Annotated in this window: 32 protein-coding genes and 1 pseudogene; 24 read left to right on the forward strand and 9 right to left on the reverse strand. The window is 71.1% G+C overall.

Translation table 11 applies throughout. From position 1 onward, the window contains the following. Window positions 1-197: 197 nt before the first annotated feature. Window positions 198-899 carry a 2-phospho-L-lactate guanylyltransferase gene (gene cofC, locus AC5P1B_RS33810; protein WP_493891842.1) on the reverse strand — a complete coding sequence of 234 codons (702 nt, stop codon included), beginning with the start codon at window positions 897-899 and terminating at the stop codon, window positions 198-200. Between the two features lie 179 nt (window positions 900-1,078). Here cofC and AC5P1B_RS33815 point away from each other — a divergent pair, with 179 nt between their 5' ends. From AC5P1B_RS33815 to AC5P1B_RS33825, 3 genes are all read left to right on the forward strand, one after another. After that, window positions 1,079-1,828 (forward strand): lysophospholipid acyltransferase family protein, encoded by a 750-nt coding sequence (locus AC5P1B_RS33815; RefSeq protein WP_493891843.1) that lies wholly within the window; start codon window positions 1,079-1,081, stop codon window positions 1,826-1,828. Next, the gene (locus tag AC5P1B_RS33820; protein ID WP_493891844.1) at window positions 1,825-2,826 is read left to right on the forward strand and encodes an NAD(P)H-dependent glycerol-3-phosphate dehydrogenase; all 1,002 of its coding nucleotides are present in this window, start codon (window positions 1,825-1,827) and stop codon (window positions 2,824-2,826) included. Before AC5P1B_RS33815 ends, AC5P1B_RS33820 begins: the two co-directional genes overlap by 4 nt. A 180-nt stretch (window positions 2,827-3,006) precedes the next feature. Beyond that, the gene (locus AC5P1B_RS33825; RefSeq protein WP_493891845.1) at window positions 3,007-4,209 is read left to right on the forward strand and encodes a D-alanine--D-alanine ligase family protein; all 1,203 of its coding nucleotides are present in this window, start codon (window positions 3,007-3,009) and stop codon (window positions 4,207-4,209) included. A gap of 560 nt (window positions 4,210-4,769) precedes the next feature. On the opposite strand, the gene AC5P1B_RS33830 is transcribed toward AC5P1B_RS33825, so the two are convergent. Both AC5P1B_RS33830 and AC5P1B_RS33835 read right to left on the reverse strand, forming a co-directional pair. After that, entirely contained in the window at window positions 4,770-5,258 is a 489-nt protein-coding gene (locus AC5P1B_RS33830; RefSeq protein WP_493891846.1) for a DUF3515 domain-containing protein, read from the reverse strand. A 20-nt stretch (window positions 5,259-5,278) separates the two neighbouring features. Beyond that, window positions 5,279-5,512, reverse strand: coding sequence for an Lrp/AsnC family transcriptional regulator (locus tag AC5P1B_RS33835; RefSeq protein ID WP_493891847.1), 234 nt, complete (start codon window positions 5,510-5,512; stop codon window positions 5,279-5,281). A gap of 161 nt (window positions 5,513-5,673) precedes the next feature. Between AC5P1B_RS33835 and AC5P1B_RS33840 the strand changes: the two genes are divergently transcribed. After that, window positions 5,674-6,648: a thiamine-phosphate kinase gene (locus AC5P1B_RS33840; protein ID WP_493891848.1), complete on the forward strand. Its 975-nt coding sequence runs from the start codon at window positions 5,674-5,676 to the stop codon at window positions 6,646-6,648. 95 nt (window positions 6,649-6,743) lie between these two features. After that, window positions 6,744-7,568, forward strand: a complete 825-nt coding sequence (thiD, locus tag AC5P1B_RS33845) for a bifunctional hydroxymethylpyrimidine kinase/phosphomethylpyrimidine kinase (RefSeq protein WP_493891849.1) — start codon at window positions 6,744-6,746, stop codon at window positions 7,566-7,568. A 439-nt stretch (window positions 7,569-8,007) separates the two neighbouring features. On the opposite strand, the gene rpmB is transcribed toward thiD, so the two are convergent. Then, complete coding sequence (gene rpmB, locus AC5P1B_RS33850) at window positions 8,008-8,193, reverse strand: 50S ribosomal protein L28 (protein WP_014628431.1); 186 nt, start codon at window positions 8,191-8,193, stop codon at window positions 8,008-8,010. 247 nt (window positions 8,194-8,440) lie between these two features. Here rpmB and AC5P1B_RS33855 point away from each other — a divergent pair, with 247 nt between their 5' ends. The 9 genes from AC5P1B_RS33855 (at window position 8,441) to mutM (ending at window position 19,415) form a co-directional block, all read left to right on the forward strand. Further along, window positions 8,441-10,879 (forward strand): DAK2 domain-containing protein, encoded by a 2,439-nt coding sequence (locus tag AC5P1B_RS33855; protein ID WP_493891850.1) that lies wholly within the window; start codon window positions 8,441-8,443, stop codon window positions 10,877-10,879. Window positions 10,880-11,273: 394 nt separating this feature from the next. Further along, complete coding sequence (gene recG, locus AC5P1B_RS33860) at window positions 11,274-13,541, forward strand: ATP-dependent DNA helicase RecG (RefSeq protein WP_493891869.1); 2,268 nt, start codon at window positions 11,274-11,276, stop codon at window positions 13,539-13,541. A 222-nt stretch (window positions 13,542-13,763) separates the two neighbouring features. Beyond that, a complete protein-coding gene (gene rsmD, locus AC5P1B_RS33865; protein ID WP_493891851.1) occupies window positions 13,764-14,363 on the forward strand; it encodes a 16S rRNA (guanine(966)-N(2))-methyltransferase RsmD in 600 nt (199 codons plus the stop codon). Then, the gene (gene coaD, locus AC5P1B_RS33870) at window positions 14,360-14,869 is read left to right on the forward strand and encodes a pantetheine-phosphate adenylyltransferase (RefSeq protein ID WP_493891852.1); all 510 of its coding nucleotides are present in this window, start codon (window positions 14,360-14,362) and stop codon (window positions 14,867-14,869) included. Before rsmD ends, coaD begins: the two co-directional genes overlap by 4 nt. Window positions 14,870-14,967: 98 nt before the next feature. Then, a complete protein-coding gene (locus tag AC5P1B_RS33875; protein WP_493891870.1) occupies window positions 14,968-16,224 on the forward strand; it encodes a cell division initiation protein in 1,257 nt (418 codons plus the stop codon). A gap of 219 nt (window positions 16,225-16,443) precedes the next feature. Continuing rightward, window positions 16,444-17,037 (forward strand): YceD family protein, encoded by a 594-nt coding sequence (locus AC5P1B_RS33880; protein WP_493891871.1) that lies wholly within the window; start codon window positions 16,444-16,446, stop codon window positions 17,035-17,037. A gap of 2 nt (window positions 17,038-17,039) precedes the next feature. Further along, window positions 17,040-17,213: a 50S ribosomal protein L32 gene (gene rpmF, locus AC5P1B_RS33885; RefSeq protein ID WP_009714764.1), complete on the forward strand. Its 174-nt coding sequence runs from the start codon at window positions 17,040-17,042 to the stop codon at window positions 17,211-17,213. A gap of 19 nt (window positions 17,214-17,232) precedes the next feature. Next, a complete protein-coding gene (gene rnc, locus AC5P1B_RS33890; protein ID WP_493891853.1) occupies window positions 17,233-18,120 on the forward strand; it encodes a ribonuclease III in 888 nt (295 codons plus the stop codon). A gap of 122 nt (window positions 18,121-18,242) precedes the next feature. Continuing rightward, window positions 18,243-19,415, forward strand: a complete 1,173-nt coding sequence (gene mutM / locus AC5P1B_RS33895) for a bifunctional DNA-formamidopyrimidine glycosylase/DNA-(apurinic or apyrimidinic site) lyase (RefSeq protein ID WP_493891854.1) — start codon at window positions 18,243-18,245, stop codon at window positions 19,413-19,415. Between the two features lie 504 nt (window positions 19,416-19,919). Here mutM and AC5P1B_RS33900 read toward each other — a convergent pair. Further along, a pseudogene (locus tag AC5P1B_RS33900) lies at window positions 19,920-20,354 on the reverse strand (CAP domain-containing protein); the annotation flags it as partial. Window positions 20,355-20,485: 131 nt separating this feature from the next. On the opposite strand from AC5P1B_RS33900, the gene AC5P1B_RS33905 reads away from it, so the two are divergent. From AC5P1B_RS33905 to AC5P1B_RS33920, 4 genes are all read left to right on the forward strand, one after another. Beyond that, window positions 20,486-20,767 (forward strand): acylphosphatase, encoded by a 282-nt coding sequence (locus AC5P1B_RS33905; RefSeq protein WP_493891855.1) that lies wholly within the window; start codon window positions 20,486-20,488, stop codon window positions 20,765-20,767. Window positions 20,768-21,123: 356 nt separating this feature from the next. Further along, window positions 21,124-21,330 (forward strand): hypothetical protein, encoded by a 207-nt coding sequence (locus AC5P1B_RS33910; protein WP_493891856.1) that lies wholly within the window; start codon window positions 21,124-21,126, stop codon window positions 21,328-21,330. A gap of 228 nt (window positions 21,331-21,558) precedes the next feature. Then, entirely contained in the window at window positions 21,559-25,476 is a 3,918-nt protein-coding gene (locus AC5P1B_RS33915; protein WP_493891857.1) for an AAA family ATPase, read from the forward strand. 205 nt (window positions 25,477-25,681) lie between these two features. Continuing rightward, complete coding sequence (locus tag AC5P1B_RS33920; protein ID WP_493891858.1) at window positions 25,682-27,109, forward strand: sugar porter family MFS transporter; 1,428 nt, start codon at window positions 25,682-25,684, stop codon at window positions 27,107-27,109. A gap of 67 nt (window positions 27,110-27,176) precedes the next feature. Here AC5P1B_RS33920 and AC5P1B_RS33925 read toward each other — a convergent pair whose 3' ends face one another. Beyond that, complete coding sequence (locus AC5P1B_RS33925) at window positions 27,177-28,208, reverse strand: LLM class flavin-dependent oxidoreductase (protein WP_493891859.1); 1,032 nt, start codon at window positions 28,206-28,208, stop codon at window positions 27,177-27,179. 83 nt (window positions 28,209-28,291) lie between these two features. After that, window positions 28,292-29,815 carry a purine-cytosine permease family protein gene (locus AC5P1B_RS33930; RefSeq protein WP_493891860.1) on the reverse strand — a complete coding sequence of 508 codons (1,524 nt, stop codon included), beginning with the start codon at window positions 29,813-29,815 and terminating at the stop codon, window positions 28,292-28,294. 186 nt (window positions 29,816-30,001) lie between these two features. On the opposite strand from AC5P1B_RS33930, the gene ftsY reads away from it, so the two are divergent. Continuing rightward, on the forward strand, window positions 30,002-31,216 hold the full coding sequence (ftsY, locus tag AC5P1B_RS33935) for a signal recognition particle-docking protein FtsY (protein WP_493891861.1): 1,215 nt from the start codon (window positions 30,002-30,004) through the stop codon (window positions 31,214-31,216). Window positions 31,217-31,496: 280 nt separating this feature from the next. Here ftsY and AC5P1B_RS33940 read toward each other — a convergent pair whose 3' ends face one another. Continuing rightward, the gene (locus tag AC5P1B_RS33940; RefSeq protein ID WP_493891862.1) at window positions 31,497-32,165 is read right to left on the reverse strand and encodes a bifunctional DNA primase/polymerase; all 669 of its coding nucleotides are present in this window, start codon (window positions 32,163-32,165) and stop codon (window positions 31,497-31,499) included. A gap of 623 nt (window positions 32,166-32,788) precedes the next feature. Between AC5P1B_RS33940 and nsdA the strand changes: the two genes are divergently transcribed. The 5 genes from nsdA (at window position 32,789) to ffh (ending at window position 41,302) form a co-directional block, all read left to right on the forward strand. Further along, a complete protein-coding gene (gene nsdA, locus AC5P1B_RS33945) occupies window positions 32,789-34,282 on the forward strand; it encodes a transcriptional repressor NsdA (protein ID WP_493891863.1) in 1,494 nt (497 codons plus the stop codon). 324 nt (window positions 34,283-34,606) lie between these two features. Then, entirely contained in the window at window positions 34,607-35,908 is a 1,302-nt protein-coding gene (locus tag AC5P1B_RS33950) for an ammonium transporter (RefSeq protein WP_493891864.1), read from the forward strand. Further along, window positions 35,905-36,243 carry a P-II family nitrogen regulator gene (locus AC5P1B_RS33955; protein ID WP_493891865.1) on the forward strand — a complete coding sequence of 113 codons (339 nt, stop codon included), beginning with the start codon at window positions 35,905-35,907 and terminating at the stop codon, window positions 36,241-36,243. The genes AC5P1B_RS33950 and AC5P1B_RS33955 overlap by 4 nt, the downstream gene beginning before the upstream one ends. Before the next feature lie 81 nt (window positions 36,244-36,324). Then, window positions 36,325-39,261, forward strand: coding sequence for a [protein-PII] uridylyltransferase (locus tag AC5P1B_RS33960; protein ID WP_493891866.1), 2,937 nt, complete (start codon window positions 36,325-36,327; stop codon window positions 39,259-39,261). 466 nt (window positions 39,262-39,727) lie between these two features. Next, window positions 39,728-41,302, forward strand: coding sequence for a signal recognition particle protein (gene ffh / locus AC5P1B_RS33965; RefSeq protein WP_493891867.1), 1,575 nt, complete (start codon window positions 39,728-39,730; stop codon window positions 41,300-41,302). A gap of 195 nt (window positions 41,303-41,497) precedes the next feature. Here the strand turns inward: ffh and AC5P1B_RS33970 are convergent, their stop codons facing one another. After that, complete coding sequence (locus AC5P1B_RS33970) at window positions 41,498-42,397, reverse strand: class I SAM-dependent methyltransferase (protein ID WP_493891868.1); 900 nt, start codon at window positions 42,395-42,397, stop codon at window positions 41,498-41,500. Between the last annotated feature and the right edge of the window lie 447 nt (window positions 42,398-42,844).

The following is a 42,844-nucleotide window of genomic DNA, read 5'->3' on the forward strand; positions in this document are numbered from 1 at the left end:
CGGAGCACGGAGCACGGAGCACGGAGCACGGAGCACGGAGCACGGAGCACGGAGCACGGAGCACGGAGCACGGAGCGTACGGCGCCACGGAGCACGGGAGCGTACGGGGCACGGGGCCGCAAGCGCGAGGGGTCTGCCCGGCTATCGGGCCGCTATCAGGGCCCGGAGCAGGCCGCTTGCGGGACGGGGCGCGTTGGCTAGCGCTGGGTGGGCGACGACGCGGCTGAGGGGGGCGACGGAGGGGAGGGAGGGGCCGGAGGAGGCGGTGGGAACACGGCTGCCGCGCTCAGGCGTGCCTTTGTGCGCGCGCCCACTCCCAGGTGCACGGCGGCCCGCAAATCGGCGCCCGTATCCACGTCGCGGCGAACACTCTCCACGCCCGCCAGCAATATCTCGTGCGCGCCTGACAAGCGATGCCGTATACGAGAAGCGCCACCAAAAGCGGGTTCGAATTCTGTTTCCGGTCCGGCCGTCAGCAAAGTGGTGCCGATTCTCGCGGCGTCCGCGAGAAATGCGCGCGGAAAGCCGGCCGCCGCGTTCAGGACCCGGTCGAGTTCCGCCGGGCGCAACGCGGGCAGGTCGGCGTTGAGGGCGGCGACCGCGGCGTCCGGCCGCATGGACCGTACCGCCGCCGCTCCGTGTGCGAGCGCGGCGTTCAGCCCGCCGCCGGGGACATCGGGCATGAGTCGCGCGCCGAGCGCCGCCAGTTCGGTCGTGGCGAGCGGATCGTCCGTGATGACCACCACATCGCGCACCCCGGCACAAGCCAGCGCCGCGCTGACGGTGTCCTGGGCGAAAGCGAGCGCGAGCCCTGGCCGCAGCCCGTCCGAAGCGGCGTCCGCCAGCCTGCTCTTCGCGCGGGACAGTGGTTTGAGCGGCACCACCAGGCTCCAGTCCACAGCCGCTCCCTCCGCTTCCTCTGTTCGCGCCCGCCTCATTCTCGCCTGCTGCCGGAGCTGCCCCGGACCGGCGGGGTTACGGTGTTCTCGACAGACCGGATACCTGGGGCGACACTTGTGCGACTGCCCGGGTGGCAACAAGCCAGCAGGTCAGCGAGCTCCAAGAGGAGGATGTCCGAGTGCCCCGCCACAGAATCGGCTTCTGGTACCGCCTGGCGGCGGTCCTCGCGAAACCGCCGCTCGTGATTCTGTTCAAACGGGACTGGCGCGGAATGGAGAACATTCCAGATCACGGCGGATTCATCACCGCGGTCAACCACAACTCGTATCTCGATCCGCTCTCGTACGCGCACTTCCAGTACAACAGCGGGCGAGTGCCGCGGTTCCTCGCGAAATCAGCGCTCTTCAAGGTGCCCGTCTTCGGCAGGATGTTCCGTGGCCTGCAGCTGATTCCGGTGTACCGCGAGTCCACCGACGCCGCCAACGCGTTCCGGGCCGCCGTGGCCGCCATCAACAAGGGCGAATGCGTCGCCTTCTACCCCGAGGGCACCCTGACCCGCGACCCCGACCACTGGCCCATGCGTGCGAAGACCGGCGCGGCCCGGGTCGCCTTGCTGACCAAGGCCCCGGTCATCCCGGTGGCGCAGTGGGGCGCCAACCAGGTACTGCCGCCGTACGCGAAGGCGAAGCGGGTGCGGCTGTTCCCCCGGAGAACGTTCAAGGTCATCGCGGGCCCGCCGGTCGATCTGTCCGAGTACTACGGACAGGAACCGACCGTTGAGGTGCTGCGTGCCGCAACCGACACCATCATGGGCGCCGTCACCGAACTCCTCGCCGAACTGCGCGAGGAACCGGTGCCGGACACCGCGTACGGACAGCGAAGGGGCCTCGCCGCCGGGGGCGACGGGGCCAAGGAGGGCGCCACGTGACACGCTGCGCGGTCTACGGCACGGGATCGTGGGGCACGGCCTTCGCGATGGTGCTCGCCGACGCTGGTTGTGAGGTGACCCTGTGGGGCCGCCGTGCCGAGCTGGTGGACGCCATCAATGACGGCCGGGGAAACCCGGACTACCTCCCGGGCGTGGAGCTTCCCGGCTCCGTACGGGCCACCACCGACCCCGCCGCGGCGGCGCGCGGCGCGCGGTTCACCGTCCTCGCCGTGCCCTCCCAGACGCTGCGCGGGAACCTCGCCGCGTGGACGCCGCTGCTGCCCGCCGACACGGTGCTCGTCAGCCTGATGAAGGGCGTCGAACTCGGCACCGCCAAGCGGATGAGCGAGGTCATCGAGGAGGTGGCGCAGGCGGACCCGGACCGGGTCGCTGTGCTCACGGGGCCCAACCTCGCCAAGGAGATCGCCGCCAGGCAGCCCGCCGCCGCCGTGGTCGCCTGCCGCGACGAGAGCGTCGCCCAGCGACTGCAGACCGCCTGCCACACGCCGTACTTCCGCCCGTACACCAATACCGACGTCGTGGGCTGCGAGCTGGGCGGCGCGGTGAAGAACGTCATCGCGCTCGCTGTGGGCATCGCCGACGGCATGGGTCTCGGGGACAACGCCAAGGCGTCGCTGATCACCCGCGGGCTCGCCGAGACCACGCGGCTCGGCCTGGCGATGGGCGCCGACGCGCCCACCTTCGCCGGTCTGGCCGGCATGGGCGACCTGGTGGCCACCTGCTCGTCGCCGCTCTCCCGCAACCACACGTTCGGCACCAACCTCGGACGGGGCATGACCCTGGCCGAGACCATCGCGGTGACCAAGCAGACCGCTGAGGGCGTCAAGTCCTGTGAGTCGGTCCTGGATCTGGCACGGCGGCACGGAGTTGACATGCCGATCACGGAGACGGTGGTCGGCATCGTGCACGACGGGAAGCCGCCCCTGGTGGCCCTCAAGGAACTGATGTCGCGCTCCGCCAAGCCGGAACGGCACTGACGGCTCAGCCAGCGGAGCCGGTACGGGGCCACCACTCCTGAGCCGCCGGGCGCCCGAATCCCCCGGCGTACGCTTCCGGGGCCCGGGAAGCGCGCACGGGGCGCGGGGGAGCGCGGACACTGGGCCGGGGGAGACCGGTGAGGACTGACCCCGAGCGAACCGCAGGGTAATCTCATTTCGATGAGCAGCGAGTCCACTTCCCCCAGCCCCGTACCCGTCTCCGGCGCCCCGTCCGGCCCTGGACCTGACGGCCGGAAGCCGCGTGTCGCCGTTGTGTTCGGTGGCCGCAGCTCCGAGCACGCCATCTCCGTACTCACCGCGGGCGCCGTGCTCGGAGCCATCGACCGTACGAAGTACGACGTGCTGCCGATCGGCATCACGACGGACGGACGGTGGGCGCTGACCGCCGATGAGCCCGAGCGGATGGCCATCAGCGGCACGACGCTGCCGAGCGTCGAGCAGCTCGCCGAAAGCCTTGAGGGCGGCGTGCTCTTGCCGCTCGATCCGAGCAGCCGCGAAGTGGTCTACAGCGAACCGGGCTCCGTGCCCAAGGTGCTGGGCGACGTGGACGTCGTCTTCCCCGTGCTCCACGGCCCGTACGGCGAGGACGGCACGCTCCAGGGCCTGCTGGAGCTGTCCGGAGTGCCGTACGTCGGCGCGGGGGTGCTCGCCTCAGCCGTCGGCATGGACAAGGAGTACATGAAGCGGGTCTTCAGCTCCTTCGGGCTGCCGGTCGGGCCGTACGAGGTGATCCGGTCCCGTGAGTGGCGGACCGGCCCCGGTGGTGACGGGGGAGCGGCCGCGCGCAAGAAGATCGTGGAGTTCACCGCTGAGCACGGCTGGCCGGTCTTCGTGAAGCCCGCCCGCGCCGGGTCCTCCATGGGCATCAGCAAGGTGGACGACCTCGCTGGGATCGATGAGGCCGTCGAGGAGGCGCGGAGGCACGACCCGAAGATCATCGTGGAGGCGCTGCTGCGTGGTCGCGAGATCGAGTGCGGAGTGCTGGAGTTCGAGGACGGGCCCCGGGCGAGCATCCCGGCGGAGATCCCCCCGGTCACCGCCCACGACTTCTACGACTTCGAGGCCAAGTACATCGACTCGGCGACCGGCATCGTGCCCGCCCCGCTCACGCCCGAGGAGACCGGGCGCGTGCAGGAACTCGCGGTCGCCGCCTTCGAGGCGGCCTCCTGTGAGGGGCTGGCACGGGTGGACTTCTTCCTGGCGGACACCGGCGACTTCGTGATCAACGAGATCAACACGATGCCCGGCTTCACCCCGATCTCCATGTATCCGCGCATGTGGCAGGAGAGCGGCGTGAGCTACCCGGAGCTGGTGGACCGCCTCATCCAGGCGGCCCTCAACCGCCCCACGGGCCTGCGCTAAGCCCCGCTGCTCGTCCCCGGTCAGCCTCTCTCCGTCCCCGGTTCGCTCCTTCTCCGTCGTCCTGCTTTCGGCTCCCTCGCCGTCTCCGCAGGGACTTATGGAGCACGGCGGGCTTTCCCCTGCGGGCACCTGTCGCGTACGGGGCTTCCGCCGCCCCGCTGCCGGCCCGGGCCCATAGCCGTGAACCCGGGGCCGGGGACGGCGGACGAACAGCGGGCGCGTGGCGCTACGGGGAGTGGATTGGTGGGCGGCATGCGCGCCGCGCCGCCCCGGCTCCGTACCGCCCGGAACGGGGCGGGGATCGCAGGCTGCTGACGTGCCGGGCGCTTGGGGCCGGGCACGGGGCTTGGAGCACGGGGCACGGGGCACGGGGCCTGGGTGGCGGCGCCGGACAACGGCGCCGGGCGCGCGGTATACGAGGCACGGAGGACGGGGCACGGAGCGCGGGTCTGGAGCCCGGGGCGCGGGGTGGCGGCTGGACTCGCGAAGTCGTGGGACCGGCGAGCGCGGAACGCGCCCGCCCGCGCGCGTGGGAGCGCCGGAGCCGGTCGGCCCGATGGCTAGACGCCCGTCGGTATGGTCTTCTTGACGGCGCTCGCGAGGTCGGTCAGTGCGTTGATCTCTGGGGCGTACTTCGCCGGTACCGTGACCTCTACGTACGCCTTGCGCAATATCGTCGTGAACCGGTAGCCGTCGTCCTGCTTTTCCAGCAGCCAGCCGACACCGTTCACGTCCACCGAGTCGGCGGTGGGGTTGTAATGTTCACTACCAGGCGTGAGCAGTTCAGGTCGGGGCACACCGCAGCGCAGTTGTACGGCCGGATCGCCCCAGGCGCCGGTGAACTCCGAAGCCGGATCGGCCTTACGCCGGTCGAGTCCGTCGACCTCCTTGGGCAGCTCCCTGTGCAGCGCGCGGCACAGCGTCGCGGCTCGTGGCGACGGCGAGGGAACCGTGGGTGCTGGGGAATCGTCGCTGACAGTGCAGCCGACGGCGGACAACAGCAGCGCGGCGATGGGCAGACGAGACAACCGGCGTGGTGGGAAACTCACCGGGCCGAGGATACGGGGAGCTACAGATGGACGACCGGGCAGGTGAGGGTGCGCGTGATGCCATCGACTTGCTGGACCTTGGCGACCACCATGTGTCCAAGTTCGTCCACCGTCTCAGCCTGGGCGCGCACGATGACGTCGTAAGGGCCGGTCACATCCTCGGCTTGGATCACTCCGGGGATCTTGCCGATGACTTCGGCGACGGTCGACGCTTTGCCGACCTCAGTCTGGATCAAGATGTACGCCTGTACCACGGAACCTCCAGGGCGGCGACGAGGATCATGTGGGGAGAAGGGACGCCACGGTACCGCGTCGCCGAGCGGCGCGGGGAGACCCGCGCGGCGTGCGCGGCGTGGCGGCCCGTAGACCAGACAGCGGAGCACAGGGCGGAAGATCAGTGCAAAGGGGCAATGGGATGAAGGGCACCGTGGGCGAGTTGGGGGAGTTCGGGCTGATCAGGGAGCTCACATCCCGGCTCACCAGCACCCCGGCGGTCCGGCTTGGACCGGGGGACGACGCCGCGGTGGTCGCAGCGCCGGACCGGCGCGTCGTGGCCAGTACCGATGTACTGCTGGAGGGGCGGCATTTCCGCCGCGACTGGTCCACCGCCTACGACGTCGGACGTAAGGCCGCCGCGCAGAACCTCGCTGACATCGCCGCCATGGGCGCGGTGCCCACCGCTCTCCTCCTCGGTCTTGTCGTGCCCGCGGACCTTCCTGTGACGTGGGCCAACGAGTTGATGGACGGCATCCGCGACGAATGCCAGGTGGCGGGCGCCGCTGTCGTGGGCGGCGACGTCGTGCGCGGCGAGATCATCACGGTGGCCATCACGGCTCTGGGAGATCTGCGCAACCACGAACCGGTCACTCGTTCCGGTGCCAAGCAGGGCGACGTTGTCGCCGTGACGGGCTGGCTCGGCTGGTCAGCCGCGGGGCACGCGGTGCTCTCACGCGGCTTCCGTTCGCCGCGCGCCTTCGTCGAAGCACACCGGCGCCCCGAGCCGCCGTACCACGCGGGCCCCGCCGCCGCCGGACTTGGCGCGACATCGATGACGGACGTCAGCGACGGGCTCGTCGCCGATCTCGGTCACATCGCCGAGGCCAGCAAGGTCCGCATCGACCTGCGGTCGGCGGCCATAGACATCCCTTCGCAGATGTCCGACATCGGTCAGGCGGTGGGTGTGGACCCGCTCCAGTGGGTGCTCAACGGCGGCGAGGACCACGCGATCGTGGCGACCTTCCCCAGCGACGTGAAACTTCCCGCCCGCTGGAAGGTCATCGGCGAGGTGCTCAACCCGTCGGCGCTGCCGCAGGTGACGGTCGACGGGGCGCCGTGGGCGAAGGCGGGCTGGGACCACTTCAGCGACGTGGAAGACGCCGAGGAGAACTGACACGGAGCGCCTGGACGCGGCGCCGGGGCGGCGGCGAAGCCGCCCCGGGTGGGCGCCGGGCAGTCGGCGCGCGGGCGCCGAGTAGATTCGGTGGTATGACCGTGGTTACCCCAGACGTAAGCCCTGTGCCCGCCGCGATACCCCCTCGCGTACTCACCGTCGCCGGCTCCGACTCCGGCGGCGGGGCGGGCATCCAGGCCGACCTGAAGACGATGCTCGCCCTCGGCACGCACGGGATGAGTGTGCTGACGGCCGTCACGGCGCAGAACTCCCTCGGTGTGCGGGGTGCGTGGGAGCTCCCGGTGGAAGCGATCCGCTCCCAGTACCGGGCTGTCGTCGACGACATCGGCGTCCAGGCGGTGAAGACGGGCATGCTCGCCTCACCGGAGATCGTGGAGACCGTCGCTGAGCTGCTCGCCGGTCTCGCCGCCCCCGTGGTGATCGACCCGGTCGGGGTCTCCAAGCACGGCGACGCACTGCTGGCCGCCGAGGCGCTCGACGCCGTACGTACGAAGCTCCTGCCGACGGCGACCGTCGCCGCCCCCAACCTGGACGAGGTCGAACAGCTCACGGGGTTCCGAGTGGCTGCGGAGGCGGACCTGCGGCACGCTGCGGCCGTCATCCTGGAGTTCGGCCCCCGCTGGGCCTTGATCAAGGGCGGTCATCTGGCGGGGGACGCCGTCGACCTGCTGACCGATGGGACCGAGGAGCACTGGCTCCGCTCCGTACGCCATGACAACCGGCACACGCACGGCACCGGTTGCACGCTCGCCAGCGCCATCGCCGCGCACCTGGCGCACGGGATGCCCGTACCGGAGGCGGTCGCCGCGGCGAAGGAGTACGTCACGGGAGCCATCGAAGCGGGCTTTCCGCTGGGCTCGGGCATCGGCCCGGTCGACCACGCGTGGCGCTGGCGCTGATCCCCCGCGCTCAGGAAGCCCTGGCCTGAAGGGTGCGGGCCAAGGAGAGTCCTACGGAGCACGGAGCACGGAGCACGGAGCACGGAGCACGGGGCACGGAGCACACGGGGCACGGGGCACGGAGCACGGGGCCGTGCCGGACGGTGCGGGTGCACAGGGCCTCGGGGCTGCGGGGTACGGAGCACGGGGCCCGGACCGCAAGACGTCTTCATCTCAGCACGGTCGAACGCTCGCGGAGCGCGCGCGTACGCGCGCATGCACGCGTGCCCACACGAAGCAAGGGAGGCGTAGGGAGGAGCGATAAATAGCGTGAAGAGAGGAGGCCCGAACTCTCTGCGCCGTGGGCAGGCCCAGGCAGGCGCAAGCGGGCAAAAAAAGACGGCCCGCCATAAAGGCGGGCCGACTTTGGCAACCGGCTGGCTGCGCTACGACGGGAACGTCAGCGCGCGACCTTGCCGGCCTTGATGCACGAGGTGCAGACGTTGAGCCGCTTCGGCGTCCGACCGACCACAGCGCGCACCGTCTGGATGTTGGGGTTCCAACGACGGCGAGTGCGGCGGTGCGAGTGCGAAATGTTGTTGCCGAAGCCCGGCCCCTTGCCGCAGACGTCGCAGTTGGCAGCCACGGGTCACTCCAAAGACTTCAGATGCACTTACGGTGAATCCCTGACGTGCCGGATCAACGAATGATCTGCATTGCCAGGGGGTAAAGGCCCGACTCTCATCGGGCAACCGGAGCAGCATACAACGACTGCTTCCGTACAACGAAACTACCATGGGTGCGCGGGCCCCTGCCCCGGGTGGTCCCTCCGGTGCGCGACTACCCTGCGGGCATTCAGGCTGCTCAGCCAGGACGGTCCAAGGAGGACGTACGTGCCGCACACGCTCGACGCCGAGGCGGTACGTACCTGGTGCGGGCTGGCGCTGGAGGCGCTTGGCCGGGCGCGCGAGGAGATCGACGCGATCAACGTCTATCCGGTCGCTGACGGGGACACCGGTACCAATCTGTATCTGACTGTGGAGTCCGCTACGCAGGCCGTTGGCGCAGCCTTCGGCGGCCATGCGGCCACGGGTACCGCGTCCAGGCCCAGCCTCGCTGATGCCATCCGGGCCATGGCCCACGGGGCGCTCATCGGGGCGCACGGGAACTCCGGAACGATTCTGTCGCAGCTGCTGCGCGGCATGGCTGAGGTGCTGGCCGCGAGCGACGAGGCCGGGGAGCTGGCCCCGGGCGCCGATGACGAAGGCCACGCCGGGGGTGAGGCGCTGTCCCGCGCGCTGTCCCGCGCGGCCGAGTCGGCCCGGCAGGCGGTCGCCCACCCCGTAGAGGGCACAGTCCTCACGGTGGCCACATCGGCAGCATCCGCGGCCGCCACCGCATGGGAAGCTATGACGACCACGCGGGGTGCTGACGGCGCGGAACTCGCATCGGGCCCACGGCGTAATGGGGCGGCAACGGAGCACGGGGCGAGTGCCCAGCGGGGCGCGATCACGGGGCACGGGGCAGCCGAACGCTGTGATGCGGCGACGGAGCACGCCGCGACGCAGCACGGGGCGACGGCAGGCCGAAGCGACGTAACGGAGCACGGGGCGACGGCGGAGCATAACGCCGCTACGGAGCACGGGGCGGAGGCAGGGAACGTCGCGGCAACGGAGCACGGGGCCGACGATGGGCCTGGGCCTGGGCCTGGGCCGCTGGCGCGTCGCTCGGTGCGCGGTGCTCGGGGAGCGGCAGCCGTGGCGCGTGCGGCCTATGAGGGCGCGCGTGCTGCCCTCGACGAGACCCCCGGCCAGCTCGACGCCCTGGCCGATGCCGGGGTTGTCGACGCGGGCGGCTATGGGCTCGTCACGGTCTTGGGCGCCCTCGCTGAGACGTTGACCGGTGAGCGGCCCTCGGCGCCGTTCAGCGCGCCCCGGAGCGCACTCGGCCGCGCGAAGTGGTCCGGAGCGCCCGGGCGGCGGCCTTCCGCCCGGGCCGCTGAAACGCTCCCGTCAGGCGCCCACGGACCGGCAGGCGCAGGGAGCGACGGGGAGGCCCAGGCCGCCCACGCTAGCGAAGCCGCCTATGGCACCGGACCTGTCAGGGGCGCCGAGCCAGCCTTCACTGCCTCCTCTTCGGCAGCCCCTCGCCACCCCGGCGAAGACGACCCCGGTGCGGGCTCGGGTCCCCGGGGGGCTTCCACCGATGAGGAGCCTCCCGGCTCCGGTCTCGTTGGTACGGGACGTACGGCCGGGAGCGCACCCGGTGAGGGTGCCTCCAGCACGTGTCTCTCACCCGGCTCCGTCAGCGGCGGCCCCGCTGCCGAGGGGCGCACTGTCCCGGACGCTTCCGGTGAGGGGCCCGCGTACGAGGTGATCTACCTCCTGGAGGCCGACGACGTGGCCGTCGCCAGGCTGCGGACCCGGCTGGACGCGCTGGGTGACTCGCTCGTCGTGGTGGGCGGCGACGGGTTGTGGAACGTCCACGTCCACGTCGACGACGCGGGCGCGGCGGTAGAGGCGGGCATTCAGGCGGGGCGCCCGTACCGCGTCCGGATCACCCACTTCGGCGGCGCGGCGGAACAGCGGCGGGGGCAAGCGGCCGATGCCGCCACGCGGGAGACGGGGCACGGGGCACGGGGCACGGGGCGGGGCGCGCGCGGCGAACGCGTGCCCCGCGCGGTGGTCGTGGTCGTGCCCGGCGATGGCCTCGCCGCCCTGTGCGCGGAAGCGGGCGCCACGGTGGTGACCACGCGCCCCGGAGAGCCGCCTGCCAGCGGGGAGTTGGTCGAGGCGGTTCGGAAAGCGCACGCTCACGAGGTCGTGCTGCTGCCCAACGACGCGGAGCTGCGGCACACGGCCGCGGCGGCCGCGGCGCAGGCGCGTACGGAGGGCGTACGGGTCGCCCTCATCCCGACCCGCTCCGTTGTCCAGGGCATCGCCGCGCTCGCCGTACACGAGGACGGGCGTCGCTTCGACGAGGACGTCGTCGCCATGACGTCCGCCGCCGGGGCGACGCGGTACGCGGAGCTGGCCGTCGCCGAGAACCAGTCGTGGACCATGGCGGGGATCTGCCAGGCCGGTGACGTTCTCGGCCTGATCGATGGTGATGTGGCCGTCATCGGGGCCGACCTGGCGGGGACCGCGTGCACCGTGCTGGACCGGATGCTGGCGGCGGGCGGTGAGATGGTGACGCTGGTGCTGGGCGCGGGCGTGCCCGGCGACCTCGCCGAGCGTCTGGAACGGCATGTGCGCGAGGCGCACCTCGCGGTCGACACGGTCGTCTACCGGGGCGAGCAGCAGTCCGCCCCGTTGCTCATCGGCATCGAATGAGCGCGGTCTCCAGGCGGGGCCGTGCGAGCTCGCGGCCCCATGGCGGAGCCGACCGCGCCCGGCGACGGATGACGCGGATGCCCGCCCCTGGCCGCTCCCGACCGGACACGGCGGACGCGGCGGGCATGGCCTAACGGGCACTGTCGGCGGACAGACCCCGTCGCCCGGGCGGACGGTTCCTCGCTGAGCCGTACTGGCCGGGCCGTGGGACTGAACCCGTATTGAGCCGAGCCGTACGAGCCTGAGCCGCACGAGCCAAGCCGTACGAGCTGAGCCGTACGAGCTGAGCCGTACGAGCTGAGCCGTACGAGCTGAGCCGTACGGGCGGTATGAAGTGCCGCGCGTTCGGGGCACGTCGTACGGGCTGTCGGTGGTGTGGTGTGCAATGGACTACATGCCCGTGCTCGATGAACCCCTGAAGAAGATCGTCGGCGGCAACACCGCGAAGGTGATGGCCGCCCATCTCGACCTGCATACGGTCGGTGATCTGCTGCATCACTACCCCCGCAGGTACGCCGAGCGCGGCGAGCTGACCCGGCTCGCCGACCTCCCGCTGGACGAGCACGTCACGGTGGTCGCGCGCGTCGCGAAGGCGGCGAAGAAGACGTTCAACCACGGCAAGGGGGTCCGGCTGGAGGTGGTCGTGACCGACGGCAGCGGCTCGCTGACGCTGGTCTTCTTCGGCCGGAGCGTCTTCCATCATGAGAAGGCGCTGCTGCCGGGCCGCCGGGGGATGTTCGCGGGAAAGGTCTCGGTGTTCAACCGGGCCCGCCAGCTTTCGCACCCCGACTACGAGCTGCTGGACCAGAACGACGACGACGCGGGCGCGGCGGGCGCGGCGGACGCGTTCGCGAATCAGCAGCTGCCGTTGTATCCGGCGTGCAAGCAGCTCGCGTCCTGGCAGCTGGCGAAGTCCGTGGGCATGCTGCTCGACACCATGGAGGCCACCGGCTGGGAGGGCCTGACCGATCCGCTGCCCCGCTCGCTGCGGGAGGGCCGTGGGCTCGTGACGCTCCCCGAAGCGCTGGTGAAGATCCACCGGCCGCGTACGAAGGCGGACATCGCCACCGCGCGCGACCGGCTGAAATGGGACGAGGCCTTCGTCCTGCAGGTGGCTCTCGCCCGCCGCCGGCATGCCGACGCCCAGCTGCCCGCCGTGCCCCGCGAACCCCGTCCGGACGGGATGCTGAGTGCCTTCGACGCCAAGCTGCCCTTCACGCTGACCGAGGGCCAGGAGCAGGTGTCGGCGGAGATCTTCCGCGACCTCGCGACCGAGCACCCCATGCACCGGCTGCTCCAGGGCGAGGTGGGCAGTGGCAAGACCCTGGTGGCGCTGCGCGCGATGCTCGCCGTGGTCGACGCGGGCGGCCAGGCCGCGATGCTCGCTCCGACGGAGGTGCTCGCCCAGCAGCACCACCGCTCCGTCACCGAGATGATGGGGGAGCTGGCCGAAGGCGGTCTGCTGGGCGGCTCCGAGCACGGCACCAAAGTGGTGCTCCTCACCGGCTCCATGGGGACGGCTGCCCGCCGCCAGGCCCTGCTCGACCTGATCACCGGCGAGGCCGGAATCGTGATCGGCACGCACGCGCTCATCGAGGACAAGGTCAAGTTCCACGACCTGGGGCTGGTCGTGGTCGACGAGCAGCACCGGTTCGGTGTGGAACAGCGCGACGCCCTGCGCGCCAAGGCCGACCGCCCGCCCCACCTGCTGGTCATGACGGCCACGCCCATTCCGCGCACGGTGGCCATGACGGTCTTCGGCGACCTGGAGACCTCGGTGCTCGACCAGCTGCCCGCGGGGCGTTCGCCCATCGCCAGCCACGTGGTCCCGGCGAAGGACAAGCCCCGTTTCCTGAGCCGTACGTGGGAGCGCGTACGCGAGGAGGTCGAGTCCGGGCACCAGGCGTACGTGGTCTGCCCCCGCATCGGCGACGAGGAGGACGACCCGAAGAAGCCGAAGGGTGCCAAGTCGGGCAAGGCGGACCCGCTGGAGGAGCCGGGCGAAGGCGGCATGGAGCCCGAGTCCGTCGATGACGGTGGTGAGCGCAGGCCGCCGCTGGCGGTCCTCGATGTCGCCGAGCAGCTGGCGAAGGGGGCGCTGGCCGGGCTGCCCGTCGAGGTGCTGCACGGGCGCATGCACCCCGACGACAAGGACGCGGTGATGCGGCGCTTCACGGCGGGCGAGGTGGGCGTGCTCGTGGCGACGACGGTGATCGAGGTCGGCGTCAACGTGCCGAACGCGACCGCCATGGTGATCATGGACGCGGACCGGTTCGGCGTCTCCCAGCTGCACCAGTTGCGCGGCCGGGTCGGCCGTGGCTCGGCTCCCGGCCTGTGCCTGCTGGTCACCGACATGCCGGAGGCGAGCCCCGCCAGGGCGAGGCTGGGGGCGGTCGCCGCGACGCTCGACGGGTTCGAACTCTCGCGTATCGACCTGGAGCAGCGGCGCGAAGGCGACGTGCTGGGCCAGGCGCAGTCCGGCGTGCGCTCCAGCCTTCGCATGCTCACCGTCATCGACGACGAGCAGGTCATCGCCGCCGCCCGTGAGGAGGCCGTCGCGATCGTCGCGGCCGACCCGGAGCTGGAGGGGCTACCCGAGTTGCGTACGGCGCTTGACGCCCTGCTCGACGCCGACCGTGAGCGATACCTGGACAAGGGCTGACCAAGGGCTGGCCAAGGGCAGAGCAAGGGCTGACGTCCCGCCTCAGGCGCTTTCGTGCCTCCCGCCGTGCTGACCGCCGGAGGGCGTCCAAGGCGCCCAGGGCGCGCCCCGGAGGTGACGGCCGGGGCGGTCGATGAGTCGCCCGCCGAGCGACGCCATATCGTGGGGGAGCGGCAGCCGTCCGGGGCTGCCCGTCCATCCACCACGAAGGGCCGACCACAGATGACCCGCGTGATCGCCGGGGCCGCCGGCGGGCGCCGCCTGGCCGTGCCGCCCGGCACAGGCACCCGCCCCACCTCGGACCGGGCGCGCGAGGGCCTGTTCTCCACCTGGGAGTCGCTGCTCGGCTCCCTCGACGGGGCGCGGGTACTCGACCTGTACGGAGGCTCGGGCGCCGTCGGCCTGGAGGCGCTCTCCCGGGGTGCCGCGCACACCCTGCTGGTGGAGTCCGACCCGCGCGCCGCCCGCGTCATCCGGGACAACGTGCGGGCGCTCGGCCTGCCAGGAGCCGAGGTCCGCAGCGGCAAGGCGGAGCAGGTTGTCGCGGGGCCCGCCCCCACCGACCCGTATGACGTGGCCTTTCTCGACCCGCCCTACGCCGCCACCGACGATGATCTACGAGAGATCCTCCTCACACTCTGCGGTAATGGCTGGCTCGCGGCACAGGCGCTGGTCACCGTGGAGCGGAGCACCAGGGGCGGCGAGTTCCGGTGGCCGACCGGTTTCGAGGGGCTGCGGGCCCGTCGCTACGGGGAAGGCACGCTTTGGTACGGTCGCGCCGCTTCATGCCGCCTGATCACGACCCGCAACAGCGCGTCATGACCGCACTGGAGAGCGAGGAACCACTCTTGCGTCGCGCCGTCTGTCCGGGATCTTTCGACCCCGTCACCAATGGGCACCTCGACATCATCGCCCGCGCTTCGAAGCTGTACGACGTCGTGCACGTCGCCGTGATGATCAACAAGTCGAAGCAGGGACTCTTCACCGTCGACGAGCGGATCGACCTGCTGCGCCAGGTCACCGCCGAGTACGGCAACGTCGAGGTCGAGGCGTTCCACGGCCTCCTCGTCGACTTCTGCAAGCAGCGCGACATCCCCGCCATCGTCAAGGGACTGCGCGCCGTCAGCGACTTCGACTACGAGTTGCAGATGGCCCAGATGAACAACGGGCTGTCCGGCGTGGAGACACTGTTCGTTCCCACCAACCCCACCTACAGCTTTCTCTCCTCCAGCCTGGTCAAAGAGGTCGCGGCCTGGGGCGGCGACGTCTCCCACCTGGTGCCCCCACTGGTTCTGGATCACCTCACCGAGCGGCTCGCGCAGCGCTGAGTCACTGACGGTCCGTCAGCAGGTGTCGGGCGGGAGCCCACTGCCCGTACAGTCGGTCCCGTCCCGACCCTTCGGCCTAGAGAGTGCGAGCACCCAAGGTGGACGTGCAGAAGAAGCTCGACGAGATCGTCGGCACCGTCGGCAGCGCGAAGTCCATGCCCATGTCCGCCTCGTGTGTGGTCAACCGGGCCGAGCTGCTCGCCATGCTCGAAGAGGTACGCGCCGCCCTGCCCGGCTCCCTCGCGCAGGCCCGTGAGCTGCTCGGCGGCCGCGACCAGATGGTCGAGGCGGCGCGCCAGGAAGCCCAGCGGATCATCGAATCCGCGCACGCGCACAGCGGCTTGCTGATCTCCGAGACCGAGGTGGCCCGCCAGTCCCAGGAGGAAGCGGACCGCATTCTCGCCGAGGCGCGCCGGGAGGCCGAGGAGATCCGCGCCGAGGCCGACGACTACGTGGACAGCAAGCTGGCCAACTTCGAGGTCGTCCTCACCAAGACCATCGGCTCCGTCGACCGGGGCCGCGAGAAGCTGCTCGGCTGGGGCTCCGCGTCCGGCCCGTACGGCGCGACCGACGAGAACGGCCAGCCCGACCAGGCGCCCGAGCGGAGCACCGACCCGGAGACGCTGCGCCGCCGCGCCGACGAGTACGTGGACACCAAGCTCGGCGCTGTGGCGGCCGTACTGGCCAAGACCCTCGAAGCGGTCGGCCGGGGCAGGCAGAAGCTCCTCGGCGCGGAGGAGGACGAGCTGGGCGCCCACATGGCCGCCCAGGACGCCGCCCTCGGCGCCGGGCTGCGCACCAGTGACGACGACTACATGGCGGATCTCGCCACCACTCAGCACGGCACCACTCAGCACGCGACCGTGCAGCATGCCGCGGACCCGCGCATCGCGCCCCCTGCACAGCAGCCGCCGCTGCCGGACCAGCCGCCCATGCCGGATCAGCTGCCGCCGATGCCCCAGCAGCCCGCCGCCCAGCCCGAGGTCCCGGCGCAGGGCGACTACGCGGACTACTACGCCACAGCGGGTTACCAGCAGGACGCCTACGGTTACCCGCAGCAGTACGCGCAGCATGATCCGTACGCCGCCCAGCCGCACCACGGCTACCAGCAGCAGCCCGTCGGCATGACGGAGCCCGCAGGCGACTACGGCTGGCAACAGCAACAGCAACAGCAACAGCAACAGCAGCAGCAGGGCTACGACCCGCACACCGGGTACGCCATGCCGCAGACGGCCGGCGGCCAGCAGCCGCAGCAGCAGCCACGCGCGGGCGCCCCCGCGCTGGACGAGGCCAGCCTCTTCGACACGAGCATGATCAATCTGGATCAGCTCCGCGAGTACGAACAGGGCCGCTGAGAGTGCCGTAGCCCGAGGTCGCGTGCCGTCAGACGCGGCGAGGGAGCCGGCGAGGGGCGGATTGGGTCTACGGCGGCCTGTCCAGTATCCTGGCTCTTCGGTCGCATGTTCATCCGCGATCTCGGCTGCCCACTTCGTCCAGCACGTGGCGGGCGGCCTGTGCCGCAGCGTAGAAAGCAGGAAGCCCTGAACGCCCGTCTCGACCACCGTTCCCCGCTCGTGTTCGATACACGAGAGCTGGGGCGGCGTCCCGGTGCGCTCAAGCGGCTCTCCCGTTCGATCGCGGCCCCCGTTGACCTCGGCGTCGAGGTGATCGGTGTGCGTGAGGACGCGACCGTAGAGCTTGACCTCCGTCTGGAGTCGGTCATGGAAGGGGTGCTTGTCACAGGCACCGCCCGTGCACCGCTGACAGGGGAGTGCGTAAGGTGTCTGGAGCCGCTTGAGCGTGAGCTCGTAGCGGATTTCCAGGAGATGTACTCCTACCCTGACGCCGACGACCGGAGCCGCGAAGCGGATACCGGCGACGACGCCGAGGAGGAGGACACTCTCTTCCTTGAGGGCGACTTGTTCGACCTTGAGCCCGTGCTGCGGGACGCGGTAGTGCTGTCACTGCCGCTGCAGCCGGTGTGCCGGGAGGACTGCCCGGGTCTGTGCCCCGAATGTGGAGCGCGGCTCGCTGACGACCCGGACCACCATCATCAAGAGGCCGTCGACATCCGTTGGGCGGCTTTGCAGGGACTCGCTGAGACCACTCAGGGCGGCGAGAAGGACAACACACCCCGCGACAGCGGGGATGACCCACAGGAGAAGTAGCCGTGGCTGTTCCGAAGCGGAAGATGTCGCGCAGCAACACGCGCCACCGCCGGTCGCAGTGGAAGGCTGCGGTCCCCACCCTGGTGGCGTGCGAGCGCTGCCACGAGCCGAAGCAGCAGCACATCGCGTGCCCTAGCTGCGGCACCTACAACCGCCGCCAGGTCCTCGAGGTCTGATCGGCGGGTGACAGGCTCCATGTCAGACGCCAATACGCCGCTCCGCAAGCGCGGAGACGATTCACTGGCAACGGCGGACACGGCCTCGTCCCACACGATTCTGGAAGGGCGGCTCGGGTATCACCTTGAGTCCGCCCTTCTGGTGCGTGCGCTCACCCATCGCTCGTTCGCGTACGAGAACGGCGGGTTGCCCACCAACGAACGGCTTGAGTTCCTCGGGGACTCGGTCCTGGGCCTGGTGGTCACCGACACGCTGTATCGCATCCACCCCGACCTGCCCGAAGGCCAGCTGGCCAAACTGCGGGCCGCGGTGGTCAACTCGCGTGCGCTTGCCGAGGTGGGCCGTGGCCTCGACCTCGGCGCGTTCGTCCGGCTCGGCCGGGGCGAAGAGGGTACGGGCGGCAGGGACAAGGCATCCATTCTGGCCGACACGCTGGAGGCGGTGATCGGCGCCGTCTATCTCGACCGGGGCCTTGATGCCGCCGCCGAGCTGGTGCATCGGCTTTTCGACCCGTTGATCGAGCGTTCCTCGAACCTCGGTGCCGGCCTGGACTGGAAGACCAGCCTTCAGGAGCTCACGGCCACTGAGGGGCTTGGCGTGCCCGAGTATCTGGTCACCGAGACCGGCCCCGACCACGAGAAGGTCTTCACGGCTGCCGCTCGCGTCGGTGGTGTCGCGTACGGCACCGGCACCGGCCGCAGCAAGAAGGAAGCGGAACAGCAGGCGGCTGAGGCCGCCTGGCGGGCGATCCGCTCGGCGGCGGACCAGGCGACCGCCGCGGCATCCGCTGCGACCGCCGCGGCATCCGCTGCGACGGACGTCCAATCCGCCGAAGGAGCGGCCAGTGCCTCGGCCGCTCCGGCGACGTCCGGCACCGCTGAGGGGGCTGAACCCACCTCGCGGTGACACCGCGCCGCCGCCGCACAGTGTGACGACTGCGCTCGATGCAACGCATGAGCATGATGGGCCCACCGGCTATCGCTGGTGGGCCCCTTGCTCGTCCATCCCCGACTCCCACGGAGGATCACGTGCCGGAACTGCCCGAGGTCGAGGTCGTCCGGCGCGGCCTGGAGCGCTGGATCACCGGCCGCACCATCGCCGAGGTGGAGGTACTGCATCCGCGCGCCATCCGCCGCCACCTGGCGGGCCCCGCCGACTTCGCCGCCCAGCTGGTCGGCCACCGCTTCGCCGCGGCCTGCCGCAGGGGCAAGTACCTGTGGTTGCCGGTGGACCTGGTGGAAGCGGAGGAGACGGCCGAAGGCGCGGACCCGGTCGTCGCCATGGACCCGACCGGCGGGGCGCGGGCGGCGGGCGAGCACGGCCCCTTCGGCGCCGACCAGGTGGCGGGCGCGGGGGAGCGGCCCGGAGGCGGGCCGGGGGACGTGTGGCCCGGCGCGGGGAAGACGGAGCACGATGCGCAGCCGGTGGGGGCCGGAGCCGCGGGGACGGGGCGCGGGGCACGGGGCCTGGAGCACGGGGCCTGGAGCACGGAGCACGGGGCAGGAGCCACGGGGCGGTCCATGCTTGGTCATCTCGGCATGAGCGGGCAACTGCTCGTCCAGCCGAACGACGCCCCCGACGAGAAGCACCTGCGCATCCGCGTCCGGTTCGCCGACGCGGCGGGCACCGAACTGCGCTTCGTGGACCAGCGGACCTTCGGTGGACTGTCCCTGCACGACCAGCTCCCCGGCGCACCTGACGGGCTCCCTGACGTCATCGGCCACATCGCCCGCGACCCGCTGGACCCCAAGTTCGACGAAGAGGCCTTCTGCGCGGCGCTGCGTCGCCGCCGCACCACCGTCAAGCGCGCGCTGCTGGACCAGTCACTGATCAGCGGCGTCGGCAACATCTACGCGGACGAGGCCCTGTGGCGCGCCCGGCTGCACTTCGACCGGCCGACCGCCACCCTCAACCGCCCGCGCGCGATGGAGCTGTTGGGGAACGCCCGGGACGTCATGAGCGCCGCGCTCGCCGTCGGCGGCACCAGCTTCGACAGCTTGTACGTCAACGTGAACGGTGAGTCCGGGTACTTCGAACGGTCGCTGGACGCGTACGGGCGCGAGGACGAGCCCTGCCGCCGCTGCGGAACGGCGATGCGGCGCAGCCCTTGGATGAACCGCTCCAGCTACTTCTGCCCCCGCTGCCAGCGGCCACCGCGCATGGCCTCCCTGCCCTCCGGTGCCCGTGGCCACGCTCTGTGACGTAGGAGGGGGCACGAGGGCCTTGGCTTGGCGCCATGGGGCGGACGGGCACGGGGCGGTGCGCGCGGCGCCGTATGGGACACGGGGCGGGGCGGGGCGGGGCGGGGTACAGCACCGTACGGGGCACAAGGCACGGGGCGCGGGGCACGGGGCGCTACGTCGTACGGGGCACGGAGCACGGGGCCCCGATGCGCTGGGCACCACGGGGCACGGAGCACGGAGCCCCGAGCACGGGCCCCAAGGCCCGTGGCATGACGCGGCCCCGTAAGAGGTGCGGGGCGCCGCCTGCGCGGCGGCAAGGCACCGCGCGGCTACTCCGCCGACACGTGGCGGCTCGTCGAGGTCGTCAGTACCCGAAGTCCTGCGTCCACCACGGTCCCCCCTCGGACATGCGCGCGCCGACCCCCAGTGCCGTGTAGTCGCGGTTGAGGATGTTGGCCCGGCGGTCCGGCTGTTCATCCGGGCATCCATCACCGACCGGGCGTCCGCCTGTCCGCGCGCGATGTTCTCGCCGCCCAGGCCGCTGAGCCCCGCACGTGCGGCCCGGTCCCAGGGGCCGGCCCCGTCCGGGTCGGTGTGGTCGAAGAAGTCTCGCTCGTCCATGTCCTGGCTGAAGACCCCAGCCGGGGCCACGAGTTCGCTGTCGGCCTTCACCGCGTCGCATCCCGCCCTGGTCCGTTCCTCGTTGACCAGCGTCAGGACTTCGCGCTCGGCGGCGGTGTCCGGGGCGTCGGAGCCGACCGGGGCGGGCGGGCGTTCCGGCGCCGGAGGTGTCGGGCGGGCGGGGCCGGGACCGGTGGGCCCGGCGCCTGGCTCGGCCGGGGTTTTCCGCTCTCGCGGCGTGGCGGGCCGCAGGCGGGCGCCCCGGTGACGTCCCGACCATCCGGCGTCGGGTGGGGTCGCGGTGGGTCCGGGGGCAGAGCGTCGATGGCGGCCCATCTGCTGCCTTCCTTACCTGCTCGCCGTCAACTGCTTCACTCGCATGGGTGATGCGCGTTGGTGGGCGACGGTACGGGAGGACGCGGCGGGCCGAAGCGATGCCTGATGAATCGGCCAGTTAGCGTGCACCCATGAACGAGAATGTTCGGCTCACCGCCTGGGTGCGTGGCCGTGTGCAAGGCGTCGGCTTCCGCTGGTTCACCCGGGCGAACGCCCTCCGCGTGGGCGGCCTGGTCGGCTTCGCGTCCAATCTGGGGGACGGGCGCGTCCAGGTCGTCGCCGAGGGCCCGCGGGCGGCGTGCGAGGAGCTCCTCGGCTGGCTGCGTACCGGCGACACGCCCGGCAGGGTCGACGGTGTCACTGAGATCTGGGACACCCCGCGAGGTGGTTATGACACCTTCGAAATCCGCTGACAGAAGGGAGCGCGGTCGGCTGCGCCGTGTGCTCCGGCATGCGCGCCCGGCAGAAACGGCCTGGTGGTTGCCAATACGGCCCGGTCGTGCAAGGCTGCCGCACTAAGGATGATCTCCACGCCCCGGAGGGCCCGAGAGATGCCGCGCCGCACGGTCCGTTGCCGCGCCTTCTCGGTCGCCCGACGATACGGGGTGTGATCGTGTTGACCGTCAATCTTTTTGGTGAGACGCTGGAAACCCCGCGCACCTTAACTGTTTGGCATCGAACACAGGAGTGATGGCAGACACCGCGGGTGCGAATCCCTCACGACCCATACCGCATTCGGTCGGTCACTCATTGTGGAGGACCATCCATCATGGCAAAGGCGCTTCTCGGTTACGTCGGCGGTTCCGATCCCCGAGTCCTCACCGAGATGCGACGGCTTCAGCAGCGTGTCCAGGACCTCGAATCCGAGCTTATTCGGATGCAGGCCGAGAACGACGCGCTGGCCGCCGCCGCTCACCACAGCGACTCGCTGCTCGACAGCATCGACGTATCCCAGGCGGAGCCTGCGCTTGCCTGACCAACTGGTCCCCCAAGGACTGGTCGGGCTTGCATCGCCACCCGCTTGAGAACCTGCAAGGGACGCTTCGGCGTCCCTTCGTCGTTTCCCGGCTAGTCATTCGAGCTTTCCTTACCGTCTGATGTGCCCTTCACATTCCCCGGTGAAACCGAATACGCGTCGGCACGCGCGACCGCGACGCGGTGGGGCAGCAGTCGGACGGTGGGCGGAGCGGTAAAGTCCCTCGGCGTGCACCTCAAGAGCCTGACCCTGCGAGGCTTCAAATCCTTCGCCTCCGCCACGACGCTGCGCTTCGAGCCGGGTATCACCTGCGTCGTGGGTCCCAACGGCTCCGGTAAGTCCAATGTGGTGGACGCGCTGTCCTGGGTCATGGGTGAACAGGGCGCCAAATCGCTGCGCGGCGGGAAGATGGAAGACGTCATCTTCGCCGGGACGACCGGTCGCCCGCCGCTGGGCCGCGCCGAGGTCTCGCTCACGATCGACAATGCCGATGGCGCGCTGCCCATCGACTACGCCGAGGTCACCATTACGCGGATCATGTTCCGCAATGGCGGCAGCGAATATCAGATCAACGGTGACACCTGCCGTCTTCTCGACATCCAGGAACTCCTTTCCGACTCCGGCATCGGCCGTGAGATGCACGTGATCGTCGGGCAGGGCCAGCTCGACTCCGTACTCCACGCCGACCCGATGGGGCGCCGCGCGTTCATCGAGGAGGCGGCCGGGGTCCTCAAGCACCGTAAGCGCAAGGAGAAAGCGGTCCGGAAGCTGGACGCGATGCAGGCCAATCTGGCGCGCGTACAGGACCTGACCGACGAACTGCGCCGCCAGCTCAAGCCGCTCGGCCGGCAGGCCGCCGTCGCGCGCCGGGCCGCCGTCATCCAGGCCGACCTGCGCGACGCGCGGCTGCGGCTTCTCGCCGACGACCTGGTCGCGCTGCGCGAGGCACTGCGTGCCGAAGTGGCCGACGAGGCCGCGCTCAAGGAGCGCAAGGACGCCGCCGAGAGCGACCTGCGTGCCGCACAGCGACGCGAGGCGGCGCTGGAGGAACAGGTACGCGCCCTGGCGCCACGGCTCGGCCGGGCGCAGCAGACCTGGCACGAGCTGTCCCAGCTCGCCGAACGCGTACGGGGCACCATCGGTCTCGCGGACGCGCGCGTGAAGAGCGCCAGCTCGGCCCCCGCTGACGTACGGCGCGGCCGCGACCCCGAGGACATGGAGCGCGAAGCCCAGCGCATCCGCGAGCAGGAAGCGGAGTTGGAAGCCGCGCTCGAAGCGGTCAGCCGGGCCCTGGACGACACCGTCAGCCACCGCGCGGAACTGGAGCGGGAGTTGGCGCACGAGGAGCGCAGGCTCAGGGACGCCGCTCGCGCGCTCGCCGACCGCCGTGAGGGGCTGGCCAGGCTGCACGGCCAGGTGAACGCGGCCCGCAGCCGCGCCGGTTCGGCCCAGGCCGAGATCGACCGGTTGGCCCACGCCAGGGACGAGGCGAGGGAGCGGGCCGTCGCCGCCCAGGAAGAGTACGAGCAGCTGAAAGCCGAAGTCGACGGCCTCGACGCGGGTGACGCGGAGCTCGCCGACCAGCATGAGCGTGCCAAGCGGGAACTTGCCGAGGCGGAGTCCGCCCTCAGCACGGCGCGGGAGGCGGCGACGGCGGCCGAGCGCAAGCGCGCGGCGACCGCAGCCCGGCATGACGCGCTCGCCCTCGGACTGCGTCGCAAGGACGGCACAGGAGCCCTGCTCGGTGCCGCTGACCGGCTCACGGGTCTGCTCGGCCCGGCGGCGGAGCTGCTGACCGTCACTCCCGGTTACGAGGTTCCCATCGCGGCGGCACTCGGCGCCGCCGCCGACGCCATCGCCGTGACCGACTCAGCGACGGCCGCCAACGCGCTGCGGCTGCTCCGTAAGCAGGACGCGGGCCGTGCGGCGCTGCTGCTGGGGGCCCCACCGAACGCCCTGGAGCGCGCGGCGGGGCGCGACGCCGACATCGCGCCCGAGGGGGCGGAGCCACGGGGCACGGAGCACGGAGCCACGACGCATGGGGCGACGGGGCAGAGCCCCGCTGAGGCAGGCACACGGGGCACGGAGCACGGGGCTGCGGAAGCGGGCGTACGGGCCACAGAGCACGGAGCTACGACGCATGGGGCGACGGGGCACGGAGATGCGGAGGCGGGCCTACCGGGCACGGCGCATGGAGCCACGGCGCACCCCCACGTCGGCGGTGCGGCCGCAGCACGGAGCATGGAGCACGGAGCGGCGGCAGGGGAGTACGGGGCAGCGGCGGACGAGGCCGGGCGAGGCCCCGCCGGAATTCACGTGCCCCGGCAGCGTGCGCCGTTCGCGGCGGCCTTGGTGAGCGGTCCCGGGGAGTTGCTGCCCGCCGTGCGGTGGCTGCTGCGTGACGTCGTGGTCGTCGCCACGCTGGAGGACGCCGAGGACCTGGTCGCCACCCGGCCTGAGCTGACGGCGGTCACCGCTGAGGGCGACGTGCTGGGGGCGCACTTCGCGCAGGGCGGCTCCGCCGGGGCGCCCAGCCTGCTTGAGGTGCAGGCGCAGGTCGATGAGGCGGCGGCGCAGCTCACGGAGCTGGCCGTACGGTGCGAGGAACTGGCTGAGGCACAGCGGCAGGCGCAGCATCGGCGGGTGGCGAGCGCCGCGCTGGTGGAGGAGCTCGCGGTCCGTCGCAGCGTGGCCGACCGGGAGAAGTCGCAGGTCGCCCAGTCCCTCGGACGGCTCGGCGGGCAGGCGCGTGGCGCCGCCGGGGAGGCGGAGCGGATGACCGCTGCCGCAGCCAAGGCCGAGGAGGCGCTCGTACGGGCGACTGAGGAGGCCGCAGAGCTGGCGGAGCGGCTGCGGGTGGCGCAGGAGGAGTCGCCGTTCGGGGAGGACGGGGCGGACGAGCCCGACACCTCGGTGCGTGACCGGCTCGCCGCCGACGGCGCGAACGCGCGGCAGACCGAGATGGAGGCGCGGCTCCAGGTCCGTACGCACGAGGAGCGGGTCAAGGGGCTCGCGGGCCGGGCGGACGGTCTCGACCGGGCGGCGCGCGCGGAACGGGAAGCGCGGGCGCGAGCCGAACAGCAGCGCGCCAGGCTGCGGCATGAGGGGGAGGTCGGGACGTCGGTGGCCTCCGGCGCCCGGCAGCTGCTCGCCCACGTCGAGATCTCGCTTCTCCGGGCGGATGAGGAGCGACGGGCGGCCGAGCGGGCGAAGACGGAGCGGGAGGCGGAGCTGGTCGCCGAGCGGGAACGGGGCCGCGAGCTCGCGTCGGAGCTGGACAAGCTGACGAACTCGGTGCACCGGGGCGAGGTGCTCGGCGCCGAGAAGCGGCTGCGCATCGAGCAGCTGGAGACGAAGGCACTGGAGGAGCTGGGGGTGGAACCGGCGGGGCTGGTGGCCGAGTACGGCCCGGATCAGCTGGTGCCGCCATCGCCGCCCGCCGAGGGCGAGGAGCTGCCGGAGGACCCGGAGCATCCGCGAAACCAGCCGGTGCCCTTCGTACGAGGTCAGCAGGAGAAGCGGCTGAAGGCCGCCGAGCGCGCGTATCAGCAGCTCGGGAAGGTGAACCCGCTGGCGCTTGAGGAGTTCGCAGCTCTGGAGGAGCGGCACAAGTTCCTCACCGAGCAGCTTGAAGACCTGAAGAAGACGCGGGCCGATCTCCTCCAGGTGATCAAGGACGTCGACGAGCGTGTCGAGCAGGTCTTCACCGAGGCGTTCCGGGACACGGCGCGGGAGTTCGAGGGCGTCTTCTCGCGGCTCTTCCCGGGCGGTGAGGGGCGGCTCATCCTCACCGATCCCGACAACATGCTGACCACCGGACTCGATGTCGAGGCCCGTCCGCCGGGCAAGAAGGTCAAGCGGCTCTCGCTGCTCTCCGGCGGTGAGCGGTCGCTGACGGCCGTGGCGCTGCTGGTGTCGATCTTCAAGGCGCGGCCGAGCCCGTTCTACGTGATGGACGAGGTCGAGGCGGCGCTGGACGACACCAACCTCCAGCGGCTGATCCGGATCATGGAGGAGCTGCAGGAGAGCTCGCAGCTGATCGTGATCACGCACCAGAAGCGGACGATGGAGGTCGCCGACGCGCTGTACGGCGTGTCCATGCAGGGCGACGGCGTCTCGAAGGTCATCAGCCAGCGGCTGCGCTGACCAGAAGATCAACTTCATTACTTGAACCTATTCCGCTGCGGAGTGTGCGGAAGTTCTTCACTTGCACCTATTGACTTCGAAACTTGAAGGCATAGTCTCTGCAACGTCGCTTTTACCTTCAAGTGGTGGCTCACGCTGAGTTATGCCCCACTGGGAGTGCCAGCCCCCCACGCCCGGCAGTGCGGCCGGGCCACAGGAGTTCACGTTGACCAGCACCGCGCAGCCATCGGCGCCCGAGGGTCGTAAGGCCCGCCCCGAGCACCTTGGCCACGTCATCTTCATCGCCGCGGCTGCCGCGATGGGCGGCTTTCTTTTCGGTTACGACAGCTCGGTCATCAACGGCGCCGTCGAGGCGATCCGCGGCCGGTTCGACATCGGCTCCGAAGCCCTCGCCCAGGTGATCGCCGCGGCACTGATCGGCTGCGCCATCGGTGCCACCACCGCGGGCCGCATCGCCGACCGCATCGGCCGCATCCGCTGCATGCAGATCTCCGCCACGCTGTTCACGATCAGCGCGATCGGCTCGGCGTTGCCGTTCGCGCTGTGGGACCTGGCCATGTGGCGGGTGCTCGGCGGTGTCGCCATCGGCATCGCCTCCGTGATCGGCCCGGCGTACATCGCGGAGGTCTCACCGCCCGCGTACCGGGGCCGGCTCGCCTCCTTCCAGCAGGCGGCGATCGTGACGGGCATCGCCGTCTCGCAGCTCGTCAACTGGGCCATCCTCCACTTCGCCGACGGCGACCAGCGCGGCAAGATCGCCGGTTTCGAGGCGTGGCAGTGGATGCTCGGTGTGATGGTGCTCCCGGCCATCGTGTACGGGCTGCTGTCCTTCGTGATCCCCGAGTCGCCCCGCTTCCTGATCTCGGTCGGCAAGCACGCCGAGGCCCGTGAGGTGCTGGCGGACGTCGAGGGCAAGCACATCGATCTCGACCTGCGGGTGGCCGAGATCCAGGAAGCCATGCGCCGTGAGCACAAGTCCACCTTCCGGGACCTGATGGGCGGCCGGACCGGGCTGCTGCCCATCGTCTGGATCGGCATCGGCCTCTCCGTCTTCCAGCAGCTCGTCGGCATCAACGTGATCTTCTACTACTCGTCGTCGCTGTGGCAGTCCGTCGGCATCGACCCGAGCAGCTCGTTCTTCTACAGCTTCACCACGTCGATCATCAACATCGTCGGCACCGTGATCGCGATGCTCTTCGTCGACCGCTTCGGCCGCAAGCCGCTGGCCCTGATCGGTTCGGCGGGTATGGCCCTGTCGCTCGGCGTCGCCGCCTGGGCCTTCTCGTCGAAGACCGGCACGGGTGACGACATATCGATGCCCGACATGCAGGGCACCGTCGCCCTCATCGCCGCCCACTCCTTCGTGCTCTTCTTCGCCCTCTCCTGGGGCGTGGTCGTATGGGTGCTGCTGGGCGAGATGTTCCCCAACAAGATCCGCGCCGCCGGGCTGGGCGTCGCCGCCTCGGCGCAGTGGGTCGCCAACTGGGCGATCACCGTCAGCTTCCCGTCGCTGTCGGACTGGAACCTCTCCGGTGCCTACGTCCTGTACACGATCTTCGCCGTGCTCTCGATCCCGTTCATCCTCAAGTGGGTGCCGGAGACGAAGGGCAAGGCGTTGGAGGAGATGGGCTGATCACCCCGCCCACCCGTCTCCTCGCGTCCCCGTCACGGGGACTCCTCAGGTCGCTGCCCCGGCTCCGTCACGGAGCCGGGGCAGCGCCGATTTTCGGCAGCACGGCGCTCGCGAACAGATGCAGCGAACTCCAGCCCTCCTCGACCGGGATGCCCCCGCACAGCGGGTGCAGGACCAGCGCCCCGTTGTCGCCGAGCCGTCCCGCCAGATCCACGCACTCGTCAGGCGTCAGCACCCGGTAGACGCCCTCGCGGCGCAGCGCGTCCACGTCGTCGGCGGTGGAGCCCACCGCGGAACGCCCGCCGGGCGACTGCCACGAGGCGTACACCTTCGCCTCGTGCAGCAGATGCTGGCCGTACGTCGCCCAGGCGCGGTCCGGGTCCTCCGTCAGGTGCAGCAGCGGCGTCCGGGGCGCGGGCATCACGCACCGTCCCACGGTGCCGTACTCCGCGCACCGTGCCCCGTAGTACTCCGCGAGCCGCGGCAGATGAGCACTCAGGAACAGCGGCAGCCCCAGCCGCGCCGCGCGCCGCGCCGCCGGTTTCGAGCCGCCGCCGACCAGCAGCGGCGGATGCGGCTGGGTATACGGGCGCGGCGTGACGCGCACGGTGCGGCCCCGGTAGCGGAACGGTTCCCCGGTCCACGCGGCGAGCAGCGTCTCCAGCACCTCGTCCTGGAGGCCGCCGCGCCACTGCCAGTCCTTGCCGTGTGCCGCGTACTCAGCGGGCCGGTACCCGAGCCCGGCGACAGTGATCAGCCGCCCGCCGCTCAGCAGGTCCAGTACGGCGATGTCCTCGGCGAGCCGCAGCGGATCGTAGAGCGGGGCGAGCAGCGCGGCGACAGTGACGGAGATCCGCCTGGTGGCGCCGAAGACGGTGCCGGCGAAGGCGAGCGGGGACGGCAGCCAGCCGTTCAGCGCGCCGTGGTGCTCCTCCGTCTGGATGGTGGTGATGCCGCGGTCGTCGGCGAAGGCGGCCATGTCGACGGCGGCGCGATAGCGCCGGGAGAGCGATTCGGGGGTGGCTGTGGGATCGACCAGATTGAACCGGACGACGGTCCTTGGCGCTGCCGGTGGGCCGGAGTGCTGGGCAGCGGGCATGAGAAATCCCCTTCGCCGTAGACGGTCCGAGGACGGCGAAGGGGACGGTAGCTCGCGGGGGAGGCCCTGCGGTAGGGCGCCGATCAGCCGACGGGCTCCAGATTCCGGCCATCTTCGGCGTTCTCGGTTACGGGGCCACCGGCACCCTCACGGGGCCTCGGCAGCACCGCGAAGCACACGGCGGCGATGACGATGGTCGCCGCCCAGCCGAGGCCGTTGCGGCCGATCCAGCTGGTGGCCAGCGGCCCGGTGAACCACTCGACCTTGGTGAAGCAGAGGCCGGCGGTCAGGGCCAGCGCCCAGGCCGTCATCGCCTGCCAGCAGAACCCGCCCGCGTACCAGTAACGGCTGCTGCGGCCGGTGTCCATCAGGCCCTGCGGGTCGTAGCGCACGGCCAGCTTGTGGCGGCGTGCCATGTCCACCGCGTACACGCCGATCCAGGCGGAGAAGGAGACGGCGAGCAGGGTGAGGAAGGTGATGAAGGAACCGTAGAAGCTCTTGGCGACCAGCATCAGCAACAGACCGCCGACCAGGCTGATGACGGCGTTGATGCTGACGGCGAGCGCGCGCGGCAGCTTCACGCCCATGGTCTGGGCGGTGAAACCGGCGGAGTACATCGACAGGCTGTTGATCAGCAGCATGCCCACCAGCGCGGTGAACAGATACGGCACGGCCAGCCAGTCCGGCAGGACGTCGCCGAGGAAGGACACCGGGTCGGGCGCGGAGGCGAGGTCGGGGGTGGAGACGGCCATGACGGCGCCCATCAGCACCATCGGGACGACCACGAGGCCCGCGCCGGACACGGTGACACCGACGATCTTGCGGCCGGAGGCGGCGTGCGGGAGGTAGCGCGCGAAGTCGGGGCCGGTGGGCACCCAGCTGATGCCGCCCGCCGCGATGGTCCCGATGCCCGCGATGACCATCGCCGTGCTGCCCGTCGGCCGGTCGAAGACGGAGCCCCAGTCCGTGTCGGCTATCAGGTAGCCGAGGACCAGCACGCTGAAGCCGCCGAAGACGTACGTCGACCAGGTGTTGCAGACGTGCAGGGCCTTTCGGCCCATGCCGCTCACCAGGAAGGTGGACGCCACGAACGCGAAGAGGGTGATGACGACCAAGAGGTTGTTCTGCCGCACGCCGAACAGCAGGTCGAGGATGGTCAGGACGGCGTACGCGCCGGTGACCGCGTTGATCGTCTCCCAGCCGAAGCGGGCGACCCACAAGATCGCGCCCGGGAAGTAGTTGCCCCGGACGCCGAAGGTGGCGCGGGAGAGCATCGCGCCGGGGGCTCCGCCCCACTTGCCGGAGACCGACAGCAACCCGACCATCCCGAAGGAGACGGCGGCGGCACACCCGGCGACGAGCAGCACCTGCCAGAAGTTCAGGCCGTTGAAGACCACCAGGCCCGCGCCCATGGTGAGCAGCAACACGCTGATGTTGGCGGCGACCCAGGTGGGGAACAGCTCCCGGACCCGGCCGTGACGTTCGTGGGCGGGCACCGGTTCAATGCCGCGGGTCTCGATCGCGTTGGCAGCGCCGGCGAGGGCGGTATCGCCCGTCGAGGGGTGGGGCGCGGTAGACGCGTTGGGCGCGGCGGACCTGTTGTCCATAGGGATGGGGCTCCGTGCGTTCAAACGGGGGCGGAAAGCCGCCTGGGGGACGCGGGGGACTCTACGCGTGTAGCATGCTGCCATACCATCGTACTTTGCTCCAACTTTGGCGGTTAAGCGGCTTTGGTCCTCAGCACCAAAGATGAGCGCCGCTAATCCGGATACGTGGCCGATACTGGTGGCGTTATGGAAATCGTCATCCTTGCTGTAGTCATCGCTGTGGTCGCGCTCGGCGCGATCAGCGGGCTCGTGGTCAGCAGCCGCAAGAAGAAGCAGCTGCCCCCGGCCCCGCCGAGCAGCCCATCCGTCACCGCGCCGCCCGCCGAGCCACACGTCGGCGAGGAAGCCGAGACCCCGCGCGAGGAACCGCGCCGGACCATCGAAGAGGTGGACCTGCCGGGGGCACCGGCCCCGGCCACCGTGGCGCCACCGGCGCCACCCGTCCCCGCGATCGAGGTGCCGGAGCCGAGCGCCGGGCGCCTCGTACGCCTGCGCGCCCGGCTCTCCCGGTCGCAGAACACCCTCGGCAAGGGTCTGCTGACCCTGCTCTCCCGTGAACATCTCGACGAGGACACCTGGGAGGAGATCGAGGACACACTGCTCACCGCCGACGTCGGCGTCGCCCCGACGCAGGAACTGGTGGAACGGCTCCGTGAGCGCGTCAGGGTGCTCGGCACCCGCACCACGGAGGAACTGCGCGGCCTGCTCCGTGAGGAGCTGCTGCTGCTGATCGACCCCGACGTCGACCGTGTGGTGCACACCGAGAGCGGTGTGACGGCCGACGGTCAGGAGAAGCCGGGCGTCGTCATGGTCGTCGGAGTCAACGGCACCGGGAAGACCACCACCACCGGCAAGCTCGCCCGAGTGCTCGTGGCCGACGGCAAGTCCGTGGTGCTCGGTGCGGCCGACACCTTCCGCGCCGCCGCCGCCGACCAGCTCCAGACCTGGGGCGAGCGGGTGGGGGCACGCACCGTGCGCGGCCCCGAGGGCGGCGACCCGGCGTCGGTCGCCTTCGACGCGGTGAAGGAGGGCGTCGCGGAGAACGCGGATGTCGTGCTCATCGACACCGCTGGACGGCTGCACACCAAGACCGGCCTGATGGACGAGCTGGGCAAGGTCAAGCGCGTCGTGGAGAAGCACGGCACAGTGGATGAGGTGCTGCTCGTCCTCGATGCCACCACTGGCCAGAACGGGCTCATTCAGGCCCGGGTGTTCGCGGAGGTCGTGAACATCACCGGCATCGTCCTGACGAAGCTGGACGGCACCGCGAAGGGCGGCATCGTCATCGCCGTACAGCGTGAGCTGGGTGTTCCGGTCAAGCTCGTCGGACTCGGCGAGGGCGCGGACGACCTGGCGCCGTTCGAGCCGGGCGCGTTCGTCGACGCCCTGATCGGCGACTGACCCCGGTCGGCGACTGACCCCGGCCGACGACTGACCGGCCGACCACTGACCGCTCGATCCCTGACCGGCGGTTCGCCGGTCGCTGACGCCGCCGGTGAACGGCGAGCGGATGGCAGGACCCACCCCCGTGGTGGCTCGCCCGGCGGAGACGCCGGGGGAGCCACCACGCTGCGTAAGAGGCTCTGCCTGTACGTCTTGTACGCCCCGTCGTCTTATGCGCCCCGTGGCGCGCGCGACGTGGGCATCCCGTGTACGCCCCGGCGTGCGCGCCGGGCGGGCCTCAGGTCGCTGACCGGTGGCAGACGTAGGCGAGGGTGCCGAGGAGCAGCCGCGCGTGCGGGGGGTGGCCGGCCGTGTCGAGGGTGGGCGGGCGCAGCCAGCGGACCGGGCCGAGGCCGCCGAGGTCGGAGGGCGGGGCGGTGATGTGGTGGCCGGCACCCAGGCACCGCAGGTCGAGATCGGCGTCGTCCCAGCCCATGCGGTACAGCAGCTGGGGGAGCTCGGTGGCGGCACCGGGGGCGACGAAGAACTGGGCGCGGCCGTCCGGCGTGACGATCACCGGCCCCAGCGGCAGCCCCATCCGCTCCAGCCGGACGAGCGCGTGCCGCCCGGCGGCCTCCCCCACCTCAAGGATGTCGAAGGACTGTCCTACGGGCAGGAGTACGGCCGCGCCGGGCGTCCGCGCCCAGGCCGCGGCGGCGTCCTCCAGCGTCGAACCCGCCGGGACACCCGCCGCACGGGCGAGTGGATGCGCGCCCGGTGCGGGGCAGTCGACGGCCCCGCACGAACACTCGCGCCCCCCGCCGGTGCCCCGCGCGGCGCGGGCGCCGGGCGTCACATCCCATCCCCACAGTCCGGTGTACTCCGCCACCGTGGTGCCCTCGGCCGCACGGCCGCGGCGCCGTGAGGCGGAGCGCATGTCCCGGATGCCGCCCATAGTGAAGCCCATGCCCCCTCCAACGGGTCGCGCTCATCGATGGTTACGTGCTGGAGTTCCGCCATAACCGTCTGTCGCCACGGGTGACGGGGCGGCGCATTGAGGTGAGTGTGGGTGGCGCGTCGCTGGACGCGCGCCCTGTGTTGCACCGCTGCGCCTGCCCGGGTCGCCCTGTGTCAAGTGAATCGTGATGCGCGGCAGGGGAGTTCATTCAAAGGGGTGGCGAATGGTGGCGTTTCACTGAATCGCCTCGCCGGGCCCGTGATCGTAGGATTACCGTCGGTACGCACAAGACCAGAGGAGTGCTCGTCTCTTGGGTATGCCGGAGGCATCCGGGCATTGCCAAGTGGCCTGATCCGTAGCGGACTTGCTGTCGAATGGGGTACACCCCGGACGGTGGCCGTGAAGCGCGGAGAGCTGGCGGCAGTCCGGGTTCCGGTCGGGGCATTTGCCCGAGCGGCCCCGTTGGTCCCACGCGAGGGGCGGCAACCGCGCGAGCGGACGGTGGCCTCGTGGCGCGGGCGGCGGGGCGGTGCGGCGACGATGACGATGACGTGGCGATGACGTGGCGAAGGCCGCAGTGAAGGCCGTAGCGAAGTGAGCGGTGAAGTGACTCTCGAAATGGGGGCGTTCCAGTGGGCGACAACGGCGGAAGTGCTGACAAGCGCCCCAATGAGCAGCTGGGCTCATGGTTTATGCGCAGTGGCTGGTCCAAAGGTGAGCTGGCGCGGCAAGTGAACCGAAGGGCGCGCCAGTTGGGCGCCCACCACATCAGCACCGACACCTCGCGTGTGCGGCGCTGGCTGGACGGCGAGCAGCCGCGCGAGCCCATTCCGCGCATCCTGTCCGAGCTGCTGTCCGAGCGGTTCGGCTACGTGGTCAGCGTCGAGGACCTGGGTTTGCGGTCACATCATCAGTCGCCGTCGGTCTCCGGCGTGGACCTGCCGTGGGCGGGGCCGCAAACCGTGGCGCTGATCAGCGAGTTCTCCCGTAGCGACCTGATGCTGGCGCGGCGCGGCTTCCTCGGCACGTCACTCGCGCTGGCCGCGGGCCCCGCGCTGATCGAGCCGATGCAGCGCTGGCTCGTGCCCACCCCAGGCGGCCCGTCGGCGGCAGCCCCGCCCGACCAGCTCCACACCGACCGGTCGCGTCGGAACCGGCTCTCGGGCCCGGAGCTGGACCTGCTGGAATCCACCACCGTGATGTTCCGGACGTGGGACGCGCAGTGCGGCGGCGGGCTGCGCCGCAAGGCGGTCGTCGGCCAGCTGCACGAGGTGACGGACCTCCTCCAGGAACCCCAGCCGCAAGCGGTGTCGCAGCGGCTGTTCAGAGCGGCCGCCGAGCTCGCCGAGCTGGCCGGGTGGATGAGCTACGACATCGGGCTCCAGCCCACCGCCCAGAAATACTTCGTGCTGGCGCTGCACGCCGCCAAGGAGGCCGGTGACCGGCCACTGGGCTCGTACGTGCTGTCCAGCATGAGCCGCCAGATGATCCACCTCGGCCGCCCGGAGGACGCGCTGGAGCTGATCCATCTCGCGCAGTACGGCGGCCGCGAGTCCGCCACCGCGCGCACGCAGGCGATGCTGCACTCCATGGAGGCACGCGCGTACGCCAACATGGGCCAGCCCAACAAGTGCCACCGCGCCGTCAAGATGGCCGAGGACACCTTCGCCGACTGCGCTCCCGGCGACAGCGACCCGGACTGGATCGGCTTCTTCTCCGAAGCCGAGCTGCACGCCGAGAACGCGCACTCCTACCGCGACCTCGCCTACGTGGCCGGGCGCAGCCCCACCTACGCGCACCTCGCGCAGCCGCTGATGCGCAAGGCCGTCGAGCTGTTCGCCGAGGAAACCGAACGGGAAGGCGGCCACCAGCGTTCGTATGCGCTCAACCTGATCGGTATGGCCACCGTCCACCTGCTCCAGCGCGAGCCGGAACAGTGCGCGGTCCTCGCCGAGCAGGCGCTGCGCGCCGCCAAACAGGTGCGCTCGGAGCGCGTGAACAACCGGCTGCGCAAGACCGTGGACACCGCCGTACGCGACTTCGGCGACGTCCGCGAAGTGTCCCACCTCACCGACCAGCTCGCGTTCTACCTGCCGGATTCCGCGGAGGCCGCACACGCGGTCTGACACGCACCGGCCCCTGATTCCGGCCGCGGCGACCACCCCGTACAGCCCGACTCGGCTCCCCTACGCCAGGTCAGCGGGATGGTTCCGCGGCCGGTTCCCGTATGGGGCGCACGGTGCGCCAGAGAATAACCGCGCCCCGCCCGCCGGACCCGGCAGTTCATCGCCGCGTAACATCCCCGCGCCCATCGTCATGGTGGCGAAACATCGTGCGGCATTGGCTGAAACGGCGCTGCGCCAGCCTCGTGGCCACACCGGCCCACTCAGTCAAAACCCACTCGTACCCGCCTTACCCGCACGGGCCGTCGCCACGAGGAGACGTCGACATTGAATGGCGCAGATACCGCATTCGTACTGATCAGTGCCGCGCTGGTGATGGTGATGACACCCGGCCTGGCCTTCTTCTACGGGGGCATGGTGCGGGTGAAAAGCGCCCTCAACATGCTCATGATGTCCTTCATCTCGCTCGGCATCGTCAGCGTCCTGTGGGTGCTCTACGGCTACTCACTGGCGTTCGGCGATGACATCGGCGGCGGGGTGCTCGGGAACTTCGACCACATCGGTCTCAAGGGCATAGACCCCGAGACGCTGACCGGCGGCGACAAGGGCATCCCGGTCTTCGCCTTCGTGCTCTTCCAGCTCATGTTCGCGGTCCTCACCCCCGCACTGATGAGCGGTGCGCTGGCCGACCGGGTGAAGTTCAGCGCCTGGGCGCTGTTCATCACGCTCTGGGTCAGCCTTGTCTACTTCCCCGTCGCGCACTGGGTGTGGCAGGCGGACGGCTGGCTGTTCAAGCTGGAGGTCATCGACTTCGCGGGCGGCACAGCGGTGCACATCAACGCCGGTATAGGCGCGCTCGCCGCGGTCCTCGTCGTCGGCAAGCGCATCGGCTTCAAGAGGGAGCCGATGCGGCCGCACAGCCTGCCGCTGGTGATGCTCGGCGCGGCGCTGCTGTGGTTCGGCTGGTTCGGGTTCAACGCGGGCTCCGCGCTGGCCGCCAACGGCACCGCCGCCACCATGGCGCTCAACACCCAGGTCGCCACGGGCGCGGCGATGCTCGGCTGGCTCGCCTACGAACGCGTCCGGCACGGAGCGTTCACCACGCTCGGCGCCGCCTCGGGAGCGGTCGCCGGTCTGGTCGCCATCACCCCGGCCGGCGCGCATGTCAACGCCATGGGCGCGATCCTCATCGGCGTCGTCGCCGGTGCCGCCTGCTCCTGGGCCGTCAGCCTCAAGTACAGGCTGGGCTTCGACGACTCGCTCGACGTGGTCGGCGTGCACCTGGTCGGCGGTCTGATCGGCACACTGCTCGTCGGTGTCCTCGCCATCGACGGTGTCGGCGGCATGAAGCAGCTCGGCAAGCAGGCGACCGGCGCGTTCTCCGTGCTGGCCTTCTCCTTCGTGGTCTCCTGGATTCTCGCCAAGCTCGTGGACGTCACCGTTGGCTTCAGGGCCGCTGAGGACGACGAGGTCAGCGGAGTCGACCAGGCGTTCCACGCGGAGACGGCCTACGACTTCAGCGCCGTCGGAGGCTCCCCCGCGGGCCGTAGTACGGTGCGCGGCTCCAGCCAGGACGAGACCGGCGCGGCCGCCGCGCAGCAGCCGGGGACCAAGAAGGTGGACGCATGAAGCTCATCACGGCCGTCGTCAAGCCCCACCGGCTCGACGAGATAAAAGAAGCGCTGCAGGCGTTCGGCGTACAGGGTCTGACCGTCACCGAAGCCAGCGGCTACGGCCGCCAGCGCGGCCACACCGAGGTCTACCGGGGCGCGGAGTACACCGTGGACCTGGTGCCGAAGGTGCGTATCGAGGTGCTGGTCGAGGACGCGGACGCCGAGGAGCTGATCGAGGTGGTCGTGAAGGCCGCCCGGACCGGCAAGATCGGCGACGGCAAGGTGTGGAGCGTGCCCGTCGACACCGCCGTGCGCGTACGCACCGGCGAACGCGGCCCGGACGCGCTCTAAGGCGCCCTGGACGCGGTGACAACAAGCTGACCGGCGGCGGGACCAGCCGCTGGGCACAGAGCCGAAACGGAGCCCGGGTTGATGGACGGCGTCACGGACCAGACAAAGGACGAGACCACGGACGCCGACTCGGGGTCCAGCGGCTACGCGGCGGCCCGGCTGCGCCTCCTCCAGGAGGACGCGCGGCCCGGGCCGTCGCGCCGTATCCGGCTGGCCGAACTCACCGACGAGTGGCTGGCTTCGCTGCTGGCACGCGGGGCGCGGGCGGCGGGCATGGCGGACCCACGGGGCGTGGGACGCGGTGCGGGTGCGGACGGGGCGCGGAGCACGGGGCACGGGGCGGACGCACGGGGCACGGGGCACGAGGCGGACGTACGGAGCACGGGGCCACGGAGCACGGAGTCACAGGGCGCGGAGTCACGGCGCGGCGGGGCAGCGGAGCCCGTCCCCTCGCCGACCGGAGCTCCCGCCCCGGTCGCCCCCGCGCCCCCCATCCCCGGAGCCGCCCTCGTAGCGGTCGGCGGCTACGGGCGCGGCGAACTGTCCCCACGCAGCGACCTGGACGTGCTCCTGCTGCACGACGGGTCGGCCGACGCGTCGTCCCTCGCGGCCCTCGCGGACCAGATCTGGTACCCCGTCTGGGACATGGGCCTCGCACTCGACCACTCGGTACGCACCCCCGGCGAGGCCCGCAAGACCGCGGCCGAGGACCTCAAGGCGCAGCTCGGGCTGCTCGACGCGCGGCACATCGCGGGCGACGCCGCCTTGACGGCCCAGCTGCGCACCGCCGTACTCGCCGACTGGCGCGCCAAGGCACCGCGACGTCTTCCCGAACTCCACGAACTGTGTCAGGACCGCGCGCGCCGCCAGGGAGAGCTGAGGTTCCTGCTCGAACCCGACCTCAAGGAGGCGCGGGGCGGTCTGCGCGACGCCACGGCGCTACGGGCCATTGCCGCGTCCTGGCTGGCCGACGCTCCGCGCGAAGGGCTGGAGGAGGCGCGCCGCGGCCTGCTCGACGCCCGGGACGCCCTGCACTTGGTCACCGGCCGCGCCACCGACCGGCTCGCCCTCCAGGAGCAGGACCAGGTCGCGGCGAGCGTGGGCCTGCTCGACGCGGACGCACTGCTGCGGCAGGTATACGAATCGGCCCGCACCATCTCCTACGCCGCCGACGTCACCTGGCGCGAGGTCGGCCGCGTGCTGCGCTCCCGTACCGCCAAACCCCGGCTCCGTAGCCTGCTCGGCGGCCGCGGCGGCCGCAGCCCCGTGCCCCACGGAGCCCGCCCGGCGATGGGCGAGCGCAGCCCCCTCGCGGAAGGCGTGGTCGAGCAGGAGGGTGAGGCCGTGCTCGCGCGCACCGCCCGCCCCGAACGGGACCCCGTCCTCCCGCTACGGGCCGCCGCCGCTGCCGCCCAGGCGGGACTGCCCCTGTCACCGCACGCGGTCCGCCGCCTGGCCGACGCGCGCTCGCTGCCCGTCCCGTGGCCGCCGGAGGCCCGTGAACAGCTGATCACGCTGCTGGGCGCCGGGGAGCCCACCGTGCAGGTCTGGGAGGCCCTGGAAACGCAGGGACTGATCACCCGGCTCCTGCCGGACTGGGAACGAGTCCGCTGCCGCCCGCAGCGCAACCCCGTACACCGCTGGACCGTCGACCGGCACTTGATCGAAACCGCCGTACGGGCCAGCGCCCTCAGCCGCCGGGTCGGGCGCCCCGACCTGCTGCTCGTCGCCGCGCTGCTGCACGACATCGGCAAGGGCTGGCCGGGCGACCACTCCGTCGCCGGGGAGACCATCGTCCGCGACGTGGCGGCCCGGATGGGCTTCGACGAGGCGGATACGGCGGTCCTCGCCACCCTCGTCCGGCACCATCTGCTGCTCATCGAGACGGCCACCCGCCGCGACCTGGAGGACCCCGCCACCGTACGGTCGGTGGCCGAGACCGTCGGGACCATCAGCACTCTGGAACTGCTGCACGCGCTGACCGAAGCGGACGCCCTGGCCACCGGCCCCGCCGCGTGGAGCAGCTGGCGCGCCTCTCTGCTGGCCGACCTCGTCAAGCGGGTCACGGCGCAGCTCGCCGGCGAGCCGGCGACGGAGCAGACCACGGCGCAGGAACCGACAGCCGAACAGGAACGGCTGGCGATCGAAGCCTGGCGCACGGGCGAGCCCGTACTCGCCCTGCACGCGCGCACGGAGCCGCCGTCGCCCGACGACGCCACAGAGCGGCCCGAGGCCGACCTGCCCGCGGTCACGGAACCGGCCGGACAGGAACCGGTCGGCGTCGAACTGCTCATCGCCGTTCCCGACCAGCCGGGAGTACTGTCAGTGGCCGCCGGTGTGCTGGCGACCCACCGGCTGACCGTACGGGCCGCCGACCTGCGAGCCGTCGAACTGCCCGCCGCCGTGCTCGCCGGAGGACCACCATGGCCAGGGCCCGACGCGGCAGCCAACGCGGCCGCCGGTACGGGAGCGCCAGCAACGGGGAGCCCGACCGCGGCCTCACGCGCGCGCCCCGGCCGGGGCGGCGAGCAAGGAAGGCGCAGCGGCCGACGGGGCGAGGGGCAAGGCACCGGAGGCGGCGAGGGTGCGGGCAGCGTGTTGCTGCTGAGCTGGCGAGTGGCCGCCGAGTACGGGTCACTGCCGCAGGCGGCGCGGCTGCGCAACGACCTCGTCCGCGCACTGGACGGCTCCTTGGACATCACCGCCCGGCTCACCGAACGTGAGAACGCCCACCCGCGCCGCCGCGGCGTACACGCCCCGCCGCCGAGGGTCACCGTCGCCCCGGACAGCTCCCAGCACGCGACCGTCATCGAGGTACGAGCCCAGGACGCACCAGGGCTGCTCCACCGGATCGGCCGCGCCCTGGAGGACGCGGGAGTGACCGTACGCAGCGCGCACATCAGCACCCTGGGCGCCAACGCGGTGGACGCCTTCTACGTGACCGACCCGGCCGGTACGCCACTCCCTGAGCTCCGGGCAGCCGAGGTGGCCCGGACCCTGGAAAGCGCGCTGCGCTGAGCGGAGCACACGCACTCCCGAGCACGCCGCGCGCCGAGGCGGGAGCGCGACGGGGGACGGTGCACGGAGTGCGGGTCCGGGTGTGGACGGGGCACGGGGCACGGGGCACGGAGCGAATCTGCGGACGGGCCAGCGCCGCGGTGCCCGGGGCATGGAGCACGGAGCCTTGGCACGAGCATGGGGCCATGCCTGGGGGCACGGCACGGGGGCCAACAGTGCGGAGCGACGGGGCACGGGGCACGGGGCACGGGGCGAGAGTTACGGTGCACGGAGCACGAGCCGGAGTCCGCGTTATCCAGCGGTCCATCGTGTGCACTGTCACACCTGGTTGTGCGGGTCCCGAAGGGGGTTGTGAGGGGGCTCAAACCGTCCCGTGCGGGCAGCGGGGCAGACCACACTGGACCGGGCGGATACCCTTGGGGGTCAACCGCCGAACCGACTTCGACAAGAAGGACTCGCGACCGCCGTGTTCGATACCCTCTCCGACCGCCTCGCAGCGACGTTCAAGAACCTCCGGGGCAAGGGGCGCCTGTCCGAGGCGGACATCGACGCCACGGCGCGCGAGATCCGTATCGCCCTCCTTGAGGCGGACGTCGCCCTGCCCGTCGTACGGGCGTTCATCAAGCAGGTCAAGGAGCGGGCGCTCGGCGCCGAGGTCTCCCAGGCGCTGAACCCCGCCCAGCAGGTCATCAAGATCGTCAACGAGGAACTGGTCGGCATCCTCGGTGGGGAGACCCGCCGCCTGCGCTTCGCCAAGACGCCGCCAACCGTGATCATGCTGGCCGGTCTGCAGGGTGCTGGTAAGACCACGCTTGCCGGAAAGCTCGGCCGCTGGCTGAAGGGGCAGGGCCACGCGCCACTGCTCGTCGCCTGCGACCTGCAGCGCCCCAACGCCGTCAACCAGCTCTCGGTGGTCGCCGAGCGCGCCGGTGTGGCGATCTACGCGCCCGAGCCGGGCAACGGTGTGGGCGACCCGGTGAAGGTCGCCGAGGACTCCATCGAGTTCGCCAAGACCAAGCAGCACGACGTCGTGATCGTCGACACCGCGGGCCGCCTCGGCATTGACCAGGAGCTGATGCGGCAGGCCGCGGACATCCGCGACGCCGTCCGCCCTGACGAGGTCCTGTTCGTCGTCGACGCGATGATCGGCCAGGACGCGGTCAACACCGCCGAGGCGTTCCGCGACGGCGTCGGCTTCGACGGCGTGGTGCTCTCCAAGCTCGACGGTGACGCCCGCGGTGGTGCCGCGCTGTCCATCGCGCATGTCACCGGCCGCCAGATCATGTTCGCCTCCAACGGCGAGAAGCTGGACGACTTCGACGCGTTCCACCCGGACCGTATGGCGTCCCGCATCCTCGGCATGGGCGACATGCTCAGCCTGATCGAGAAGGCCGAGCAGACCTTCAGCCAGGACGAGGCCGAGAAGATGGCGGCCAAGCTGGCGAAGGGGCCCAAGGAGTTCACGCTCGACGACTTCCTGGCGCAGATGGAACAGGTCCGCAAGATGGGCTCCATCTCCAAGCTGCTCGGAATGCTGCCGGGCATGGGGCAGATCAAGGACCAGATCAACAACCTTGATGAGAAGGATGTCGACCGCACCGCCGCGATCATCAAGTCGATGACCCCGGCCGAGCGGCACGAGCCGACGATCATCAACGGCTCGCGCCGTGCGCGCATCGCGCGCGGTTCCGGCGTCGATGTGAGCGCGGTCAAGAACCTCGTCGAGCGGTTCTTCGAAGCTCGCAAGATGATGTCCAAGATGGCTCAGGGCGGCGGCATGCCGGGAATGCCCGGGATGCCGGGCATGGGCGGAGTCGGCTCGAAGAAGAAGGGCAAGCCGCAGAAGAAGGCCAAGGGCAAGCAGCGCAGCGGCAACCCCATGAAGCGCAAGGCTGACGAGCAGGCCGCCGCCGAGCGGCGGGCCGCGGGCGGCGGAGGCCAGCAGGAGGGCGACGCCTTCGGGCTGCCCGGTGCCGGCCGGGACGCGAGCTCGTTCGAGCTTCCCAAGGAATTCCGCGACATGCTCCCGCCGCAGCAGTAACAAGCACACCGTCGCTATCGCTCTGCTCCGCCCCGGCCTACACGCGTGCACACGCGCGTAGGCCGGGGTGATCGGCTCTCTCCCGCTGCCGTGCCGTCTCGCGTGTCATCTGACGGCGGCGTGCGTGCCTGCGCCCCGCCTCGCCACCGTACGGCCAGGCGCAGCGTGCTCACCGAGTAAGGGAGTTGGGGTCGGTCAGACGCGGGCAACGAGATAGCGGAAGACGTTGGACATCCAGACGGTGCCGTCGGAACGTAGATGCGGATGCAGAGCCTCCGTGAGTTCCTTCGTCACCTGCGTCGCGTCGGTGGCCTGGGCCGCCGCGTCGAACTGGCCGGTGGAGAGCAGTCCGCGTACGGCACTGTCCATGTCGGCGTAGCCGAACGGGCAAGCAACTCGGCCGGAGCCGTCTGGGCGCAGCCCCGTCCGCTGGGCGACCTCTTCCAGGTCGTCCCGGCCGCACGGCTGCCAGCCGGGCGCGTTGGAGGCCTTGGTACCTCGGGCGACTCCGCCTGCTCTGGCGTCCCCCGCGCCGAAAGGCCCCGGGGAGTCGGCGAGACGCGCGGCTACCCGGAGGACGCCCGCCGTGGCGCACCGCTCGGGCGGGCCCCAACCGGCCAGCACCACAGGACTGCCCCGCTCGGCGAGCCCCGCGGCCTGCTCCAGCGCTTCCGTCATGGACCGTACGCCGTAGGGGTTCATCGGGTCGAAGACCGTCACCATGTTGAACGCGGCCGCTCCGTCGTTCCACGCGCACTCAGCACCGCCATGCCACAGCCGTGCGCGGCGGTCACTCACGTCGTCGCCCCGTGGCTGGAGCCGCTCACGGGCGAGATCGAGGCGCTTCTCATCCCTGTCGACACCGGCGACCGCCGCCCCGCGCGAGGCGGCCATGAGCAGCGCCAGGCCGGAGCCGCAGCCCAGACTGAGCAGCCTTGTCCTGGAGTCGACCTCCAACCGCGCGTACACCGCCTCGTAGAGCGGCACCAGCATCCGTTCTTGGATCTCCGCCCAGTCACGGGCGCGTGCCGCAGCGTCAGCCGGGTCGGGTGACAAGAGGTGCGGGTGGTGCTGCCGTACGAGCGTAGGGGTCATGAAAGCGCTCCAATCCGCCGAGAGCTGTACCGAGTTCCTTCATGTCGCCCCCGTATGCGCGCTGCTGTGAAACACCCCCGTATGCCAGGGAACTCCCCATCAGTGCCTACGTCCAGAGGGAGGGAGGGCTTTCCGACGCCCACCCTTCGCTCCGTCGACGACTCACTCCCTCACCCTCCGCGCGCCGTCTCCGGCCAGTGGCCCGTACGGCCTTGACCTGTCGCGCGCGCAGGCGTACGCCCAGCCGCGGGGTGGCGGAGCCGTAGGTGACAGGGGCACGAGGCGCGAGGCATAAGGCACCGGGGACGGGGCACGGGGCAGAACCCCCGGCGGGGCGGACGGCGAGGGAGCCGCAGTCCTGCTTCACTCCGCCGGAGCACGGAGCACGGAGCACGGAGCACGGAGCACGGAGCACGGAGCACGGAGCACGGAGCACGGAGCACGGAG

The organism is Streptomyces sp. A01 (assembly GCF_059026195.1).

What these genes read in the sequence shown, in the direction of transcription:
- AC5P1B_RS33825 (WP_493891845.1), top strand. Translation starts at nt 3,007, where the DNA reads ATGAGCAGCGAGTCCACTTCCCCCAGCCCCGTACCCGTCTCCGGCGCC.
- AC5P1B_RS33840 (WP_493891848.1), top strand. Translation starts at nt 5,674, where the DNA reads ATGAAGGGCACCGTGGGCGAGTTGGGGGAGTTCGGGCTGATCAGGGAG.
- thiD (WP_493891849.1), top strand. Translation starts at nt 6,744, where the DNA reads ATGACCGTGGTTACCCCAGACGTAAGCCCTGTGCCCGCCGCGATACCC.
- recG (WP_493891869.1), top strand. Translation starts at nt 11,274, where the DNA reads ATGCCCGTGCTCGATGAACCCCTGAAGAAGATCGTCGGCGGCAACACC.
- rsmD (WP_493891851.1), top strand. Translation starts at nt 13,764, where the DNA reads ATGACCCGCGTGATCGCCGGGGCCGCCGGCGGGCGCCGCCTGGCCGTG.
- coaD (WP_493891852.1), top strand. Translation starts at nt 14,360, where the DNA reads ATGACCGCACTGGAGAGCGAGGAACCACTCTTGCGTCGCGCCGTCTGT.
- rnc (WP_493891853.1), top strand. Translation starts at nt 17,233, where the DNA reads ATGTCAGACGCCAATACGCCGCTCCGCAAGCGCGGAGACGATTCACTG.
- AC5P1B_RS33905 (WP_493891855.1), top strand. Translation starts at nt 20,486, where the DNA reads ATGAACGAGAATGTTCGGCTCACCGCCTGGGTGCGTGGCCGTGTGCAA.
- AC5P1B_RS33910 (WP_493891856.1), top strand. Translation starts at nt 21,124, where the DNA reads ATGGCAAAGGCGCTTCTCGGTTACGTCGGCGGTTCCGATCCCCGAGTC.
- AC5P1B_RS33925 (WP_493891859.1), bottom strand. Translation starts at nt 28,208, where the DNA reads ATGCCCGCTGCCCAGCACTCCGGCCCACCGGCAGCGCCAAGGACCGTC.
- AC5P1B_RS33930 (WP_493891860.1), bottom strand. Translation starts at nt 29,815, where the DNA reads ATGGACAACAGGTCCGCCGCGCCCAACGCGTCTACCGCGCCCCACCCC.
- ftsY (WP_493891861.1), top strand. Translation starts at nt 30,002, where the DNA reads ATGGAAATCGTCATCCTTGCTGTAGTCATCGCTGTGGTCGCGCTCGGC.
- AC5P1B_RS33940 (WP_493891862.1), bottom strand. Translation starts at nt 32,165, where the DNA reads ATGGGCTTCACTATGGGCGGCATCCGGGACATGCGCTCCGCCTCACGG.
- AC5P1B_RS33955 (WP_493891865.1), top strand. Translation starts at nt 35,905, where the DNA reads ATGAAGCTCATCACGGCCGTCGTCAAGCCCCACCGGCTCGACGAGATA.
- AC5P1B_RS33960 (WP_493891866.1), top strand. Translation starts at nt 36,325, where the DNA reads ATGGACGGCGTCACGGACCAGACAAAGGACGAGACCACGGACGCCGAC.
- AC5P1B_RS33970 (WP_493891868.1), bottom strand. Translation starts at nt 42,397, where the DNA reads ATGACCCCTACGCTCGTACGGCAGCACCACCCGCACCTCTTGTCACCC.